The following is a 51,908-nucleotide window of genomic DNA, read 5'->3' on the forward strand; positions in this document are numbered from 1 at the left end:
TCGACCCGTCGTATCGTCCTGGCCGGAGCTTCCCTGGCGCTGGTGGGTGGCGGTATCGCCCTGCCGGCGACCGCGATGGCCGCACCGGCCGCCGTCCCGCAGGCCGTCACCCTCCTCCCTGCCGACAGCGCCGACGGCATCGGTACCGGCGGCGACGCGAACGCCGAGAACACCACGGTGGGTGGTACCGCCACCGGCGGCAACGCCAACTCCGGTGTCGGCAGCTGCAAGGGCAAGTGTGTGATCACCACGGGTAACGCCACCGGCGGTAACGCCAGCGCCGACGCCATCAACCAGGGCGACGCCACAGCGGTGGGCGGGGACGGCACGGGCACGGGCGGCACGGTGAACAAGGTCGACAAGCAGGTGATCAAGAAGCAGCTGAAGGAGGAGCTGAAGGCGAAGCTCGGCAAGTGAGGGCTGATAGCCCCGTAGCCCCCGGGAGTACGTCCCGGGGGAACCGCCCGGCACGGCAGACGCCGCAGAGGCCCACAGCCTCTCCGGCGTCTGCGTGCTTGCTGGGCGGGACTCCTCCACAGATTCGCGGCCGTTCGACCCTATCTGCGCGAGGCTGTCCCCGCCGCGGTGACCTGCGGCCGGTGCGGCGATCACGGCCGGTAGGGCAGCGATCCGGCGAGGAGCTCCTGGGCGGCTCGGGTGATGAAGTGGCGGGTGTGGTCCGGGTTCAGGGCTTGGGCTTGAAGGTGGTCGTACATGGCGGTGTACTGCCGCACGTCGGATTGTTTCTCCAGGTAGAGGTCGCTGGTGAACCTTTCCAGATACACCGTGCCCGTGGCGGTGTCCGGAAAGTCGAGGATGGAGAACTGTCCCGAGACGCCGGGATGGGCTCCCGCGCTGTGCGGGAGGACCTGCACGGTGATGCGCGGCTGCGCGCCCAGATGGTTCAGGTACTCAAGTTGTTCGCGCATGATCTCGGGGCTGCCGATCACGCGGCGCAGTGCGGATTCGTCCAGTACCACCCATAAGCGCAAGGGCCGACCCGGGTGGTGGGCCCGGGACTGACGTCCCAGCCGGACCTCACGGCGCACGGCGATCTGTTCAGCCGTGGCCAGGGGGATCGTTTCCGCGATGACCGCGGCCGCGTAGGCGGGAGTTTGCAGCAGGTCGGGGATCACCAGGGGCTCGTAGGAGCGGATCGAGGCGGCTGCCGTCTCCAGGCCGATGTAGACGGCGTACGGGACCTCGCCGCAGGCGACCCACCAGCCCTGCCGGTCCGCTTCCGCGGCCATCCGCATCAACGAGTCGATGACCTGCGGGTCGGTAACTCCGTAGAGGCCGCACAGGTCCCGCACATCACGCGGCTTGATGGCGCGACGGCCGTTCTCCAAGTGGCTGATCTTGGGCTGCGAGATCAACAGGTGTTCGGCCACCTGCGTACTGGTCAGGCCACGGGCCAGGCGGAGCCGGCGCAGCTCCGCGCCCAGCCGGCGTCGCCTGACGGTCGGATTTCCGTTCACCGCCACGGCGGTCCACCTCCGGCTCGGGACTGTCTGCCGGCCACAGCAATGGCCGCGGCCGGGCCAGGGCGAACGTATTCGCCGCGCAGTGATGATCAACGGGCCCTGCCTGGCGAGTGTCATCTCGCGCGAACGCAGCCGCGCGCACAGCCCGAGCAAGGTTCACCCGGATGCCATGACCTTCCACCTATCTGCCGGAAAAGCCCGCTTACCTGCTTGAGTCCCGTGTGGCTTCCTACGTGGCAACAGAGCGGTTGTCGACTGGTCTGGAGAGAAGAGGTTGCTCTCGTGACGTCGAGATGTCGCTCAGTTCCGATATCACCCGTGAAGTATCGGCCCGTGCTCGACGCTGTGGCGGTCGGTGCGCGGCATTGCGGCACTGGCCTCTTTCATGACCGCCCTGGAAGACCACGGCCCCCAGTGCACGCCGGGGGAGCTGCGTCGGCTCGAGGAGCACCTCCCCGCCGAAGTCCGCGCACGGGCCCTCTCGCAGCGGATCTACGCCTTCATCGAGCACAACCTCAGCGACCCGGAGCTGACCCCTTCCATCATCGCCGCACGCCACAACATCTCGGTGTCGGATGTGGGGGGTCCGCTCAGGTCCTGAACATTGCGGTGGGACGCAGGTCAGCTTCCGCCGACCCTTCCGCCGGACTGGCCGCCGCCCATCTGCCCGCCGATGCGCGAGTACGGAGGCCAGGGGGCCGGGAGGTCTGAACCGCCGTGACCCCTGGCTGATCACGGCCCATCAGACGGGCCGGGCTCGGCGATGCGATAGCCCACCCCAGGCGTCGTCGTGATCACCGGTGGGCTGCCCAGCTTGCGGCGCAACCGGCCGATGGTGACGGTCACCGTGTTGGTGAACGGGTCGGCGTTCTCGTCCCACACCTGTTCCAGCAGGTCCTCGGCGCTCAGGAAGCCCGGACAGGCGCGCAGCAGTGCCTCAAGGACGGCGAACTCCTTGACGGACAGCTCCTGGGGACGGCCGTCGCGGAGGGCGGTGCGGCGTACCGGGTCGAGTTCGAGGCCGGCGGCGCGCAGCGTGCGGGGCTGGGCGGCCGGCCTGCGGCGGGCCAGGGACCGAATGCGCAGGATCAGCTCCGGGAAGTGGAAGGGCTTGGCGAGGTAGTCGTCGGCGCCGAGGGTGAGACCGCTGACCCGGTCGCCGGGCGCCCCGGCCGCGGTCAGCATCAGCACCATCGCGCGATCGTCCCGATCGGTGATCATCTGGCAGAGCGTGTCGCCGTGGATGCCGGGCAGGTCGCGGTCGAGGACCACCACGTCGTAGGCGTTCAGGTCGAGCTTGGCCGCGGCGGCCAGGCCGTCGTGCGCGACGTCGACGGCCATCCCCTGGTCGCGCAGTCCCTCGGCGACGACTTCGGCGAGGGACCGCGCGTCCTCCACGACCAGAACCCTCACCGTGTCACCCTTCCGAACCGGCCGCCGACGGGAGCGCCGCCGCAGCGCACAGGCCACCCTCAGGCCGGGCCAGGAGGGCGAGGCGGCCCCCGTGCGCTTCGGCGATCGCCGTGACGATCGACAACCCGAGGCCGGAACTCCGCTCCGACCCCGTCCGGTCGGCGACGAGCCGCTCGAACGGCTCCGTCAGCCGGTCTACCTGGCTCTGGTCGAGGACGCGCCCGCCGGTCTCGACGACGAGGCGTGCCTCGGTGTCGTCGTGTTCGGTGGAGATCCGGATCCAGCCGCCTTCCTGGTTGTGCACGATCGCGTTGTCGACCATGTTCTCCACCATCCGGGACAGCAGCGCCGGGCTACCCCGCGTCCAGGCGTTCGGGGGCCCCACCTCGTCGTCGACGGTCAGCATCTTCGCGGCAATGTCGGCGGCCCGGGAGGTCAGCGCCTCCCGCGCCAGCACGCCGAGCGACACGCGGGTCCGGTCGGCCAGGGTGCCGTGCTGCGCCCGTGCAAGGACGAGGAAGCCGTCCAGCAGGTGATCCACCCGGTCGAGCTCGGTCCGCAACCGGCCGGCGAGCGCGACGGTCTGCGCCGCAGGCTCGGGTTTGGCGACCGCGACGTCCAGCGACGCCCGCATCGTCGCCAGCGGCGTACGCAGTTCGTGCGAGGCGTTGCCGACGAAGCGGCGCTGCGCGACGAATGAGGCTTCGAGGCGTTCCAGAAGACCGTCGACCGTGTCGGCGAGCTCCTTGACCTCGTCGACGGGTCCGGCCACGGCGAGCCGCTGATGCAGGTTCTCCGCGGAGATCCGCCGTGTCGCCGCGGTGATCAGCCGCAGCGGGCGCAGGACTCGGCCGGCGAGGACCCGGCCGAGCAGGAGCGAGACGCCCACCATCACCACCAGCGCGATCAGCGAGCCGACCAGCAGCTGGTGGTTCTGCTGCGCATGCACGTCGGAGAGTTGCCTCTCCAGATCCCGGATCTGCTGCTCGGCGGCGGCGAGGCCGGACTGGCCGGTCGGGGGCTGTTCAGGAGCGACGCTGGTCACCCGGCCACCGGACATCAGGTAGGTCAGGGCGAGCAGTACGATTCCGGACCCGAGGAACCCCGCAGCGTACAAGATCGTGAATCGCCGTCCGACTGTCCCGCTCCGCAGCTTGCCCATGGTCCTCTTCCCGCTCAGATCCGGCCGGACTCAGGATGCCCCGCCGCACCTAACAGCGACATGACAAGGGCCGTTCGGACCACGTTATGGCCGGATCCGTAGAACTGGGTCCATGCTTACGACCAACGAACTGCTCCGGCGGGAGTGGACCAGATTCCGGCGTCCGGGCCGACTGATCTCGATGGCGGCCGCGGCGCTGACCATCGTCACCCTCGGTCTGCTCTACGCGTTCGGCAACCACGCCTCCTGCGACCGCCCGTGCCCCGCCGAACCGACCGGGCCGGACGGCTCCCTCGTCAGCGACCAGTTCTACTTCCTGCATCGCGATCTGGGCGAGAACGGCAGCATCACGGTCCGGATGACGTCCATGACGGGCACGATCACCTACCCGCCGCCGAACCACGACCAGATCGTCCCGGGCCTGGTGCCGTGGGCGAAGGCCGGGATCATCATCAAGGACGGTGTCCGCCAGGGCTCCTCGTACGCGGCGTTGATGCTCACCGGCAGCCACGGCGTGCGGATGCAGTACGACTACCGCCATGACATCGCAGGCAGCGAAGGCGGGGTCTCGGCCAAGTCGCCGCGCTGGCTGCGGCTGACGCGGTCGGGCGACACCATCACCGGCTACGAGTCCGCCGACGGCGAGCGGTGGGCGAAGGTCGGCACGGCGCAGTTGCCCGGGCTGCCCAAGACCGTGCAGGTCGGCCTGTTCGCCACCTCTCCCGGCGACCTGACGCTGCGGCCTGTCGGCCTCGGCGGCGCCACGGAACAGGTGCGCTTCACGCAGGCCAGCGGCGCCTTCGACAACGTCGTCCTCAAGGGCGCACCCTCCGCTGACGGCTGGAGCAAAGACGCCGTCGGCGAGATGAACCGGAGTGACTGGGAGAAGTACCACAAGGCATCCGGGGCGGTGGAGGAGAACGGCACGATCACCGTCACCGGCATCGGCGACATCGGGCCGGGAGGTACCGAGGGTGGCGGCCGCCCGGTGGAGCGCACCCTCGGCGGCCTGCCCCTCGGACTGCTCATCGTGCTCGTGGTCGCAGTGCGGTTCGTCACCGACGAGTACCGCGGCGCGCCGGTCACCCGCCGGGTGCTCGCGGCGAAGGCGGTCGTCGTCGGAACCGTCACGTTCGTGACCGGTCTCCTCGCCGTGGGCATCGTGATCCCGGTCGGCGTGGCGATCCTGAAGGGGAACGGGATCTCGGTCATCGCGGTGCCCGCGCTCACCGGGGTGCGGGTCGTCGTCGGTACGGCCGCCGTGCTCGCCCTCGCCGCCGTGCTCGCGCTCGCGCTCGGCGCCCTGCTCCGGCGCGCCTGGCTCGCGATCCTCGTCGCTGTAGTGGCGATCGCGGTCCCGTACGTCGTGACCTCCTTCCCGCTGCTTGCCGACGGCCCATCACAGTGGCTGCTGCGGCTCAGTCCCGCCGCCGGCTTCGCCACCCAGCAGACCCTCATCGAATATCCGCAGGTCGTCGCCCACTACGCGCCCTCCGCCGGATACTTCCCGCTCCCGTGGTGGGCCGGGATCGCTGTGCTGTGTGCGTACGCGGTGATGCTTTTTGGGCTTGCTCTGAATCGCCTGCCGCAAAGCGACGAACGGGCCGAGCAACCGGTAGACCAGAGGTGACTGCTCCGATCGTGGAAACGTGCCCAGATACGGTCATCCAGAGCCCTGTCGCTGGGGTGTCTTTCGGCCCCTCTAGGCTCCGATCGTGGATTTGTGCGAGCGGTGGGCGGAGTGGAACAGGCTGCGGGGCCGGGTGCCTGCGTGGCATCCGGTCGGGTTGGTGGTCGAGGCCGACGGGCCGGTCGTGCGCCGGCACTACGGGACGCACGGCACGGCCGAGCACGCCCCCCTCGTGCCCGGGACGGACGTCGCCGGGCTGGTGCGCCGCCAGCAGGACGCCTTCGCGGAGCGCGGTGAGCCTGTGGAGTGGAAGGTGTACGGGCACGACTCGCCGGACCTGGGCCCGGCGCTGACGGCGGCGGGGTTCGCTGCGGGCTGGGAGCGTTCCGTGCTGATCGCCGGCCCCCTGCGCGCCGAGGAACGCGGCACCCTGCCCTCCGAGGTGCCCGAGCGCGCGGCGGAGCCTCCCCGGCAGGGGGTGCACAACCTGTACGCCGTCCGGGAGCAGGCCGAGCGGGCGTGGAAGGTCGCCGTCGGGTCCCCGGGCCCCCACGCGATGCCCTACGCGGAGATGATCGCGGACGGCGCCTCGGATGACGGTGACGTGTTCATCGAGGTCCTGTTGGAGGACGGCCTCGTCGTCGCCGTCGCCTGGATGCACCCCGAAGAAGGTTGCCCCTTCGCCGTCGTGGGCGGTCTGACCCGCGGCGACGCGGATTTCGTCAGGGCCCGCACCGACGAGTGGCGCAGGCGTTGGCGGGGCACAGCCCTCCTCGCCGAGGCCGACGGGCCTCTGTGCGCGCGGCTTCTGGAGGCAGGCTTCACCGAGGCCACCACCGTCCGCTCCTACCACTGGCGCCCGCCGGGCACCCCCGAGGCAACCCGCCCCGCGCAATTCCTCGACTGGCTCCACGACGACGGTCCGCTGTGGGACCGCTTCCACGCGGACTTCGACTTCAAGCCGAGCACCACCTACCGGCCCGCGATCACAGACCCCTCCCCCTCAGCCGTCTGGAACCTGCACTCCCACCACCGGCTGGTCCCGGACCTCCCCGCGGAGCTCGACGCGATCGTCCGCCGCGGACTCCTCGCCGCCACCGAGCCCGGGGAGTTCGTGTACTGGCTGGACTGGCAGCACGACGGCTACCGCTACGACCCCCGCCGCACCGACATCCCCGGACGGCCGCCCCGGCCCGGCGAAGGTACCTATCCCAACGGCGACTACTACCTCCACCTCACCCATGACCTGCGCCTGGGTACCTTCGGACACCCCTGGGAGCAGACCCTGACTGTCTGGGGAACCTCGCTGCTCGCAGCCGTCGGGGCCGAGCTGACCGACTTGCTCGGAGAACCGGTCAGGCACCGCCACTGAGCGCGACCCAGGTCCGCGGTCGGACACGAGCACCACAGCAGGCCGGGAACGATCTCGCAGCCAGTCCTGTCCGCATGCGAGGGAGGTGTCCGCCGCAGGCAGTCCACCGGCATCGCCCGAGGTCAGTCGGGCGGTGGGGCGAGGTCTCCGCGTAGTCGCCGGGTGCGCAGCACCAGTTCCAGTTCGAAGCGGCGGTCCGGGTCGTCCAGGTCGTCGCCCAACAGCTCACGGAGCTGTCTCAGCCGGTAGCGCACGGTCTGCGGGTGGACCCCGAGCCGGGCGGCCACCTCCGGGGCGCCACCCCGCGTTTCCAGCCAGGCCAGCAGTGTTTCGGCGAGGCGGTGGGCGTGTGCCGGGCCGCCGACCTCGTCCAGCCGCGCCAGCCGCCGCCGTGCCAGATCGTCGATCAGCTCGCCTGCGGGCAGCAGTACCAGGGCTTCGCCGTGCTCGGCGCAGTGCAGGAGCCGCCCTCGTGGCAGGACACCCTGCTCGATCATGCGGACGGCGGTCTCTGCCCAGCGCAGCGACGTGGCGGCCTCCGCCACGGGAACCGAGGGGCCGATCGCGCCGGACCAGCCGGTGACGGCCCGGTGCAGCAGCTCTGCGCGTCCGGGGGCATCCGGGTCCGGTACGACCAGGCGCGGCCTCTCGCCCTCCATGTCGAACAGCACCTCGTCGCCCACGGCAGGGGCGACCGCCTCCGCGGCAGGGCGGAGCAGCACGGCCACCGCAACCTTCTCGGGCAGCTGCCAGCCCACGTCTGCCGCGCGGTCGGAAAGGACGGCGGACGGATCCGAGCGGTGCTCGGAGAGCAGGAGATCGACGAGGAGGCGCTGCAGGCGCAGCCGCTCCCCGGCCTGGCGGGCGACGGCCTCGGCGTAGCCGCGTACGGACTGGGCCACTATCACGTCGAGATACTCGAACGCGGACTCGGCGAGCTCGTACATGGCCGAGGACGGGATCTCGGCCTCCTGCCCGATCTCCGCCATGCGCCGCCAGGAAAGCCGCACGCCCAGCCGGTAGATCCCCTGCAGGGAGTCCAGGCTGCGCCCGTGCGCGACCTCGCCGCGCCCGAAGTCCCGGAACATCTCGGGAAGGGCGCTCGGACGGTCCGAGCCGGTGGTCATCTGCTCCACGAAGAGCTGGAGCGCGTGCCGGATCGCCACCAGGGCCTTCGGCTCTCCGGACTCGTCGACGATGAACACCAGGCCCGGGTATTCCCGCCGGATCTCGACGAGGATGTCCTGTGCCAGCTTGGGGATTTCCTCCAGGGCGCGGTCGGCGAACCGCCGGATCCGTTCCCGTGGCACGTTGCGCCACGCTGACGAGGCTTCCAATCCACTGCTCCAGGATGTGCGGTCTCCCGGGGCTCGGCCAGCCGGCCTGCCCGGGCACAATTTAGTCCGCCCCGGGGCCCTGCGTGCCGGACGGCCCGTCGGTGGGCGGGTCGGGGAATGTGACGAGCGGCACGTTCTGCTGCTCGGGCGTGGCGTCGAGAGCGGCGACGATTCCGAACGCGGCGCCTGTCGCCAGAGCGGCAGCGGCGACGCAGGTCAGGAAGGCGGCGAGCAGTCTGGACATGGGGATGATCGGCCTCTCAGTCGGTGAGGTCTGTCACCCAGCGCGCCGGCCCGGTCCGGCGCGGTCAGTATGCGAGGCGCATTGACAGGTGGTCAAGCTCCACCTAGCTTCGCCGTTCACGGCAGTGTTACCACCGGGTAAGTCGCTTATCGCCCCGGACGGGTTGTGATCCGTACGCGCGGCCGTTCCCGCACCGCCCCGAACTCCCGCATCTCGCGTCCGTATCGGAGTACCCGCATGCGTCGTTCCATATCGCCTCTGTCCCTGATCCTGCTGGGTGCCGGTGTCTTTCTGCTGGTGCTCACCCAACTGCTCGTCTGGTACGTCGAACCGCGCGCCAAGCGCACGCCGACCGATACCGTCTCCACCACGGTCTTCGAAGGCCGCGGCAGCTATTTCGACACCGGGTCCGTGTCCACCGTCGAGGACCGGAAGCTCACGATCACCCGCCGGGTGGTGGGGGACGTCGCCGGCAGCGAGCGCAGCGGAAACGCGGTCTGGGACGTGTCGACCCAGATCGATACGCCGAAGACCCTGCCCCTGGCCGACCCGCGGAAGTCCCTGCAGTGGACCACCGAACGCTGGGTGACCGACCGCCGGACGAACCTCCCGGTGCACTGCTGCGAGGAGAAGCCCCGGTTCGAGGGCGAGGCCTACCTGAAGTTCCCGTTCGACGTGGAGAAGCGCACCTACGCCTGGTGGGACAGCAGCCTGGGCGCCACCGTGCCGCTGGAGTTCGACGCGGTCACCAGGATCGACGGGCATGAGGGCTACCGCTTCGTCGGCGCCGTCAAGGCCACCGTGACGGGCACCCGTCTGGTGCCCGGCGTGCTCGTGGGCAGCTCGAAGCCGGGTCAGGTGGCGGCCGAGGAGTGGTACTCGAACACTCGGATCGAGCTGACCGTGGACCCGCGGACGGGCCGGATCATGAACGCCGCGCTCGCGCCGACGAAGACCCTGAGGGCCCCGGGTTCGCAGGAGGACGCGGTCACGCTGCTGTCGAGCGAGCGGCTGGAGTTCACCGAGGCGACCCGGCGCGAGCAGGTCAAGCTGGCCTCCGAAGGCAGCGGCCAGCTGAAGCTGCTCGGTGAGACCGCGCCCGTGGCGGGCGGGATCGCGGGCGGTCTGCTGATCGCTGCCGGCGCGGTGCTGCTGGTGCGGGGCCGACGGCCGCAGTACTCATCAGAGTGATGAAACTGCGCATCTCGAACGCGTCGGAATTGTCACCAGCGTGAGTAGCCGGAACGAATCGCGAACCGAACACTGACGTTACCCCTCGGTAAGGCCAGTGTTACCTGGCGAAACCGCCCACCTAAGCACCGCTGCCCGCGCAGGACCACAGCACCCGCACACCGAGCCAGCCCAGCGCTTCATCCCCGGAAGCCCGGCCATCCCTCACCCGCCTGCCTCCCGCAGCCGCCGAGTTGGAGCACCCCTATGCCCCAGCGCGCGTCCGCTCTGGCCCCCGGCCAGAAGGACTCCCTTCCCGTCCCCCCTCAATCCCGCACCGGCGCCCCCGTCGCCGGCCCCCTCGCCGCCGACCCGCACACCGCACCGCCCGCAGCGGCCCTGCCGCATCGGATCACCTTCCTTGCCCGCCGCGACCTGGCCAACCGGGCCGCCGGCGGCTCGGAACTGCTCATCGACCGGATCGCCGACGGTCTGACCGCCGACGGCCACGAGGTCACGCTGGTGTGCGGCGGCCCGGCCGCCGCACGCGACTACCGGGTGGTCTCGGCGGGAGGTGACGCAGGTCACTTCCTGCGCGCCAAGGCGACCCTCGCCCGCGAGGTCGGCGACTGCGATCTGCTGGTGGAAGTGTGCAACGGCATGCCGTACCTGGCGCCGCTCTGGCACCGCGGACCGACGTTGTGCCTGGTCAACCACGTACACACCGATCTTTGGCAGATGCGTTACCCGGGCCCGGCGGCACGGCTCGGACGCAGGCTGGAGCACTGGGCACTGGCAGGCACCCACCGGGACAACCTGATGGTGGCCGTCTCCGAGTCGACCGCCGCCGAGCTGCGCGGTATCGGCGTGTCCGCGGACCGCATCCGGATCGTCAACAACGGTGTCGAAGACCCCGGCCCCCTGCTGCCCGAGGCGAAGGAACCGCTGTTCCTGGCCGTCGGACGGCTGGTGGATTACAAGCGCATCGACCTGCTCCTCAGGCTGTGGGAGCGGGTCCGCCCCGTCACCGGAGGTCGGCTCGTCATCGTGGGCGACGGCCCCGAGCGGGAGCGGCTGGAGGCCATGGCCGGTCCCGCCGTGACCTTCGCCGGCCGGGTGTCGGACGCCGAGAAGCACCGCCTGATGTGCGAGGCGTGGCTCCTGCTGCACCCCTCCCTTGTCGAGGGCTGGGGGCTGGTCGTCATTGAGGCGGCCGCCCGGGCCACCCCCGCGATCGGCTTCGACATACCCGGTCTGTGCGACTCCGTCGTGGACGGGGAGACCGGTGTGCTCGCCCGGGGCGAGAGTTCGTTCGCCGCCGCGTGGTGCGCCCTGTCCCTCAGCGGCGACCGGCGCGCGTCCATGGGACGTGCCGCCGCCCAGCGTGCCAAGCGTTTCCGCTGGAGCGCGACGGTCCGTCAGTTCCAGGCGGTCGCTGCCGAGGCCGCGGCCCGCGCCGCCAGGCCGGGACGCGGCAAGGCCGGCCATGGCTGAGATCACCGAACGCGGGTTCAAGGACCCGTCGCTGAGGCGGTCGGCCGCCCTCTTCCGGGCGTTCATGCGCGAACCCACCGATCCCGAGCGGTGCTACACGCTGCTGGCCCGCGACTCGGTCGCGCAGGTGGCGCGCCACATCGACCTGCCCGGCAAGATCGTCGTCGATGTCGGCGGCGGCAGCGGCCACTTCACCGAGGAGTTCCGCCGCCGTGGCGCGCAGAGCTACCTCTTCGAGCCCGACCTGCGGGAGTTGAGCGCCCGCGGCCGTGCCCCCGAGGATGCGGTGCTCGCGGACGGATACCTGCTGCCGCTCGCTGACGGGGCGGCGGACGTGTGCTTCTCGTCCAACGTGCTGGAGCACGTTTCGGACCCGCAGACGTTCATCAGCGAGATGGCGCGGGTCACCCGCCCCGGCGGACTGATCTACCTGTCGTTCACCAACTGGCTCTCCCCCTGGGGAGGTCACGAGACCGCACCCTGGCACTATCTCGGCGCCGACCGGGCCCGCGCGCGCTACGAACGGCGCACCGGCCGCGAGGCGAAGCACACCCTCGGCGAGAACCTCTTCGCCGTCCACATCGGTCCCACCCTGCGGCACGTCCGCGGCCGCGACGACGTGCAGGTCGTCTCGGCACGATCGCGTTACTGGCCGTTCTTCGCGAGCACGATCACCCGGGTGCCGGGACTCCGCGAGATCGCCACCTGGAATCTGTTGCTGATTCTCAGGCGAAGCCCATGAGCATGCGAAGCGAGGAACGGTCATGACCACTGCGGTCCAGGCGCCCACCCGGGCGCCGCAGCCCGGCCCGACGCCGTCGGAGGCGTCCGGCGAGCCGCGCGGACGACGCCTGCTGTTCGGCTTCTGGGCCGTCGTACTGGTGGCGTTTCTGTCGGTGTCACCGGGAAAGATGACGTTCGAGACCAAACTCGGCGTCGCCCTCGACCCCTGGCGCTTCATCGGCGACCTCGGTTCGCTGTGGAACGGCAACGTGGGCCTCGGCGGCATAGCCAACCAGTACGTCGGCTACGCCTTCCCGGCCCTTCCCTACTACGCGTTCATGGACCTGCTCCAGGTGCCGGTCTGGCTGGCCGAGCGGCTCTGGCTGTCCGTCATCGTGACCGCCGCCTTCTGGGGAGCGCTCAGGCTCGCCGAACGGCTGCGCGTGGGTACGCCCGCGTCCCGGGTCGTCGCGGCGGTGGTCTACGCGCTGTGGCCCACCTTCACCATCGTCGTCGGATCGACGTCCGCCGCCGCGCTGCCCGGCGCCCTGCTGCCCTGGGTGCTGCTGCCGTTGACGTCCGCGGCCCTGAGCCCCCGGACGGCCGCCGCGCGTTCGGCGCTGCTCATCCCCTTCATGGGCGGCGTGAACGCCGCCTCGACCCTGGCCGCGCTGCTGCCCGTGGGCCTGTACCTGCTCAGCCGGCCGCCCGGCCGGCGCCGGCGTGCGCTGCTGGGCTGGTGGATACCCGGGGTCGTGCTGGCCACCGCGTGGTGGGTGGTGCCGCTGCTCCTGCTCGGCATCCACGGCGAGAACTTCATGCCGTACGTCGAGCAGGCCGACACCACCACCGCCACCATGTCCGCGACCGAGCTGCTGCGCGGCGCCGGCAACTGGGTGGCGTACCTGAACTTCGGTGACGCATGGCTGCCGGCCGGCTGGACGGTTGCGACCTCCGTCGTCGCCGTGCTCGGTTCGGCGTTCGCCGCGGCGCTGGGACTGGCGGGCCTGGCCCGGCGGGACCTGCCGGAGCGCCGCTGGCTGCTGCTGACCGTCCTGGCCGTCGTCCTGATCACGCTCGCCGGGTACGGCGGAGCCTTCGGCGGTCCGTTCCACGGTGTCGTCCAAGGCTGGCTGGACGGGCCGTTGAAGCCGTTCCGCAACATCTACAAGTTCCAGCCGGGACTGGCCCTCGCGCTCGCCCTCGGACTGGCCCATCTGACAGCCGTGCTGTCCGTCAGCAAGGGTTCCCGTGCACTCCGCGGTCGCCGCTGGGTGCCCGCGGCCGCGGCGGCGCTGGTCCTGCCCGGTCTGGCGCTCCCGTACGTCAACGGCTCGGTCCTGCAGCCCGGGGCGTTCACCGGACTGCCCGCCCACTGGGCGAAGGCCGCCGACTGGCTCAAGGACAACGCCCCGCACAGCCGGGCACTGGTGGTACCGGCGACGGCGCACGGCATCTACACCTGGGGTTCCCCCATCGACCAGCCGTTCGACGTGCTGGCCGACACCCCCTGGGCGCAGCGGGACTTCGTCCCCTTCGGCACTCCCGGGGCACGCCGTATGACGGACGCCGTCGAACAGGCGCTGCTGTCCGGCACCGAGGTCCCCGGCCTCCAGGCATACCTGGCACGGGCCGGCATGCACGAGGTGGTCGTCCGCAACGACCTCGACCCCGATCAGATCGGCTGGGTCCCGCCGCAGACGGTCAAGCGGACCCTGGAGTCGTCCGGCTACCGCAGGGTCACCGGGTTCGGCCCGCTGGTGACCGGCGGACGCATCGCCGCCGACACCCCGCTCCAGGTGCAGGCGCTCTACCCGCGGCTCCAGGCCGTGGAGATCTACCAGCCGCAGGACCGCGCCGCGCGCGCCGACCGGGTCGGTGTCTCGGCCGTGGCCGACACGGCCGTGGTCAGCGGCGGACCCGAGGCGCTGCTCCAGCTGTCCGCCGACCCCTCGATGGTCGACCGGCCCGCCGTACTGGCCGGGGACGGGCTTCCCAAGGGCCTCGTCGCACCGGTGAAGGCGGTCGCGGACGGGCTGCGCCGAGCCGACACCCGGTTCGGCCTGGTCAACAACAACACCTCGTACACCTACACCGCGAACGAGCGCAACCACTCCGGCAGCCTGCAGAACCCGGGCGAGGAGCCCAAGCAGATCCTGCCGTCGGAGGGCACCGACCACCAGACGACGGCGGTGCTGCGCGGCGCCCGCGCTGTCACGGCCTCCAGCAGCGGCAACTGGCTGTTCCACCTGCCGCAGTTCGACCCGGTGAACGCCTTCGACGGCAACCCCGATACGGCTTGGGCCGAGGGCAGCGCGGGCGAGCCGGTCGGACAGTGGCTCAGAGTGGAATTCGACCGGCCGACCGACGTCCCCGCCTCGCTCCAGCTGACGCCCCTGCCGGGTGACGCCATGCGGGCGGCGCCCACGCAGGTGCGGATCAAGACCGACCGCGGTTCGGCCGACAGCCCCCTGAGGACGAACGGCCTGCCGCAGACCGTCAAGGCCCCCGCCGGCGAGGCCTCCTGGATGGAGATCACCATCCTTGCGGCGCAGCAGGCCCGCCCGGGCCTCTCCGGGGCCGGATTCTCCGAGGTGTCGATCCCGGACGTGCAGGTGACGCGCATGCTGGTGCTGCCTGCCGACGGGGAGCGCACCGACGCGGCGGCGAGCCTGTACTCCATACACCGCGGCACCGACGCGGGCGGCCTGTCGCCCGCATCGGCCGAGGTGGGACTGCACCGGCAATTCAGCACCGGGGAAGCGGGCCAGTACGCGGTGTCGGCGAGAGCCGTCGCCGTGCCCGGCGGCGCACTGGACGCACTGCTCGACCGTGCGGCCCCCGGACCGAAGGACCGGGTGACGGCCACTGTGGACTCCACCAGCCGCAGCGGCACGTCACTGGGAGCACGCCACCTGGTCGACGGCGATCTGACGACTGCCTGGATCGCGGGCGACCGGCCGGTCGTCCACCTCACCTGGCCCGGGATGAAGAAGATCGACGAGATCATCCTCGTGGCGGCGGGCGGGGTGTCCACCCGGCCCGAGCAGGTGATGGTCACCTCCCCGCACGGCGCCGCGGTGGCCGACGTGGACGAGAACGGACGGGTCCGCTTCCCGGCGATCGAGACGGACCGCCTCGACATCACCATCAGCCGCGTCGCCCCGCTCACCGTCCACAATCCGGTGGCGAACGCGCAGGTGCAGCTGCCGGTCGGGCTGAGCGAGGTGCACGTTCCCGCACTGGCCGACCTGCAGGTCCCGCGGCCGGCGCCGTCCGCCGGCTTCTCGCTGCCGTGCGGTCAGGGCCCGGACCTCGCCGTGGGCGGTGTCCTGCACAAGACGAAGGCCTCCGGACTCGTCCGCGACCTCACTGAGCGGCGCCCCGTCGCCGTCTCCCTCTGCGCGGGGGAGGAGGCGGACGGCACCCTGGAGCTCCCGGCCGGCGACCACGAGGTGGAGGCCGATGACGCCGGCCCGCTGGCGATCACCGATGTCACGCTGACCCGCGGCACTCCGCAGGCACTGCAGGGAGCCGCCGGTCGCGAGGCGACCGTCACCAGCTGGACCGACGACAGGCGGACCGTCTCGGTGTCGGCGGGCTCCGGCGCGGCCGCGTACCTGCGGACCTACGAGAACGCCAACGACGGCTGGAAGGCCACCCTGGACGGCGCGGAGCTGAAGCCGGTGCGCCTCGACGGCTGGCAGCAGGCATGGGTGATCCCGGCAGGGGCGTCCGGCACGGTGACCATGGAGTTCCAGCCCTCCGGTTGGTACCGGGCAGGCCTGATCGGCGGTGCGCTCGCGCTCGTCGCCCTGGCCGCCCTGGCCTTCGTGGGCCGCCGGCGCGAAGACGGCGGGACCGGCGAGCCGCAGCCCGAACCGGCGGCCCCGGGGATGCTCCTCGGAACGCTGGCCCTGACCGCGGTCGTCGCGGTGGCGGCGGGGCCGCTGGCCCTGGTCGTGCCCGTACTCGCCGTGGCGGCGCGGTTCCGGCCGGCCGTGCTGGTGCCGACCGCGGCGGCGGCGATGGCCGGAGCCGGCCTGGTCGCGGCCCTCGGCGCCGGGGAACCGGTCGCCGCCGGGGAAGGCGCGTACAGCGGCCTCGCGCAGGTGCTCGCGCTGGTGGCGCTGTCCGCCGCGCTGGTGACGGCGGTGCGGCCGGCGGCCGGGCCCGACGGGCCGTCCGAGGCCCCCGGACAGGCGGACGACGACGGCACCCGGGCACCGGAAGCCGGACCGGTGCTCACGGCCGGGCCGGGAAGCACCGGCGACGGGGGCTGGCCCGAGCCGCCCCTCCGGCAGCCGGACGGCGGTGCCTCTTCGTGACCGCACCGTGGACCAACGCCGGGAGGGGGACAACCCCTCCCGGCGGGGTCCGGATCCCCTTTCCGACCGTCGACGAGGTGTCGCGGCACTGCCTCAGCGGCGACGAGCCGGAGAGCGTGCACATCGAGGTCCACCTGCCCGGACGGCTGGACCCGGCACGGCTGCGCGCCGCGTTCCGGCAGGCACTGCTGACGCACCCCAGGGCGCTGGTGCGGGAGGTACCCGGCCGCGGGCACCGACGGTCCTTCGCGTGGGAGCTGACCGGCGAACCGGACGGCGAACCGGTGCACTTCGCGGGACGGGGACCCGACGCCCTGGCGCAGGCCAGGGCGCGGGCCCTGACGGACTGCCCCTCGCTCACCCTGTCGCCGCCGATGCGCCTGGACGTCGTAGAGGAGGCCGGGGGAAGCACCGCCCGCGAGCCGTCGCCGCAGAGCGGGCCCACCCGAACCGCAACCGCAGCCGGGACCGTACTGCTGCTGACGCTGCACCACACCGCTCTCGACGCCCCGTCGGGGCTGCGGGTGCTCGCCACGACCGCCGAACGGTACGGCGCCACGGCGGCCCTCCCGGTCCCCGGGCGGGCCCGCCCGGACCGCACGGGCCCGGCTCCGAGCGGAACCCGCGGCACCGGCCGCACCGTACGCACGCGCCCGGCACGGGTCGCACCCGACTCCCGCCCCGAGCCGGTACGCGCCCGCGCCGTGGGAAACGGCATGCTGCAGGCGGACCTGCCCGTTCCGCCGCGCGCGGCGCGGACCGGGAACCTCCCGCCCTGGACCGTCAACGACCAACTGCTGGTCGCCGTCGCCCTGATGGTGGGCCGTTGGAACACCGCGCACGGCCGCCCCGCCGGTCCGGTACGGCTCACGATGCCCGTCGACGACCGCCCGCGCGGTACGGAGATGCCGATGGGCAACGGAACGCGGCTCGTCGAGGTGGCCATGGCCGCCGAAGACCCGCGCGACTCGGACCTGCTGCTCGGTGAGCACCCCGACCCGGCAGCCGTGGACCGGCTGCTGCGCACCACCGCCCGGCGCACCCGCGCGCTGACATCGACCCACGGCTCCCCCCTGGGTGCCGGGGCGGGACTGCTGACCGCACCGCTGCTGCCGGTCGGCATCCGGGGCGTACTCACCCGCGGCGCACGGTGGGCGGCCGCACCCTGGACCTCGACGGCACTGGTCACCAACATCGGACGCGTGCCGTACGCACTGGACTTCGGCCACGCGGGCCGGGCGACGGCCGTGTGGTTCTCCGCACCGGCGCGGATGCCGCGCGGGCTGAGCGTCGCGGCGGCTTCCACCGGCGGGCGGCTGCACGTGACACTGCGCTGGTCGCGGGCGCTCCTCGGGGACGCGGCCGGCGCGGAACTGGCGGGTCTGTTCGAGGAATCGCTGGCCGCGGCGTCCCTCACCAGGGGCGGGCCGTACCACGACGGCACACGGCATCCGGAGCCGACAGCGGGTGGCGCCCACCCCACCCAGAACCACCACGAAAGGCCGTCATGACCCCCTCAGCCACCGGCTCCCCGGCAACCGGGAAATCTTCCGGGGCGGCGGTGACCTCGCCGTGCCCCCGCGTCCCCGGCCTGCGCGACTTCTACGAGAACCCCGCAGTTCCCGTCGCATCCGGGGAAGCCCGTACCGTGCGCCAGGCCCGGATGCTTGCCACCGCGCTCGGCCCCGTGGGGCCCGGCCGCCCGGCCGCCACCGTGCTCGACGTGGGCTGCGGCGACGGCTCCGCCGGCGCGACCGCGGCCCGCGTACTCGGCGGGCACCGCATCGTGGGGATCGACTGGTCGCAGGACGCCCTGCGCCGGGCGGCGCCGCGCCTGAGCCAGGTCGTCCGCGGCGAACTGACCGGCAGCGGATTGCCGTTCGCCTCCGGCAGCGCCGACGCCGTGCTGTTCAGCGAGGTCGTCGAGCACCTCGTCGACCCCGACAGCGCCCTCGACGAACTGCACAGGGTGCTGCGGCCCGGCGGGCACCTGATGCTCTCGACGCCCAACCTCGGCGCCTGGTACAACCGCGCGCTGCTGCTCGCCGGAGTCCAGCCGGTGTTCTCCGAGGTCAGTCTGCGGCGCATCCACGGCAGACCGGGCAGCGAGGTCGTGGGCCATCTGCGGCTGTACACGGCACGCGCGCTGCGTGAGTTCGTGGCGGCGTCCGGGTTCGAGGTGGTCGCGTTCGCCGGTGCGCCGTTCCACGGGGTGCCGCGTCCGCTCCGCCCGCTGGACCGACTGGCCTGCGGGCTGCCGTCCCTCGCCTCGATCCTCCTCGTCCATGCGAGAAAGGTGTAGCCCGTGGTGTGGGGTGTGGCCGCCGCGCTGGTAGCGAACGTCCTGTACAGCACCGGCTTCGTCCTGGAGAAGCGGGCGCTGGCGGGCATGCCGCCGCTGAGCATCGCACAGCCGGGCCGGGCCCTGCTCCTCCTGGCCGGCAGGCCCTTGTGGATCTGTGGTGCGACGGCCCTGGCCCTGGGGTTCGTCGCCCAGCTGGCCGTCTACCGCACCCTGCCGATCGCCGCAGCCCAGGGCCTGTTCCTGTCCGGGCTGGTCCTTTTGCTGGTGCTCTCCTCGGCAGTGCTCGGCGAGCGCCCCTCCGGCCGCGAACGGCGTGCGGTGGCCGTCATCCTCCTGGCCCTGGTGATGGTGGTGTCTTCCCTGTACGGGACCAGCGAGGACATCAGCCGCACCGCACCCACGGGCCTCCTGCTGGCCCTGTGCGTACCGACCCTCGCGGCCGGGCTCGCGCTCTACACGGCCGCCGAACAGCGCGCCCGCCGCCGCCACCGGCAGCCGACCAGCGGAGTGGCCTACGCGGCCGCGGTCGGTCTCATCTACGGCGTCAGCTCGCTCGCCATCAAAGGCGTCTCAGGGCACCTGGACACCTCTGACCCCCTGGGCTCCGCCCCGGCCCTGTTCGCCACCCCCTACCCCTACCTCCTCCTGCTCACAGGGGTCAGCGGGCTCGTGCTGTCACAAACCGCCCTGCAACGCTGCAGAGCGTCACTCATCGTCCCGGTCTGCTCGACAGTCGCCTGCGTCTACGCCGTAGTGACCGGCACCATCGCCTTCGACGAGCCCCTTCCCGACGACCCGCTGCGACTGCTCCTACGCCTCGGCGGCACCGTACTCGCACTGACGGTCCTCCTCACCCTCCCGCGACACGACGCAGACCACACCTCTCCCGAAGGAACCCGGCCATGAACCCCGACAACCCGCTGCTGAAGATCCTCGCCTGCCCCCTCGACAAGGGCCCGCTGACCCTCGACGAGACAGGAAGCGCCCTCTACAACCCGCGCCTGCGCCGCCGCTACCCGATCGTCGACGGCATCCCGCAACTGCTCCCCTCCTCCGGCATACCCGCCCTCGCGGAGGAACCTGCCGTCGAGAGCGAACACGACGCATGACCTCCGTGATCACCTGTGGTACGCGGCGGTTGAGCATGTCGGGCGACCGGAGCCGAAAGGGCTGAGCCTGGGCCGCGCGCACCGGGCAGGAGGGCCCGTCAGCAAGCCCCGGCAGTTCCTCAGGCCGTTCCCGACGCAGCCTCACGAGGGGCGGCCTCGTGCGCGAGGCGGCGGACGGGCGAGGCGCCCGACCTCCGGCGGTGCGGGGCGCTCCGCGGAGTGTGCCCCGCACGACGGTGCGCGCACCATCCGGCTTGCCCGCGTCGACGGTGCGCCACCGACCTCGACTGACTGCGCCTCCGGCCCGGCGTTCCCCTGCAGGGGAACGCCGGGTGCGATGTCTCGGGTTCGGGACAGTGGTGTGAGAGATCGGCATGGGATCGCTGCCCCGGGCGTTTATCGCAGCCGGGTGATGCTGTCTCAGTTTCGTGAGTTCTGATCCATTGGCCGACGGGTGGTTGGTGTGATGGATGGGTGGATGAGGAAGTACGGCCACCGGCCTCGGTGGGCTCGGGCGGGGTGTTGCCGGCGGTGTCGGTTCGGGCGTTGCGGGGGCCGGGGGTGCGCCGGTTACTGGCTCTGCGTGGGGAGGGGAAGCCCACCACCCGGCACGTGAGGGCGATGGCTGAGACGTTGGGTGTGCGGGAGCGTGCGGTGTGGCGGTGGCTGGCCGCCGCCGAGCAGGCCGAGGCCGTGGTCGCGGCCGTGGTCGCGGTGCCGTGGGAGCGGACCCGGTACTACGGGAGGTTCACGGTCACCTCGGAGGTCCGGGCTCTGCTGGGGCTGTGGAGGGGCAACGTGGCTGCCGTCCATCGTGAGCTGACGGCTCGCGCGGCCCGGGGCGAGGGTGAACCGCCTCGGCTGGGGCGCAGGAGGCGGCCGCTGATGCGTTGGCCGTGCTGGGGGAGGGGACGGTCGGGATGAGCGTGAAGCCTACTTGGCAGCAGCGGGGACAGGATGGGAACCTGCGACCATTCTCTGGCGCTGGTGGGTGGCGGTATCGCGCTGCCGGCGACCGCGATGGCCGTGCCGGCCGCCGTCCCGCAGTAGACCGCCGCTCTCCTTCCTACCGACAGCGCCGACGGCATCGGTACCCGCGGCGACGCCAACGCCGAGAACAGCGCGGTCGGCGGCATCGCCACCGGCGGCAGCGCCAGTACGTCCCGGCGAGCCGCCACACACAGCGGACGCCGGAGAGGCCCCCGGCCCTCCGGCGTCCGCATGCCGGGCGGCGGCTCGTTGCAGGGGCGGAACGGGACCGCAACCACACCCGAGCCCGATCCGAAGCGCGTTCTCCCCACCCACGCCGGCCCGCGCCAGTGGCTGGGGCTCGCCGTACTCCTTCTGCCCGTGACGCTGATGACCGCCGACCTCGGTGTGCTGTGGCTGGCCACGCCCTACCTGACCGCCGACCTGCACCCCTCCAGCAGCCAACTGCTCTGGACCACGGACATGTACGGGTTCATGACCGCCGGATTCCTGGTGATCATGGGCACCCTGGGTGACCGCATCGGGCGCCGCAAGCTGCTGCTCGCCGGATCGGCCGGGGTGATTTTTGCCTCGCTGCTCGCCGCGTACGCGGCGAACCCGCAGACGCTGATCGTGGCACGGGCCCTGCTGGGTGTGGCGGGGGCCGCAGTGCTCCCGTCGACCCTCGCGCTGATCACCCACATGTTCACCGACGCCCGCCAGCGGGCCACCGCCATCGCCATGTGGGTCACCGCCCTCTCCGTCGGGATCGCTGTGGGACCCGTCGTCGGCGGGGTGCTGCTCAATAGCTTCTGGTGGGGCTCGGTGTTCCTCCTCGGCGTCCCCGTCATGGTCCCGGTCATCCTCCTGGCGCCGCTGCTGCTCCCCGAGTACCGCGACCCGTCCGCCGGCCGGATCGACCTCCCCAGCGCCGGGCTGTTCCTCCTCGCGATCCTCCCGGTCGTCTACGGCGTCAAGAAGCTCGCCGAGTCCGGACCGCAAACCCCGTACCTGGCGGCCATCGCGGCCGGCGCCGTGTTCACCGCCCTCTTCGTCCGCCGTCAGAAGCGCCTGGACACCCCGCTGCTCGACCTGCGGCTCTTCTCGAACCCGGTGTTCACCGGCGCCCTGCTGACCCTGCTGCTCGGCATGATGGCCCTGAACGGCATCGAGTACCTCGTCCCGCAGTACCTCCTCGCCATCGGCGGCCTCTCCCCGCTCGCGGCCGGGCTGTGGCTGCTGCCCGGGGCGGCCGGCCTGGTCCTCGGCTCTCAGCTGACCCCTGTGTTCGCCCGCCGGGTGCGCCCCGCCTACGTGATCCTCGCGGGTCTGGCCGTCACCCTGCTCGGCTTCTGGCTCTCGACGGTGGCCGGCGTCGTGGCCGTCTCCCTGGGCCTGGCGCTCGTCATGTTCGGCATCGCCCCGATCAGCGTGCTCGGTACCGCGCTCGCGGTGGGCTCGGCTCCGGCCGAGAAGGCCGGTTCGGCGGCGGCCACCGGCCAGACCGCGTACGACCTCGGACTGGCCCTGGGTATCGCCGGCACCGGCAGCGTCGCGGTGGCGGTCTACCGGGACGAGGTGAGTGCCGGCGTCCTGGCGGGCATTCCTGCCGAGGCGCTGGCCGCGGCCCGTGACACGATCGGCGGCGCGACGGACGCGGCGGCCGGGCTCCCCTCCGCCCTCGGCGCCGACCTCGTCACGGCCGCGCGGGACGCCTTCACCTCCGGCTTCCATACAGCGTCCCTGGTCAGCGCGGGCCTTGTCCTTCTGACGGCGGTGGCGGTGGCAGCCCTCCTGCGCCGCATCCCTCCGATCGGCACCCCCGAATAACCTGCCGCCCACCCCACCCCCACCCCATCGGTATCGCCGCCGCCATCGGACTGGTGACGAAATGGTCCCCAGGACCTCCTCGACCTGACCCTGCGGACCGCCGCACGGCCCAAGAGCGCCAAAGGCTTCGACCTGCGGCCCGCAGAGCGCCAAAGGCCCTATCGGGCGGCAACCTTCAATTCGCCAGCTTTTCCTTCAGCTTCTCCAGGATGTGCTCCTTGATCTCCTGCTTTATCTCTGCACTGCCCGTGCCTGTACTGTCACCGCAGATGGCGGTGGCGCCGCCCTGATCGGCAAGGGCCTCGGCTGCGCCGCCAGGGACGTGAGTGTCGACCTGCTGCGGGACATCGGCAGACGCCCCCATCGCGGTCGCCGGCAGCGCGATGCCGCCGGCCACCAGCGCCAGGGACGATATGGCCAGGACGGTACGACGAATCCGGAAGGGCTTGGACATCGAATTCTCCATTCGGGAAAAGAGCGCCTTAAAGTCGCCGGGAAATACGGCAGGACATGTTTTCGGTTTTCATGCACTCCGGTACTGCGGTCGGGTGTATGTGCTTCAAATAGATCACTTGTGAGAATGTGCGTCACCCCACGTGAAGTCGTGACTTGACTCCGAAGATCGATCTTGATAAGGAGGATATCTTTTCTGCCGCAGCCGCTGGTCCAGTCGTCGGTCCAGCGGCAATGGCGAATCGGGACGCCCGTAACCCGGCTGCTGCCCCTGGGTCGGACAGACGGACCTCGTCCAACCCGGCCGCCGGCCCCCTGGGCGGCCGCATGCTGGCCACGACCCCCGAGCCCGCGCGGCTTACGCCGACATTGATCGTCGATGACGCAGCCGGGCGGAAGCGGCCAGGATCGGGGTGGTCACGGCGGTAGCGGCGGCGCCGAGTGTGGTGTCGGTGGCAAGGATCAAGCGGACCGTTCTCATGGCAAGGGTGAGGATCTCGCTGCCGCGCTGGCGCATGCCCGCCTCGAATTGGTTCACGGCCTCGGCCGTCGTGGTATCGCCGGCAGTGACGTGGCCCAGGTGCTGAAGCAGGGCGGCAGCATCGCGGATTGCCGCGCCGGCCCCCATTCCGGCGGTGGGTGGTGTCGCGTGGACGGCGTCGCCAAGCGCGGCGATACGGCCCGCTGGCCATGGCGCGAGTTCGGTGGCGCGGGTCGAGGCGGCGTTGAAGCGGTACGCGGCCAGGCTGTGCGGGTCGGCGCGGGCGATGACTTCGAGTGTGTGCTCGGCCCAGCACTGCTCGCGGAACCGTCTCAGCAGCGCGGCCTGCAACTCGCCGCCGCGCAGGTCGCGTAGGGAGTCGGTCGCTGGGGATTCGGGGAACATGGCGCCCCAGATGTAGGTGGGACCGGTGGTGAGGGACATCCGCAACTCGGCGGCGTCGAGCGCGGCGTTGCCGACTGGGTCAAGGAAGCCGACGTAGAGCGCTGCACCCCGTGGGCCGATCGCCAGCCCTGATCGTGGTCCGAGCCGTTGCTGTTCACCGAAACTCAGGTCCCTGCGGAGGGTACGGCCGGAAAACCCTATGATGCCCGCCGGGCTGTTGGTCGGGCCTCCCGCCAGGTGCTGGGCAACCAGGGAGTGGGTGCCGTCCGCGCCCACCACCAGATCCGCCGAGACAGGTGCGGCGTCGGTGAACAGCACTCGGGGTACGCCGTCGTCGCCCTGGCCGACGTCGGACACCGTCCGCCCCAGATGCAGGTCATCGCCGACCTCCTCGGCCAGCAGCATGCGCAGAGTGATGCGATCGACATCGATGCTGGAATCGCCGCTGAGATCCGGCCCGCGGCCGAGTAGCCGGCCGCGACGGTCCCAGAACGCGTCGCGGTCGCGCAGCCGCAGCGCCGAGGCCGACGCCAGCAGTCGCTGCATGATCTCCGGCGCCGCCAGCTCCCGCAGCGCCGACTGGGCACGCTCGTCCAGGGTGATGTGGTAACCGCCTGTCGCCGCCACGTCGGTGTCGCGGTCGAACACCGCCACCTCGAACCCCCTGCGGCGCAACCCCGCCCCCAGCGCGAGTCCACCGATCCCGCCACCGACCACGACAACACGCATACCTATCCGTCCTTTTCCGCCACTGCTTGCCTGCACGGGCACTCAACAGCGTGGCACCGGTAGTGGACACCGAGTGGCCACTACCGGGCATGATGGGACGATGGCGAGCACCTCACGACGGGCATTGCGGCTACTGTCCCTGTTCGGATCGCGTCGCCTGTGGCCACTGCGCGAGCTCGCCACCGGGCTCGGTGTCAGTGAGCGCACCGTCCGCCGTGACATCGAGACCCTGCGCCAGCTCGGATATCCGATCACCACCGTCCACGGGCCCGATGGCGGTTACCCGCTCGGCGCAGGGCACACCCTCCTCCGCTGGTGTTCGACCACGATCAGGCCCTTGCGGTCGCGGTGGCCCTACAGACCGCGCCCAGCACGGTGTTCGGCCTGAGAGACGACGCGGCGCGGGCGCTGCTCACCCTGGAACAGGCCATGCCCGCTGCGCTGCGGGAATCCATGAAATCCCTACGCCTGACCAGGTTGCAGAACTACTGGGAGTTCCCGGCACCCCCCATCGACTCCACCGCGCTCACCGCGGTGGGGGCCGCGGTGAGCCACCGCCACGTACTCGTCACCGAAACGCTTCGCGCCGACGGCTCACGCCCCGAAACCGGCGACGACGACTTCCTGCCCGCCCGCCGCATCGAGCCCCACCATCTGGTCGTCTGGGGCGGCCGGTGGTACCTGGTCGCCTACGACCTTGGAGACCACCAGTGGCGAGTGCACCGTGTCAACCGGCTCCGCCCCCGCCCCACGACACACCGCTTCAGTCCGCGCCAGCCCCCCTACGACGACCTCGCTCACTTCGTCATGAGCAGTCACGATCGCGGCGACACCCCGCCGCCTGGCAGTGCACCGGCAACGCCCGGCTCAACTTGCCGGCCAGCATCGTCGCCCGCTGGGCACCAAGCGGCTCGGTCGTTGAACACCTCGACACCGAGCACTGCCGGCTCACCCTCGGCGCCTGGTCCTGGGCCGGCATCGCCGGGATCCTCGCCACCTTCGATACCGAACTCACCGACCTCCACCCGCCCGAACTCGCACAGGCATGCCACCGACTTGCCTACCGATTGGCCATCGTCGCGGACACCGAAAGAAAACCGTAGTCACCTCTCCGCAAGCTCGCCATGGAGTTTGGCGGGCCGTCGTCGACGCGGCCCACGGCGGGAGCGGATGGGCGGTATGCCGAGGACGAGGGGTTCGAGGCCCTGGCTGTCGTGTGTGTTCGCGGCGGAGATCCCGATCGAGAGGGGCAGACCTGACCGTTCGGTGATCAAGTGGATCTTTGAGCCCTTCTTGCCGCGATCTACGGGATTCGGACCCGTCAGGTCCCCCCTTTGAGGGCCCGCATGTTCACCGAGTCGACCGCGCACCGAGACCAGTCCAAATCCCCGCGTGCGCCGAGTTCGTCCAGGACCAGGCGGTGGAGCTTGCCCCAAACCCTGGCTCGGCTCCACTCGGTGAACCGGCGGTGCGCGGTCGGTCCAGACAGACCGATGACCGGCGGCAGCTGCCGCCAGGTACAGCCCGTCGTGGCCACGAACACGATCGCCGCCAGCACTTGGTGATCATCGTGCCGCCGTCCGTCACCGCCCTGCGGACGCACCGGAACGGCCGGGACCACCCGCTGAAACAACACTGGCCGCTGTCACCGCGGCCTGCTTCCTCGCAGCCGTCGTTGGCTGTCCTCCTTCGGCCAGTGCCTCTGCTGTGTACGACGCTGTTGACACTGTCGGCAGCGTGGGTGCCCTCGCCGAGTTCTCCCCCGCCGAACTGGATGCCGCCATGGCCACACTGGACGCCAGTGAAGCCATCCCCGGGACCGCCTGGGGAGTGGACCCCACACCGAACCGGGTCGTCGTCACCGCCGACCGCACCGTCACCGGCATGAAGCTCACCCAGCTCAACTCGATCCTCACGCCTCTCGGCCAGGTGGTGGAGCTGCAGAGGAGCGCCACGGAGATCAGGATGTTCATCCAGGGTGGTGACGCGGTCTACGGCCTGGACTACTCGGCCCGATGCTCCGCGGGCTTCAACGTCACGCGGGCGGCTTGCCGGACGCCTTCCTCGTGGCCGGGCACTGCGGAAACCCGGTCAAGAGCTGGGCCGAGAACGGCGGCGGGCAGGAGATCGCGAGGACCTCCGCATCCAGCTTCCCCTCCAACGACTACGCCATCGCCGAGTACACGGCCGCTGTGTCGCATCCGGGCTCCGTGAACCTCTACAACGGGAGTGCACTGCCCATTACCGGGGCCCGTGACGCGGTCGTGGGCGACAGGATCGGGCGCAGCGGCGCCGCCACCGGCGTGCACTTCGGCACCGTGACCGCCCTCAACCAGACGGTCACGTACAAGGAAGGGCGGGTCACCCGTCTCGTCAAGGCCAACGCCTGCGCCGAACCCGGTGACAGCGGCGGGCCCCTCTTCACCTACGACCCCCAGAACCCGCCCGCCGACTCCATCGCCGTTGGAATCCTCTCGGGTGGCGATGGTGACTGCACCGTGGGCGGGACCACCTAATACCAGTCGGTGACCGAGGCCCTCACCGCGTACGGCGCGACCATCGGGTAGACCCCGCGGAGGGCTACCCCTTCGGCTGCGGCCACGGGCATCCCCACCACCTTGAGCGGCGGACGCGGCTGTGCGACGCGTAACTGAGGGATGCCCTCACCGCCCATCTCGTACGGGCGGCGGTGAGTGAGCCGGATGCCCGGACACCGCGGTGGTCTTACGAGCCGGCCGTGTAACCGCTGGCGGTCGGGGAGGCATGGGGCACTGCTGGTGCTCCTGACGTACGACGGGCGCACCCGCCGGCCCGGACACACCCGGCAAGATCAACGACGCCCAGGAGCCGCAGGTCACCACGCCTTCCCAGCCACCGTCGTCCGAAGGCTGAGCCGGAGGTCGCCCTCCCTCCGGCGCGCCTGCTCTGGGCGCTGGGATACGGCGGAAGGGCCCGGATCCTGGGGAATCCGGGCCCTTCTTGGTAGTAGCGGGGACAGGATTTGAACCTGCGACCTCTGGGTTATGAGCCCAGCGAGCTACCGAGCTGCTCCACCCCGCGTCGGTGAACCCCACCTTACGGCACCGCGGGACTGCTACCTGCCAGCTCTATGGCCGCTCAGACGTCCTGCTGTCCGGTGAGGTTGATGAGTTGGATGTCCATCTGGTCGGCTTGGGCCTGGAGGATGCGTGCGACGGTGTTCGTCGTGTCCGCGTCGAGCAAGAGAGCGTCCTCGCCTTCTGCGGTCCAGGTGAGGTCGCCGTTATGGGTGTGGAGGGTGATGGAGGCGGCGATGTCGCGGAGCATGTTGGCCACGTCGGTGGCGGCGAAGTGGAGCCGGCCGTCGACCGCGCGCCGAACGGGCATCGATTCGTCTGGTTCCCAGGGGTTCATGCCGTCCACCTCGTTCCGATCACCTCCAGCTGCGCGATCCGCTCGTCGCTGAGGGACATTCTCCGTGTGCGGGAGCCGGCGAGGAACGCGCCGGGCTTGACCTCGCGTACTTCCAGACGTTGCCCGTCCTGTGCTGCGGGCGGTCCTGCCGAGTGTCAACAACGCTCGTGATCAACACACCTAGCCCGCGGCCCAGAACTGAGCCAGGGCCGCCTCCTTGTACGGCGCCGGGCTCACGCTCAGGTCCCCTGCGAAGGGCCGGTCCAGCGCCACCACCAGGAGCAGGCTGAAGCCGATGAGCCCGGCCACCGCCGACACGAACAACAGCTGTGTCTTCAGGCTGCGAAGCCCGAACAGGAAGGTGAGCGGGACCATCACGAACGCCCCTCCGTACACCAGCACCTGCAGGAGGACCGGTAGCGAGGTCTCGGCCATCGTGACGCGCGCCCGGCGCTGCGCGGCGACGTCGTTGAGGCGGGTGACCGCTTCGGCGTAGAAGGTCTCGGCCCGGGCGCCCTTCGGCTCGTACGCCTGGAGGGCCTCGTACAGGGCGTGCGTCTGCGGGCCGGTGGCCTCGTAGCTCGGACGCCCCTCGCGCATCAGGGGCCACTGCACCTCGACGACGGCGTGCGCGTACGCGCTCACCGCCTCGTGCACCCTCGCGCGGTCGGCCGGCGGGAAGGCGTCGGCGCTGCGCACGACGAGGGCCAGGTCGGTGGCCTCGCTGGCGACGATGTTCTGAGTGTTCTCCAGCTGCGTCCAGAGGGTGACGACGACAAAGGCGAGGATGATGCCGTAGATCGCACCGAACATGCCGAGCGCGACGCCGACCATCTCGTTGTGCTCCCCCTGCGCCAGGTGTGGGAAGCGGCGGCGCGCTGCCAGGCTGCCGACCACGGCGAGGGCGGTGAGGCCGCCCACGATGAGGACGGCGATGAGGAACGTGCTGAGGTGATTGAGCAACCAGAGGATCATGCGCTGCTCAACGAGCGCCGTCGCTCCTCAGCCTCGCCTCCGTGCGCGTCGATGAGCTCGTCCCAGTGTTCGGGCGTCCACTCGCACGCCGCGTCCAGCGGGTCTAGCTGACCGCGGCTGAGCGGGGTGAGGGCGAGTACAGCCTCCGGCGGCTGACGTGCCGCAGCCGCTCTCCCTTGCGGTGGCGCGACTGGCGGCCCCGGGACGCCCCCCGTCCCGGGGCCTTGCTCGTCAGGCGGTGGACTGGTCCCAGGTGATCAGAGCCGTTGCCGCCGCTCTGGCCCTACCCGGAAGTGTCAGGGGGCGGGGGTTTGGTGGTATCGGACCGTGGGGCCGGGGCGGTAGCGGCCCAGGAAGGATGGGCGGTGGGGGCCTTCAACGAGGCTGAGCAGGAACTCCGTGATGGGGCCGGGAGCCTCGTGCCACTCGCCTTCATCCGTCTCGACCACCACTCGCCAGTCAGCCGGGTCTGCTTCCTCGGGTAGGAAGTAGTAGACGGTGCCCTCTTCTTCTCCGCCCCATTCGATCAGGCCGCCGGGCTGGGGGTGGAAGGGGAACGGGTAGCGGTCTGGATCGTCGAGGTGGGACTTCCGGCCGGACAGGGGCCAGAGTCGTTCCAGCTCGTCCGCCGTGCCGTCCAGGGGCCGCTTCATCCAGAGAAAGCCGTCGAAGGCGCCAGGGCCGTACAGGTCGAGGAACGCCTTGTAGTCGGCGGGGAGCGGGACACCGAGGTGCCTCTCGGCGGCCTGCCAGAGGCGCGGCCGTGCCCAGCCCCAGCAGGGCGGCTCGCCGAGCAGGTCCTTCAATCTTTCCAAGGCGGCTGCCATCTGCTCTCCTGGTTGACTACGTGGGCACGACCGTGGGCAACCCTCGCATGCGGGTATGACAGTGGATCGGAACGTGGGCCGGGATTCTGCGCTCAAGGGCTCGCCCAGTGGATACCGAGGTCGGCGAGCGCGCGGAGCTGCTCGGCGTCGAGCCGGTCGCAGCGGGCTTTCTGGTTGGCGACCTCGCGGGAGTGTCAAAGAAGTACGACGGCGCGCCAGCGAATCCGTCACGCGGTGTCAGCGATCGGTGTCCCCAGGTGTCACTGCCTCTGCCCTGTAAAACAGGAACTCGCAATGGTTATGAGGGGCAGTCATCTATGTACCTTCCGCATCAGAACTTGCTTGTTCCTCAGGACATCTGGGTGCACATTGTCGTCGGTGATACGCCGCGCGTGGTTGTCCAGGTGGCCGCAGAGGTTGTCCCGTGAGTGGTGGTGAGTTGTGGTGGGTTTGTGCTGGTCAGGTCAGTGTTGGGTAAGCGTGGGGACAGCTTCGCGCGGTGATTGTGGTGTCACCGGGTTGAATTGGGCTGGACACCGGGAGGCGGTGCAGCAGGGCCTGATTGCGTAGGTCGATTGAGTGCTACGCGGTTTCACCGGTCGTCGACACCTGTGTCCCCCGACAATGAACCTGGACCGTTTGCCATCGAAGTTGGACTGGCTTCGCCTGTCCGCCTCTGCGCCCGGATGAAGCGGGCACAGCGCACTCACCCGGGCCCGCGTAACCGATGGCGGCAGGGTTGGGGTCACTCGTTCTCGCGGTAGTTCATGAACCAGTGGGTGTCGAAGTAGTGGGCCATCGTGAACGGGTGGTGCGGGTCGAGGAGGATGCGGCAGATGAACTCCGCAGCCGAGCAGTCGAAGGGGGCGAAGTCGTCGTCGAAGGTCCGGATGGCGACGGACCAGCGGTCTGGGTCGGTGCTGTCGTCGGTCTGCCAGCAGTACAGGTTCTCGTGCTCGGTGCTTGCCCAGATGAGCAGGCCGTCCTCGCGGAGGTGGGTCCACGGCTCCTGGTTCAGGGTGAGGTATCCATCGAAGGCGCCTTCCCCGAATGTCTCCACCATGCGTTTGTAGTCGCCGGGAAGGGGTGTGCCCACCTCTGCCTCGATCTGCGCCCAGTCGACGTCCGGCCGCTGCGGGGGCGAGGTCCAGGCGGTGATGGCGATAAGCCGCTCAACCCAGTCCTCGTCCCGGCTGGTCCCCCCTGTAGCCGGCACCTGTATCCGCCGCGGCGCGACGGCCAGCACCGGCCGGACGGCCCCTTGCGCGTCCCGAGCGGTGCCGGCGCCGATCCACTGACCTCCGTAGGCCCATGCCCGGATCGTCTCGCCCCGGCCCTCGAGGACAGTGAGAAGAGCCGCGCCACGGGACTCGTCCACGGTCGGGTCCGTGAAGCCGTCCAAGACCAGCGTCCGTGGTGCCCCGTAATGGTCGGCCAGCCTGTCTACGAGCATTTGCGGGTCGGTGTCCAGTGACAGGTTCAGAGATCCACTCGGGGCGGGGATCCGGTCCAGCAGGTCGTTCAGCATCGATTGCGTGAGCTCCATGACGGACAGGAAAGCGCACTCCACTGACAATGGGCATTCGGTCCATCTTCGATGGCATTCGGTCCAGGTTCAGTGGCACAGGAGTGCGCCACGAGGCGCTATGCAATCGAGTGGAGGTGAAAGACCACCACCACCGGGTCGTCGCAGCGGCCTGGTGAAGCTGGGGGCAGCCTGACCCGGGGAACGCCGGGGAGGGTGGCAAGCGGCCCCGACAACGGCGGGACGTGCCGGGACTACCGGACGGTGCGGGCCCGTCTAGCGAGGTCAGAAGGTGCAGCGAAAGCGAACCAGTGGCTGAAGCTCCGTAAGCATTGAGCCGGCTCAAACCTGGTGGATACGGGCCGGTATGCAGCGCGTGACCCGCTTGTCCTCGGACGGGTGGGTCAACTCCGAAGCCGGATTTCCTGTTCCGGTGGGGAGGCCACGTTGAAAGCCTGCGGCGTAGGCGTGGCGATGCTGCCGGAGTAGAGCTGGGCGTCTCCCTGACCGATCGATTGTGTGGTGAACGTGGGAACCGTCCGCGGTCGCCCGAGCCGCCGGACAGCCGGTTCGGCGGTGGGCAGGTCCGTTGCCGACTGATGGCCGTGGGTGGGGCGGAGGCCCCGTAGTAGTCGCGGGAGTAACGACCCGTCGTGGAGACCGGGAAAGCCGGTCGCAGGGCAAAGGGGGCCAGCAAGTCAGTGGCCGAAGTACTGGAATGTCGGGAGGGTCGCCGGTGAATACCGACGAGCTGGAGCGCGCCTTGTATGAGGCGGAGCGTCAGGTACTGAAGATCCAGACCAAGCTGCACCGTTGGGCTCGTGATGATCCTCATCGCAGGTTCGACGACCTGTTCAATCTCGTTGCCGATCCCGGCTTCCTGTTGGTGGCCTGGGATCGGGTGCGGGGTAACAAGGGTGCACGCACGGCCGGGGTGGACGGACGCACGGCGTCGTCCATCGCGCTGTGGGTCGGTGTCGAGGAGTTCCTCGATGTGCTGCGGTCGCAGATCAAGGACCGCAGTTTCCAGCCCATGCCGGTGCGGGAGCGGATGATCCCCAAGGCGGGCGGCAAGCTGCGCCGTCTGGGGATCGCGACGATCACCGACCGGGTGGTGCAGGCATCCTTGAAGCTGGTGCTGGAGCCGATTTTCGAGGCGGATTTCCTCCCGTGTTCCTACGGGTTCCGCCCGAACCGCCGGGGGCTCATGACGCGGTGGCAGAGGTGCGTCTACTCACGTCCAAGAAGTACGAGTGGATCGTGGAAGGCGACATCAAGGCCTGCTTCGACGAGATCTCACACACCGCTCTCATGGAGCGGGTGCGGGCACGCGTCGGGGACAAACGCGTCCTGGCCCTGGTGAAGGCGTTCCTCAAGGCGGGCATCCTCAGCGAGGACGGCATGCTGCGGGACAACGACACCGGCACCCCGCAGGGCTCGATCCTTTCGCCGTTGCTCAGCAACGTCGCTCTCTCGGTCCTGGACGAGCACATCGCCCAGGCGTCGGGAGGCGCCGGAACTGATCTCAACGAGCGCCGCAGGCGTCGACGCCGAGGTCTGCCCAACTACCGGCTGGTCCGGTACGCGGACGACTGGTGCCTGATGGTTCACGGCACCAAGGCAGACGCCGAAACGCTACGCGAAGAGATCGCGGAAGTCCTCTCCACGATGGGCCTGCGCCTCTCGCCGGAGAAGACGCTGATCACCCACATCGAGCAGGGCCTGGACTTCCTCGGCTGGCACATCCAGCGCCACCGGAAACCAGGCACCGACCGGTCCTACGTCTACACCTACCCGGCCAAGAAGGCCCTGCGGGCCGTCATGGCCAAGGTCAAGACACTGTGCCGGGAGGTCGGCACGAACCAGCCGCTCGACGCCCTGCTACTCCGGCTCAACCCGGCAGTACGGGGCTGGTGCGCCTACTTCCGTCCCGGGGTTTCCTACGCGACCTTCTCCTACCTGCGCCACTACATGTGGCACACGGTATGGGGATGGGTGCAGCGCAAGCACCCCAAGACGGGCCGGGGGAAGATCTATCGGCAGTACTGCGGCCGTAGATCTTGGTGGACCAGTGAGAACAGGGAGCTGTTCGACCCGATCACGGTAGGCACCACGCGCTACCGCTACCGGGGCGCAGCAATCCCCACTCCCTGGCCGACCGAAGGATGAGAACAACCACCACGAAGCCCTCGGGGCTTGTGGAGAGCCGGGTGCGGTGCCAAGTCGCATGCCCGGTTCGGGAAGCGGCTCCGGGGAAACGGGCCGGTCGAAAGACCGGAACCGCGCCCCGGGCCGACTTCACCAGAGGTGCAACGCCGCCGTGCAACGCACTCGTGCGACAACACGGTGCAACAGGTCCGCCGTTGCGGGTCTGACCTGCGAGAACACCTCGTCTCCGACGTGAGCAGGCGTGTTGCACCCTTGTGTTGCGCCCCACGCGTTGCACCCTCGGCGAACCCCAGAGCCGGGGGCGTGGCAACCCGGTGGCCGCCACAGTGCGGCCCACCCTGATCGGCGCCGCCGTCACTCTCGTCCGACCCCACTCCGATCGATCCGCCACAGGGCCGGAACCCGCATCACGTTGACGGAGCGTCACTGTCAGGCCACCCCGATCGCGTGCTGGGACTAAGTGTCACGCTTCCCCTAATCTGGGCATGTTTGTCCGTTTTTTAAGGCTCGAAAGGTGGCTCAGACCCTGACACGGGGCGCGCGTGACACTTGTGGTCTTACCGTGCGCGCGCCCTCACACCCGGCACAGAGCGTGAAGCGGGCGGCCCGGCGGCCAGCACGTTCCGCGCTGCGACGCCGTACTGCCCGCCGATCCGGGTGCGGACGAACCGTGCACCAGCATCCTGTGCGTGGGCCGTGTGGCGGGCGGTGCGGACTGTCACGGCGGGCCGCCGCTCCCCGCGCGTCGCCCTCGACCCCGTGGTTCCGGGCCAGGACTGGGTGCTGCTGGCGGAGGTGGGGCGGATTGCTCGGGTGGGTCGCGCCGCGGTTGTGAATTGGCGCCGTAGGCATGCGGATTTCCCGGACCCGATGGGCGGCACGGACACATGCATCCGAGGTTCGACCGGCGCGCGGTGGTCGCCTGGCTCCTCGCCCACGACAAGATCAAGGCCCCCATGGGGGTGCCGGTGGCCTTGGCCGGTCCCAGGGGCGGTACGCGCCGGTTTCGGCTCGAGGATCCGTGGCTGGTCCTGGCCGACGGCGCGGAGGGGGAGGACCGGGTCTCCGGCTGGTCCACTGAGGCGGACGCCGATGCGCTGGCCGGGCTGGCGGGCGGGGAGTTCGGGGCGTCGGTGCGCCGGCTGACCGCGCCGGGCGCGGGACCGTTGGCGGTGCTGGGCGACGTGAGGCTGGTGGAGCGGTTCCGGTCGGGGTCGGGCGACCTGCGGGTGACGCTGTCCTGGCCGGCCGGCCGGCCTGCGGGGCGCCGCCTCGGTGGACTCGGCGGGCGGGGGGTGCCACGGGGTGTCGTACGCCGGCCCGGGGGAGGCCTGCGTGTGCAAGCGCCATGACTGCGGGGGAGTCGTCCCCGTCTCCTGGTGCGCCGAGCACGGGGACGTGGTCGGCCCGGTGATGGAGTGGCACCCCGGCGGCGGTATCCGGTGCGCGGAGCTGGCCTTGAGGCGTCGGGACGTCGCAACGGGTGCTGGGTGACGTCGCGGGCGGCGGCGTGGCGGGCCGCCGCTCCCGCCCCGGGTCAAGGGCGGCCGCTGGGGGTGAGCTCCAAGGCCTCGTGCAGCCCCGTGTGGTGATCTGCCCCGTGTACCGAGCCCGTTCCTCCAGCGCCTCGGGCGGCGCTGCGCGCTGTCCGGCGCGTAAGGCTTGTCCCGTAACGCGAGAGTGATGTCCCCCGCAGTAGCGCAACAGCACTGGCGGCTAGTGTGTCAAGGTGCCGAGGGGCGTCGATCTTGGGGGATCAGTGAGTCGCAGCAGCATGCCGGTAGAGAACCGGGGCGACACCGAGCTCTGCCTCTTCATCGAGCCGTACTGCGAGGACTACTGGATGAAGCCAGGAGAGGCACTCACAGTCCGTTCTGAGGCGGAGGGCATCGATGTCTGGTTCGATACCTATGTCTCGAAGGGCTGCGTCGCCGTGTGGCTATATGAGGACGGCGATCCGCACAAGATCGTTGTCGACTACGCAGTCGTCGATGCGAGCGGCACTCGGCTGGATTCCGGACATCAGAGGCCCCGTGGCCAGCATTGGTCGGCTGCCGGCCCAATAATCGACTGACGCTGGCTGGCCTGCCCCTGCGTCATCCTCGCAAGGCCAGGTTGTGCAGGCGGGCGATGCCGAGCATCGCGTGGTGGACGCTTTCGCCTTTGAGTCGGCAGTCACGCAGGATCTTCCAAGCCTTCATTCGGCGAAGACGTGCTCGACACGGGCGCGGACCTTCTTGTGTTCGCGATTGTGCTCCACCGGCCACTCGGTAAGCACTCCGCCCTTGGGCCGACGGTGCGGGATGACGAGGCCGGTGCCCGGGGATCCGCCGTCGGCGATGACGGTCGCCATGCCAATGGCCGCCTTGGCGCCAGACTCTGCCCAGGCCTTATAGTCGTTGCGATTTCCGGGAAGGGGCCTGGCGACCACGACGACCAAGCGGGTGTCGGCGTCGATGACAGAGAGTGCCGTCAACGATCAGGACGGCGTCCTTGCGGAAGCGGTGCCGCTGTTGGAGCGCGAGCAGCGGGCCGACATGATCGATGATGCGGTCGGCCGCGGACTTGGATACAACGAACAGCGGAGCGAGCTGGCGCAGCGTCAGGCGCCATGAGCTTGCGGAAGTCGCGCGGGCTCAGCCCACTGAACGGAGCTATCCAAGACGGTTCCGACGCCGTGATCACACCAGCCACCGCAAGATCATCTCAGCCGCAACCCGTAGTTACGGGACAGCCCTTTAGCTGCGGTGTCGCCCGGGCTGGGCAAGGGGAACGCGCTGAGCTGCTGGTGCAGCTCGGGGTGGTGGCGGTGGCGGGGCTGCCGAATCTGCGGCGGCCCCGGGTGGTCGGCTGAGACGCGGGTGGTCGGCCGAGAGCGGAGCGGGACCGGCCGCGCCCGGTACGGCAGCAGAGCCCCGGTGCGGCAGCAGGGCCCGGACCGCGCGTCGCGGTCCGGGCTCTGGCCCGTGCGGTGCCGCCCTGCGGCGGCGGTGCGTCAGCTCTGTGCGGTGTCGTCGCCCGCCTGCCCGGCGCCCTCAGCTGCGCCTGCCTTCTCGCGCATCTTGCGCACCAGCTCCGCCTTCTGGTCGGCTGCACCCTGGCGGTCGAGGTTGCGGTGCGGACCGTTGTTCTGCCGTTCGGCGCGGGACAGCTTCTTGCGCTGGCCGCCGCCCATGCCCACGGGATTGTTGATGTTCTTGCTCACGGTCATGGGTTCTCCCGGTAATGATGTGAAGTGATCTACGGATTCATCGGTGGGGGACGGGCGGCGACGTCGAAGGACGTCAGCAGGGGCCCGTCACGCTCTCACTCGTAAATCGGCGTCTGGAAGAACATGACAAAGACGTTACCCGGTTCCGTCGGTCCCGCGCACCAACCTTTTCGCCGCCCCGGCGTCGGCCGGGCCTTCGGCGAGCGCCCGGCGTCAGCGGTCGGCGAGCCCGTGCCCGAGCCCGCGGCGCCGTGTCCGCACGCGGAGGGTTGCACCGGAGGGTGGCTGAACCGTTGGCTGGACGGTTGTCCCGGGCGGGGGTCGGAGGCACTGCTGGAGGTGGGAGCCCCTCAAATCGGACACTGTCCGTTGTTGCAGGTCAGCTCCCGTGGGCAAGCCTCCCGGCGAGGCGTTCCGGGCCTTCCGCATCATCCGGAGTGGAGGGTGCGGGCGGCCGTCCTGCGGCTGCTGTGGTGCCAGCAATTCGTGACGGATCTGGCTGTGCCCGTGTCGGAGCGCCACGAGCTGAGGCAAGGGCCGGCTGCTGTGACCGGCTCGGGGAGACGCGATCCTCCCCCGGCGGCAGAGGACCGTGGGCAGGACATCAACGCTACGGAAGGCGAAACGAAGGTTCATGGGCGGGAGCCTCGCTCGGGAGGGCACGTGAACGACTCAGCGGTACGCGTCGGCGTGGGCACGAGGCTGAAGTACGACGGCGAAGTCGTCACGGCGGAGGAGATGTTCGGCTCCGCTGCCGGCAACGAGGTCCTGGTGCGCGATCGGACCGAGCGCCGTTTCCGGTGGTCGCTGCGGGAGGTACTCGTCTCCGGCCGGGCCACCGTCATCGCGGAAGGGCCCGGCCCCGCGTCCGACGACCCGCGCGAAACGGCCTCCATCGTCCTGGCCCAGCTCACCGACGAGGAGCTGGATGCGATTCGCGAGCGTGCCGCCCACATCAACGAAGTCCTCTACGGCTTCCGGTCGGGCAGCGCCGAGTTTCCGGCGAAGGGGGCCGCGGACTGTCCCACTCTCGCGGCGTACTGCCGCGCCGTGGGCACGTCCCCGTCCACGGTGGACGGTACAACCGCAGCACCTGGAACGAGACCTGCGGGGGCGGCTCTTGACCCGCGGTCAGTGCGGGCACCGGATGCACCTCACCGAATTCGGTCAGCAGATCCTGCTCGCCCGCTCGCCCGCTCGCCCGCTCGCCCGCTCGCTCATCTGCTCGACGATCTGGCCGCCTGATCGCTGAACGTTTGTGGACAACTGTCACACGTCCGCGCGGTCCCGCTGGCTCGCTAGGTGGTCCTGGAGTTCGTGGTGCCGGAACTGGTAGGCGGCACCGGCCGTGCGCAGTATCCCGGCCTGGTGACACGCGTGCAGGAAACGGCCGAGCCGCCATGGCAGCATCCCGCGGGCCAGCACGAGAAAGACCATGTACCGGAACGACAACGTGTGGAAGCTGACCGGACCGAAGAGCGCGAGGGGCAGAAGCGCCGAAACGAGGCCCCGCCAACCGGCTATCCCGTAGCCCAGCAGAGCGGAGATCGCCACGAGGTCTCCCAGGAACAGGGCCCAGGAGACCGCGTCGCTGCGCACCAGGGCGCGGGGCCCGTCTCGTCGTTCGTCGGGCGCGACAGCAACGCCCATGGCGCCACCGGCCATCAGCCCGAAGGCTGCCGCAGCCGTCGCCCAGTCGGCCGTCGAACCCGTCGAGGGAACGAACAACCCGATGAGCACGAGAGGGACGCAACCCAAGGCGCATCCCAGCGCGAAGCGGTTCGGTCGCAGAAACATGCGGTCATCGCCGTCCCACAGGTCCGGCCCGAACGCGAACAGCAGGGCGAACAGCGGTAGGAAGGAGAAGCCGAGTTGATCCCAGGAGGTCGCGGCCGCTCGGACCACCACCGCGAGCTCGATCGCTGCGGCCCAGGCGAGGCAGGCCCACCGGATGGCGCGTTTGGTGCGCTGCGCCCCGACCAAGGGCCACAGCTCGGGCAGCACGAGGTCCGTGGCGGAGAGCGTGCGGCCCTCCGCCTGTCGGCCGTTGCGGTTGTCGTCGAGGTAGGAGGCCAGTACGGCCAGCCAGCGTCGGGCCGGGCCGTTGGGGTCTACGGTCTCACTTCCCCGTGCGGCCAGCACCGCTGGGATGTAGAGGTCGAGGAGGTGCTGGTGAAGCGTGCCGGATTCGGCGAGAGGGAGGAGTTCTGCGGGATTGCGGCGATAGTGGCCGTCAGCGGTACGTTCCTGGTAGACCGCCACGGCGAGCGACAGGCGCCAGGGTGTCGCCAATGCCTGGCGCAGCCGGACAACGGCTGGCGTTTCCGCAGCTACGGCCCCCTGCGGGGCGGTGGCCAGCGCATCGAGCACCGGCTGCCAGCGGCTCAGTCCCGCCTCGGTGTCGGCCACGCTCCTCTGGAGGAATGTGCGGCTCTGGTCTGCGTCAACCGGCGCCAGCCGCACCACGGCGGCGGCCCGCAGGTGCGCCTCTGCGCTGACGAGGCCGTCGTAGACGCCGCGTCGACACGTGACGACCACGGCGGCCGGTTGCGTGCCGTGCTGCCAGTTGTTGAACAGGCGCACCAGTTCGGCGGCCCGGCTGGAGTAGGGGGCGGTGCCCGGCGGGTCCAGTTCGTCGAGGCCGTCGACGACGGGAAGCACGAGGCGTGCCTCCACCAACCGTCGTGCCGGCCCGCTGCCCACGCCGAACGCTGTCACCAGGTGCCGGACAAGCCAATTCTCCAGGTCTTGGCCGGTCCACGATGTGGCTGCCATGCGCAGGGCGACGGCCTGTCCGGGCTGCCTGTCCCGTGCGAGGTCGAGCACCATTGACAGGGCCGCCAGGGACTTTCCTGTCCCGGCATCGTCCGTGATGTCGGCGCCGGTGATGACCATGCGCGGAGGTGAGAGGCGATCGTGCAGTGCGGTCAGGTCACCCAGTCGGCCCTCGGCCGGCGCCCCTTCGACCTGGCCGTGGACCAGCACGGTGTAGGCGAGGTCGATACGTCCACCGGTACTCCCGTCCAGCCACCGCACGTATTCGCCCTGCTCCCGCCGCACGACTTCGCCCGCCAGCCGGTCGGCCAACTGCTCCGTGTCCAGCGGAGCAACGAGGGCGTAGGAGAGGCCCGCTGCGCCTGCGAGGGCTCCCACGACACTGGCGACGGGATCTGCGACGTCCCAGCCGCCCCAAAACCCTAACGCCAGGAGCCACACCGCGACCGCGCCTGCCCCGGACCACAGCAGGCGGCGCTGGATCGCTCGGCGTATCCCCATGCCGGAAATCTTGCCGAACCGAGGTCGGGAGGCGCCAGCCCTTGAACTCGATGTCGGCGAGCGAGCGGGGGGTGAGGTCCTGCTTTGGCACTCCGCCGCGATCCACGAGGCGGCACACGGTGTCCTTGCCCTCGCCGTCGGCCTGACACGGCAGCGCCTCACCCTCGCCGCCGAAGACGAACAGCCGGACGTCGGCGGGGGATACGTCGCCACGGGGGACCCCGAGCGCCAGTACCCGCACCAGCACATCGCCGTCATGACCCTCGGCGCGGGCCCTGCCCAAGCCCGACACCTCCACGCCGCCGGCCATACCCACCCCGAGCTCCGCTCCTGCGTCACCGAGTTCGCGGCGGCCGGCGACATTCACCAGATCGAGCAGCGGGCCGCAGAGGACTGGCTCATCGACCGGGGGCAGGCACGGGCCGACGCGAAGAAGATCCTCACCCACCCCGTGGCCGCGACAGCACGGCAGGCGCTGGCAGAGGAAGTGATCTGCTGGTGCTCCGCCTGGTGGGTGCAGAGGTCCTCGGCGTGTCCAGCGAGTACGGCCCACACGGCGCCGAAAGCTCCCAACGTGACGACCTCCTCGATGCCCGTCACCGCGCACCCCGGGCACGAGGCCGCCCTGTCCGACCCGGCACATACGCTGTCGCGACGGAACTGAGACCTTGAAGCTGGAGGCGGCATGTCGTTGACATGGCTGGAGACGGAGGGCGGCCCCTTCATCGTGGTTCCGCACGCCGCGCTGTCGCACTGGACGGGAACGGAGGGCGACTACGACCGGGCCTGCGAGGTGATGGACCTCGTGGGAGTGCTCGAACTGCCTGACGGAGCCGAGGCGCTCGTCCTGGGGGACGAACCTCTCTCCACCGCCTACCTTCCCGAGGACCGAGTCCTCGTCCGCTGGTGCCACGCGGAGGGCGAGGAAGGTGTCGCTGACATCATCCTGGCCGGCCTTCCCACCGCCGAGTGGGAAGAAGGACCCGTGCTGAGCACCACGGGCGAGCTCGTCATGTTCGACGCCGCCTACTTCGGCACCGAGGTCGGGACACTCACGGACAGCACCGTTCTCGAACTCCGCGCCGGCCGCTACCGCGTGGACTCGGCAAGCATCGAACCCGACCCCCTGACGTCCTTTCGCGTCCACCGATTCGTTGAGCTGCCCTGAACCGACGTTGGCGCAGAAAAGTCATCGAACATGTTGTCGGCATGGGGTCGGCGGGAACCCGCTCTGCCAGGAGTGCCGCGCCCGGCTCCTGGAGTCGCAGCAGAAGCCGGCCCGCCCCGGAGCCTGACGCGGCAGGGTCTTCTGGCCGCATCCGCCGAGAGGAGCGGTGCCGGCCGGGAGCGACGACCCGGCGCAGCCGCCAGGTTTGGCGACGGCCGTACGGCCCGTCGGCCACTCGCTGGGAGCTGATGGCATTGTTACCCACACTCCGGGTCTCCAGGTGCTGGACGTCGTACGAGCCTTCATCCAGGGTCGCGCTGGCCCCTGGCAGTCGCGGTCGAGGTAGATCTGAACAGCGCTGGGTCCCGTGCTGGCGGCGGGCCTTGCCCACCAGCACGCTCCGTTCCCATCAGCTCCGCTCGGCACCCGGGTTCCGCCAAGCGGCGGGGTTGCCTGCGTGTTCCGGCCAGTCGCAGATCTGCAGGATCGGGTTGAAGTGCAGGATGCCCGAACACTTCTTCAGGTACGCCACGCCGTGCGAGCAGTGGTAGTAGTACTCGGGTTCGTCCGGGTGCGCGAAGAGGTCGTCTTCGTTCTCGCAGTCCCCTGAGGCCATGGACTGCGCTGAGGCGCTGTACGCGGGCAGGGCACAGAGCGCCCACCACAAGAAGGGCGGACGCCGCCATCCGGGAAGCCTTGATCATCATCAGTCCGTCGTCGGAAGCAGATAGGAAACGCACCAGGGCCCCGGCCACCTCAAGACCGACACCGGACGCCCCCTCCTCAACGGCTCACGCATTCGATACGACACGACTCAGCTGGCAAACCTGGAGCGTGGTGCGGGGCTGGCGGAGGGCACAACCGCGAGGGTGGCGTTTGCTCCGGAGATAGACCTGCCACTACTCATCGGCACGATCACCAAGCAGCAGTGGGTGGAGTCCATCGTCATCGGCCTCGCAGGCCGGGTACCGGAGGTACAGGCGCGCGCTCTGGGTACGGCGCTCGCGGAGGCGCCTTTCTGGGCCGACGACGTTGTGGTGGCCATGCTTCTTCACGTGCGGGCGCACATGCCCTTGGTGCTGGTTACCAACGCGCCGTTTAACTGGAAGACGATCTGGCGTCGTTGCGTCTGACGGATTTCGCAGACCACGTCGTCAGCAGCGCCCGGGTGGGAGTGGCCAAGCCGGAACGGAAGATCTATGAGATCGCGTCCAAGCAGGCGGGTGTCCCCATGAACCGGTGCCTTTTCGTGGATGACCGGCTTGAGAACATCGAAGCGGCAGTCGGGCTCGGGATGACCGGCGTGCACTACCGCGAACCTGGTGACTTCCGTGGACCGTTGGGCTTCATGCTGGACAGCTGAGACCCCGCCTCCCGCGAGCACTTGGACCGCGTCCTATGTGGTGAGGCGTCGTTGACGTCGGTATGGGGCGGGGTACGTGGAGTTGGATCGTTCCGGATGGGTTGTGGGGGATAGCGGAGCCGTTGATCCCGCCGTCCAGGGTGCGGCGTGCTGGTCAGCGGTTGCGCCTGGCGGGCACTGCCGCCTTGCTTCGGGATATCGGAGTCGACAGCCCACCGCCGGTTCCTGATCTGGTCGAGGGCCGGCGTGTGGGGCCGGCTGCACGAGGAGATCCTGCACCGCCTCGATGACGCCGGTCTCCTCGACTTGTCCCGAGCGGTCCTTGACTCCGCCCACGTGAGGGCTAAAAAGCGGGCGAACTCACCGGTCCGAGCCCCGTGGACCGGGGCAAGCCGGGTTCCAAGAAGCACGTCCTGTCGGAGGCGAACCTCGGTCTCGCCGCAGCCCTGTGCTGCTACAAACGCCTCGTCCGCCTCACCACGTAGGACACGGTCTTACTGCTGCGGGGCACTCACCAGCGCTTCGGGCAGATAAGCGGACCGGATGCCCAACTGCCAGCCGTGCGCGGGACAGGCAAGGGCGGCCAGCGTGACGGGCCCCCACCGGAAGCAGGCTCCCAGCAGCCGGGTCGGCGCCGACGCTCTCGCGATGCGCCACGAGTCGTTCCTCAAGGGCCTGCTCGAACGCGGCCTGGTCGTCGTCGAGCAGGACGCGCAACAGCCGCTGGTCCGGCGTCAACGTCCCGGCCGCATCGAGCTGTTCGGCCGTACGCGCCCGCTCGGCGGCGTCCGGCTTGCCCAGCGGCACGGGCCGGGGAGTGCGCCGGGATGGCGCCCCTGGACGACGGTCAGGTAGCCGCACAACGCGTTCATCGCGGCGAGGTCGGCCGGGTCGGAAACCGACTCCCGCTTCGAGTACGGAACGCCGTCACGGATGGCGGGCGCATAGTCCTCGCGCAGCAGAGGGCCAATCACCCGATTCCGCCGATGCCCACCACAGCCGTAGTAGTCACCCTTGTCGCCGCCTTGATGACCGGCTTCTCGGCCACCTCGGTCTTCCTCCGCGCCCTCTCCGACTACGGCGTCCGAGTCGACCTTCGCCACTGTCCGCCTGCGGACCAAGGTCACCAGGGGGTGCCAGGCAGCGCGGCCGCCGCCTTGGCCATGGTGTTCAAGCTCGTCGAGTCCGCCCCGGCCCGCTGGCGGGCCGTGAACGCACCCCCACCTCGTCGCCCTCTGATCGACTGCTCTTGGCTTACGCCTCGTCAGGCCGATGAGTTTGCCTGCTGCCTGAAGTCTTCCCCTGTGAACTTCCCGCCTCTACAGGGTGGGACGCGGAGCATCCCCACGTCATGGAGGAGAGATGGAGGCCAGAATGGGCAATCCGATTCGGCTGTACATGTCGATGTCGCTCGACGGCTACGTCGCCGGTCCGGACGATCGACCGGGCCAGGAGCTCGGACGCGGCGGTGGACGTCTTTTCAACTGGCTCGACGACCGGGAATCCGACGGTCCCAGCGGACAGGTTTATCGCGAGGCGTTGGCGACCGGCGCGGTAATCTCCGGCCGTCGGACTTTCGAACTCGCCGGGCGTTGGCAGGGCGACCATCACGACGGTGTGCCGATCTTCGTCCTCACCCACCATGTGGACGACGGGGACGTGCCACCCGGCCACGCGCGATTCGTCACCGACGTCGAGGACTGCGCCCGTCAGGCTCGCGCGGCCGCCGGGGACCGGCCGGTCATGGTCCATGGGGCGGGCGCGGCCCAAGCGCTCCTGCGAGCCGGGCAAGTGGACGAGATGGAGATCCACCTGGTTCAGGTCCTCCTCGGGGACGGCCGGCGGCTGTTCGACCACCTCGGTGGTGATCACATCGAACTCGACCTTGTGCGACGGCTCGAGGACCGAGACGTCACGCACCTTCGCTACCGTGTCCGTCGGCCCGAGGAGACCGCATGAAGACGCTCTTCGTCGCCTACCGCGTCACCGACCTGGACCGCTCGCTCGATTTCTACACCGGCTTGGGCTACGTCGAGCTGGGCAGGGTCGAGGGCGGTGACGGGAGTCGTCTCGTGATCCTCAAGTTCCCCGGCGAAACGGCGGCCTCGCTCGAACTGGTCCACCGTCCCGTCGGCGGACGCGTCGACGTGGGCAGTGGTTTCGACCACCTCGCGATCCAGGTGGACACACTGGCCGCCACCCTGGAGCGGCTGACCGGCGCCGGCCTGGAGCCGGGACCTGTCCAGTACCCGGGCGGCCCTCGCGGCCCGAAGACGTCGTGGCTCACCGACCCGGATGGCTACCGGATCGAGTTGGTGGAGTGGCCGCCCGGACACCCCGACGGCATCACCGCCGCGGACTTCTCCTGAGCAGCGGGCCGCGCGGAAGACTCCGTGTGGCACGTCGACGCTTCACCGGCTGAGGCGGGTGGGCGGCCCCCAGACGAACTCGAGGTCGTCCAGCTGAGACGGCCGAGGCGGCACGGCGTCGTGTCGCCGTCGGGTGCCGACCGGCGCAACCGGCGGCGACACACGCGGCGGAGGACCGGCCCACGAAGTCAGCGCGGGGATTCGACCAGGCCAGTCGCGATGAGTTCCTTGGTCCGGTCGACCGCTTCCGTGATCTCGGGGTGCTGTTGGACGACTCTCAGCATGAGCAGGAACCAGTGGCTTGACGACGCTCACGATGGAGATGTGCCGGGCAGGGCCTGGGTGCGTGAGAAGTGCTTGGTGTGCGACGACAGCGTGAACACGAAGGGTAACTCGCGATCTATGCGTCCGGCGGTGTCCATCGCTTGATGATGTCGGGCTGAGAGTACGGTGCCGGCCATGCCTGGATCCGGATCTCCTCCATGTCTTCGGGCTCGTCCTCGCAGTCGGGATCGGGGAAGGCCGCGGCTTCGAGGTTCCGCCGAGACGCCCGGATGCGGGTCCACCCGGCCGGCATGTCGAAGCGTGCTGCGTCGGGGACGTAGTCGGTGCAGCCCAGCACGACGAGTCGCCCCGAGGCCAAGTTGAGGCTGGCCTCGACGACGTGGTCGAAATCGTCGCTGTCATCATCCGGCTGGCCCGTGAGGAGGTCGATGGTGACGTCGACGGTTACGTTGACAGCCGTGCCGATGGCCAGGGCGTGTTCGGCGACGCCGAGCCCGTCCAGGACGGCCTGCTCGGTCCACACATCGCCGATGCCGCTCTCGGTTGCCTCTGAGTCGTCGTCCTCGACGTAGATCTGGAAGTAGTCCGCGAAGAGCTCAAGGTTTGTCGCCACGCAGGCATCATCGCTGCTGCCTGGTGAGGGCAGGGTGGTGGGGTGGGGGCGTCCTCGGGTGATGCCGCTGACCGGGTGATCCGAACATGAATGCTGGCACGTCTGGAGAGGTTCCGGCTGATTGCTGCAGGTCAGGCGGAGGTGTCGGTGCTGATCGTGCACTCGGACGTGCTGCTGGTGGAACGGCAGCTGCGGGACGGCCGGCTGACGTGTCCGTCACGCGAGGCGGTGCTGGCACCGTGGGGGCATGGTCGGCACCGGGTGATCCGGGGAGATCTCGGGGCCCGGTTGTTTCTGCGGCCGCGCCGTACGCGTTGTTCGGGCTGCGGGATCACGCACGTGCTGCTGGCGGAGGTGTCCTGGCCGCGGCGGGTGGACGCGGCCGAGGTGATTGGGGCCGGACTGGAGATAGCCGCGCTGGGCATGGGGCACCGCCGGGTCGCGGCTGTCCTTGGTCTGGCGGAGGGCACGGTTCGTGGCTGGTTGCGGGCGTTCGCCGGGCGGGCGGAGGAGGTCCGCCGTCACTTCACCGTCGTCCTGGTCGCGCTGGCCGATGACCCGGTGATGCCGGATGCGACGTCTTCGATGTTCGGCGACGCGGTCTCGGCGGTCGCGGCCGCCCATCGGGCGGCCTCGGCCAGGTGGCCGCAGATGCTCACGGTGTCGCGGTGGGAGTTCGCCGGACGAGCGATAGGCGGCAGGGTTCTGACCTCGCCTTCTACAGCTATTTGATCAACACGGGCCGCCCCTGGGCGGGATCGGGAGGTGCCGGAAGTCTTGATCGTGTCCGCCGACTGAGCGGCGGGCTCTGTTCGAGACACGAGGTGGGTTGCCTATGTCACCGAGTGAGGACGAGGACCGTCGCCGGGCGGAGCGGGCCCGGCAGGTGGGCCTGTTCCGTTACGGCCTGATCCAGGACCTGCGCCTACGGGAACCATCCGTTGACGGGTTCGTCGATCCTGGCCCTGCGGGCTCGACCTGGCAGCTGTACGCAAGGTGCTGGAGGGCCGGGAGGCGTCCGTTCCGGAAGTCGCGGAGGCACACGCCGACACCGTGATGTACAGATCCCAAAACCTCACTGCGGCGGGAGCGTTATCCCTTCCCAGCCGGCCGGCTCCTCTTGCCAGCGCGCCTTGTACGTGTAGGCCGGGGCTTCCGGTAAAAGTGCTCCTTCGTGCTCGGCCGAAAGACGGTGAGCCAGGACGAGACGTGCTGTGGCCGGGGGCGCTGGTCCAGGGCGGACCCGCGGCCTCGGGAGCGTTGCTGGAGGTCGGAGTCGAGGACCGGACGCCGATCAAAATCAGCTGTACCGACACCCACCTCCCCGACCCCTCGGCCACCATCGACGACCCGTCCGCCTCCGCGGTGCGGAAAGCCATCGCGAAGATGGTGTCCGGCCAGAAGGGCGCCGCGGCCGCCACGTACTTCCAGATGACCGACGCGTCTACGATCCAGTCGGCGCTCCTGGAGGTCGACGTCTCGGCGAGCTACATGGGCTTCGACGGACACGGCAGCCCGCCGCTGTACGTGGCCTCCGTCACCTACGGCCGGTCGCTCATCTTCGCGATGACCACGAAGGCGGACTCGCTGACGGCCAAGGCCGCGATTCGCGCCTCCTACCAGGGGATGGGGAGCGTGAGCGGCAGCGTCAAGGCCGAGTACAAGAAGGTTCTCAACGAGTCCAGGCTGATGATCCTCGCGCGCGGTGGCTCCGGCCCCGGCATCGAGAAGATGATCCAGGAGGGGACCCTCAACAAGTACTTCGACGACAGCCCCGCCCTCGACGACCTCGTGCCCATGACGTACGTCCTGCGCACTCTGGACACCGGTGAGATCGCGAGGATGGGCGAGACGGCGAAGTACAGCACCGTCACCCGGGTGAAGTCCGGGCCTCCCGGTACCGTGCACCTCACCCCCACCCGCCTGCGGGTGACGATGAACGCGCCCATCGGGCCGATGGCGCTGCGCCTCAAGGACGACTACGAGATCGAGGGAACCGCGGGTGGCGACCGCGCCACGCACTATCCCCTGGACGGTGGCTGGGCCTGGCCGGCCGAGGTCAAGGACGGCACGGCGCACGCCGCGCTGGAGGGCCGTCTGGGCAGCACCGCGCTGTTCAACTTCGGCCTCGACGTGGATGAGCAGCTCGTCCGGGAGGACGGCCACACGACCTTCGTCACTCAGGTGCCCACCTGGTACTGGGGCGGTGGCGGTGACACGGGTCGGTGGATCAACGACATGCCGATGCGCGTCGTCCTGGACTACCGGGTGACGCCGTGACCACCCCCAGCACCCGCCCGGTCAGCCGAGGCCGGGGAGGGTGGGGACGACAGGATCGATGAGTCTGATGCCGACGAACGCAGGACCGGGCCGTCCGCCAGGACACCGGGACCGGGCACGGATAAGCCCCGCCGACGGTGTCAGGCAGGGTGCGCCGGGCAGGAGCCGAGCCGTCGCGTTCGGCGCTCCGCTCGGACCTGGGAGGCCAGGGCGTCGGCGGCGAGCCGTGCCCGCTCGTAGAGGGACGCCGAGCGGGCGCGGGTCAGCGGGCGCGGCACGGTCCGGTCTTCGGAGTCGCGCGGGTACAGAACTGGGAGGTCGGCGGTGAAACCGGGCCGATGGGGCGGGCGTGGGTGAGGGGGCGCCGGGCTTCGGCCAGCAGGTGCTGGTGAGGGAAGGCGCCGCGCATCATGTACACCACGGCGACGGTGTCGGCGGCTGCCGGGTCGAGGGCGGCGCCCAGCCGCGTTCGGCGCACGCAGCTCCGTGACCCCTGCCTTCGCCCGCGCCAGGAGCCGGTGAACGATGTCTGGGCCGGCCGCGCGGATCTCTGACCTTCTGCCACTGCTCGCACTGCTCGGACAGCGGACTCGATAGCGGCTTGGGGTGGTCGGGCCTGCCGCTCGGTCATCATGTCCCCGACCATCAGGCCGAGCGTGGCAGGTCCTCGGCCCGTCCAACAAAGCGGCTGGTCAGCTGAGCCTCTTTCGGGTGACGAGGCCAGCGGGGGGCTTCGGTGCGGTGACGGCGCGGGCAGTCATGTCTCCGTCAGGCATATGCCAATATCCGCACCGCACAAGGAGCGCCAGTGATCTTTGACCTGCCCAAGCTGGTCTTCGACGCCGCGTTGAAGCTCATGAGGCTGCAGGGGCTCACCCCCAAGCAGGCCGTCGCCAAAGCCAAGCAGCAGTTCCCGGGGGCGTCCGGCCTCGACACGAAGGAACTGGAACGCAAGCTCGAGGCGGAGGCCGCCAAGGACGCGGCCAAGACCAAGACCGGTGCCGCCGCAGGAACGGCGGCACCGGTGACCGCGGGCCACTACGCCATCAGGCGCTCCGACAAGCAGTACCTGACCCTCCAGAACGGCGACGGGACGGCCGGTACCCCGGCGGTGGTGTTCGCCCCCGCGGACAACCCGGACCAGCACTGGGAACTGAAGGTGCTCGAAACCGTCGCCGGAACCGCCACCTGCACCCTGCGGAACCTCGCCGGCGGCAGCTTCCTCGGCTACGACGAGGACCCGGACGTGGACGTCCTGACGGGCGGCTTCCCCGAGCCGGTGCGCTGGGCGCTGAGCCCGGGACCCGACGCCCGCCGGTTCACCATCGCCGTCCCCGACGCCGACCTCCACCTGGGCATCAGCCTGATGCGCGCGTACCCGCCCCGCACGGGGCTGAAGGAATCCGACGGCCAGGACACCGCCCAGTGGGAGCTCGAGGCGCTGTGAGACAGGAGCGGGCATTGAACCAGGCGAAGCAGCACGCGGGCGACCACCGGTACACGGGCAGACGGTTGGTGGTCTCCCTGGCCGTGGTGTGCGCGACGGGAACCGCCTTGACCGGCCAGGGCGCTCCGCGCGCCCAGGCGGTACCGGCCGCCGCCGCGGCCAACGTCGTGGAATGGACGAAGCCGGGCTACCACGACTCGACGTGGAAGATCCCCCAGGGCGTCACCCGGATCACGGTACGGATGTGGTCTCCCGGCGGTCGTGGCGGTGGAGGCGGCGGCGGCGCGGGCGGTGGAGGCGGCGGCGGAGGGCCGGCCACCAGCTCCGCCTCGGTGGGAGGTGGCGGCGGCGGAGGCGGTGCGGGAGGCGGCGGCGGAGGCGGCGGGGGCGGCGTGTTCGTCAAGTGCCAGCTGACCGTGAAGCCCGGGGCGACCGTGGACGTGGCCCTCGGCCCCGACTCCACGTACGGCGGCGGCAAAGGAACCCTCGGCAAGGGAGGCGAGGGAGGCCCGAAGAGCAACAACCTCACATCCTCCGGTGACGGAAAGTGGGGCGGGAACGGCACTGACGGCGGCACCGGCAAGAGAAGCGTCAGCTGGTTGCGCGTCCACATGGACGGCTACATCTCCTGGGCGGGCGCCGAGGGCCCCGGCGCCGGCACCGGCGGGTCGCAGGGCCTTGGCGGCGGAGGCGGGATCGGCGGCTACCGCAGCGGCGCCAACGGCGAAGGCGGCGCCGCCGGCAAGGGCGGCGCGGGCGGAAAGGGCGGCTCCGCCGACAGCGGTGACACGAAGAACATGTTCGGGTACTGCACCGTGAACAAGGACAAAGAGATCTACACCGGCACGCTCGGTTCTCCCGGCAAGGGCGGCGAGAAGGGCAACGACGGTGTGAAGGGCAACGACGGGATGGGATTCGGCGGTGCCGGCGGGGCGGGCGCCACCGGCACGGCCAAGGGCGGCGCGGGCGGAGCCCCCGCCCCCGGGGACATCCCACGGCCGGCGGGTGTCGGCCAGGGCGGCGCGGGCGGCGACGGTGCCCCCGGCGGCGGGGGCGGCATGGGCAACTCCGTCCAGTACGAGGGCGGCTCCCCGGGCATGGACGGCGTGACGGCCCAACCAGGCAGTGCCGCCGGCAACGGCTACGTCCACGTCACGTGGTGACCTGACCCGGCTCGCCGTGGTGGCGGTCTCGCCGCACTGGCGAGACCGCGCCTGCCGCAGGGCTCTGGCTACGCTCAAGGGGGCGGCCGTTTCGGTCTCCGTACCTCACCGTCGAGCGCGGCGGGTGAAGCGCAGGCCGTTGCCGGCCCGTCGGTGCCGCCGGTGGGGCGCCAGGGTGTGGGGTTGATGGGGTGAGCTGATCGGGCGTCATGGAGTTGGCGAGGACGTTGGTGCGGGTCCCTCCGGGAGCGATGGCGTTCTCCTGAGCGTCCCTCACGTCGGATGGATCTTCCTCCTCGCCTACGGCGGCGGTGCTTCAACACCGCCGACGAGGTCGCCGCCGCAGCCCTCTTCCTCATGGACAACCCCGCCATGTCCGGGCGCCATCCTGCCCGTCGACGGCGGCCAGACCCTCGGCTGAGAACCCGGTCAGCTGCCATCGGAGGAGAGCGAAGGCAGGAACCCGACGACTTGAGAGGGGAGCGAGGGACGGAGGAAGCAGCGCGGGGCGCTCGGCACGAGCGCCCCGCGCTGCCTACTGACCATGATGGTCAGCGGTTGAGGTCGAGGACGAGCGCGCCCCCGCCCTCGTACGCCTTCGGGTTCACCGTCGTGATCAGCGCGTTCGCTCCCCACTCGGGCAGATGGCGAACGGCGTGAATCCCCGCCGCGATCCCGGGCCGGGCTGGACACCATCCCGGCGCACATGCCAGCACGGGTTCCGAGAGAGTCCTGCCAAGCGGTCGACGAGATTCGCCGTCAGACAGGGCACGCTGGTCGTCGCCTGCGACAGGAGCGCTCACACGCTGAATCCACAGCGTTTTGGAGAGCGCCTGGGCCGACCAGGCAGACTGACGGGTCCTGAGCCGGACTCAGGCCCAGCCTGCATCCCCCTTCCGGCAGGCTCGGACCGGCAGATGCCGACCCGCCGTGCGCGTTCGCGTGAACCGTGATCACCCGAGGGTGTCGTGGTCAGCTCCCGTCCTCGGCCGGTTCATAGTGAGCCCGCCCGAGGATGGGCATGGGGCCAAGAGATGGCGGTAGAAGGGAACGACTGTGCAGATCAGCCGACGAGTCGTACTGCGTGGCGGTGCGGCCGCCGCGGTCGGGGCAAACGGGCCGCCCCCGACGCGATCCAGGTCGCCGACCGGTGGCATTTGCTTCACAGCCTGGCCCGGGCCGTCGAACGCACGGCCCACGCCCATC

Annotated in this window: 48 protein-coding genes, 1 tRNA gene and 8 pseudogenes; 36 read left to right on the top strand and 21 right to left on the bottom strand. The window is 70.2% G+C overall.

Annotated elements, in window-relative coordinates; translation table 11 throughout:
- Positions 1–417: pseudogene (locus ACWDYJ_RS24490) on the top strand (hypothetical protein); the annotation flags it as partial.
- A gap of 191 nt (positions 418–608) precedes the next feature.
- Here the strand turns inward: ACWDYJ_RS24490 and ACWDYJ_RS24495 are convergent.
- Entirely contained in the window at positions 609–1,484 is an 876-nt protein-coding gene (locus ACWDYJ_RS24495; RefSeq protein ID WP_451567735.1) for a helix-turn-helix domain-containing protein, read from the bottom strand.
- Positions 1,485–1,869: 385 nt separating this feature from the next.
- Here ACWDYJ_RS24495 and ACWDYJ_RS24500 point away from each other — a divergent pair, with 385 nt between their 5' ends.
- Complete coding sequence (locus tag ACWDYJ_RS24500) at positions 1,870–2,085, top strand: hypothetical protein (protein WP_451567736.1); 216 nt, start codon at positions 1,870–1,872, stop codon at positions 2,083–2,085.
- Between the two features lie 131 nt (positions 2,086–2,216).
- Here the strand turns inward: ACWDYJ_RS24500 and ACWDYJ_RS24505 are convergent, their stop codons facing one another.
- Together ACWDYJ_RS24505 and ACWDYJ_RS24510 are read right to left on the bottom strand one after the other, a co-directional pair.
- On the bottom strand, positions 2,217–2,897 hold the full coding sequence (locus ACWDYJ_RS24505; protein ID WP_451567737.1) for a response regulator transcription factor: 681 nt from the start codon (positions 2,895–2,897) through the stop codon (positions 2,217–2,219).
- Positions 2,898–2,901: 4 nt separating this feature from the next.
- Positions 2,902–4,014, bottom strand: a complete 1,113-nt coding sequence (locus ACWDYJ_RS24510) for a sensor histidine kinase (protein ID WP_451567738.1) — start codon at positions 4,012–4,014, stop codon at positions 2,902–2,904.
- A gap of 157 nt (positions 4,015–4,171) precedes the next feature.
- On the opposite strand from ACWDYJ_RS24510, the gene ACWDYJ_RS24515 reads away from it, so the two are divergent.
- Positions 4,172–5,689, top strand: coding sequence for a hypothetical protein (locus ACWDYJ_RS24515; RefSeq protein ID WP_451567739.1), 1,518 nt, complete (start codon positions 4,172–4,174; stop codon positions 5,687–5,689).
- 85 nt (positions 5,690–5,774) lie between these two features.
- On the top strand, positions 5,775–7,061 hold the full coding sequence (locus ACWDYJ_RS24520; protein WP_451567740.1) for a DUF2716 domain-containing protein: 1,287 nt from the start codon (positions 5,775–5,777) through the stop codon (positions 7,059–7,061).
- Positions 7,062–7,183: 122 nt separating this feature from the next.
- On the opposite strand, the gene ACWDYJ_RS24525 is transcribed toward ACWDYJ_RS24520, so the two are convergent.
- Entirely contained in the window at positions 7,184–8,371 is a 1,188-nt protein-coding gene (locus tag ACWDYJ_RS24525; RefSeq protein ID WP_451567741.1) for a helix-turn-helix domain-containing protein, read from the bottom strand.
- A gap of 88 nt (positions 8,372–8,459) precedes the next feature.
- Positions 8,460–8,642: a hypothetical protein gene (locus ACWDYJ_RS24530; RefSeq protein ID WP_451567742.1), complete on the bottom strand. Its 183-nt coding sequence runs from the start codon at positions 8,640–8,642 to the stop codon at positions 8,460–8,462.
- A 237-nt stretch (positions 8,643–8,879) separates the two neighbouring features.
- Here ACWDYJ_RS24530 and ACWDYJ_RS24535 point away from each other — a divergent pair, with 237 nt between their 5' ends.
- The 10 genes from ACWDYJ_RS24535 to ACWDYJ_RS24580 all read left to right on the top strand — a co-directional run bounded on the left by ACWDYJ_RS24535 (position 8,880) and on the right by ACWDYJ_RS24580 (position 22,570).
- Positions 8,880–9,833 (top strand): DUF3068 domain-containing protein, encoded by a 954-nt coding sequence (locus ACWDYJ_RS24535; RefSeq protein WP_451567743.1) that lies wholly within the window; start codon positions 8,880–8,882, stop codon positions 9,831–9,833.
- A gap of 246 nt (positions 9,834–10,079) precedes the next feature.
- Positions 10,080–11,306, top strand: a complete 1,227-nt coding sequence (locus ACWDYJ_RS24540; protein WP_451567744.1) for a glycosyltransferase family 4 protein — start codon at positions 10,080–10,082, stop codon at positions 11,304–11,306.
- A complete protein-coding gene (locus ACWDYJ_RS24545; RefSeq protein WP_451567745.1) occupies positions 11,299–12,048 on the top strand; it encodes a class I SAM-dependent methyltransferase in 750 nt (249 codons plus the stop codon). The genes ACWDYJ_RS24540 and ACWDYJ_RS24545 overlap by 8 nt, the downstream gene beginning before the upstream one ends.
- Positions 12,049–12,070: 22 nt before the next feature.
- Positions 12,071–16,357, top strand: a complete 4,287-nt coding sequence (locus ACWDYJ_RS24550) for an alpha-(1->3)-arabinofuranosyltransferase domain-containing protein (RefSeq protein ID WP_451567746.1) — start codon at positions 12,071–12,073, stop codon at positions 16,355–16,357.
- A complete protein-coding gene (locus ACWDYJ_RS24555) occupies positions 16,354–17,868 on the top strand; it encodes a condensation protein (RefSeq protein WP_451567747.1) in 1,515 nt (504 codons plus the stop codon). Before ACWDYJ_RS24550 ends, ACWDYJ_RS24555 begins: the two co-directional genes overlap by 4 nt.
- Positions 17,865–18,659 (top strand): class I SAM-dependent methyltransferase, encoded by a 795-nt coding sequence (locus ACWDYJ_RS24560; protein WP_451567748.1) that lies wholly within the window; start codon positions 17,865–17,867, stop codon positions 18,657–18,659. The genes ACWDYJ_RS24555 and ACWDYJ_RS24560 overlap by 4 nt, the downstream gene beginning before the upstream one ends.
- A 3-nt stretch (positions 18,660–18,662) precedes the next feature.
- Positions 18,663–19,568, top strand: a complete 906-nt coding sequence (locus ACWDYJ_RS24565) for a DMT family transporter (RefSeq protein ID WP_451567749.1) — start codon at positions 18,663–18,665, stop codon at positions 19,566–19,568.
- The gene (locus ACWDYJ_RS24570) at positions 19,565–19,771 is read left to right on the top strand and encodes a Trm112 family protein (RefSeq protein ID WP_451567750.1); all 207 of its coding nucleotides are present in this window, start codon (positions 19,565–19,567) and stop codon (positions 19,769–19,771) included. The genes ACWDYJ_RS24565 and ACWDYJ_RS24570 overlap by 4 nt, the downstream gene beginning before the upstream one ends.
- Before the next feature lie 621 nt (positions 19,772–20,392).
- Complete coding sequence (locus ACWDYJ_RS24575) at positions 20,393–20,695, top strand: hypothetical protein (protein ID WP_451567751.1); 303 nt, start codon at positions 20,393–20,395, stop codon at positions 20,693–20,695.
- A 435-nt stretch (positions 20,696–21,130) separates the two neighbouring features.
- Positions 21,131–22,570: an MFS transporter gene (locus tag ACWDYJ_RS24580; protein ID WP_451567779.1), complete on the top strand. Its 1,440-nt coding sequence runs from the start codon at positions 21,131–21,133 to the stop codon at positions 22,568–22,570.
- Positions 22,571–22,745: 175 nt separating this feature from the next.
- Here the strand turns inward: ACWDYJ_RS24580 and ACWDYJ_RS24585 are convergent, their stop codons facing one another.
- Positions 22,746–23,024 (bottom strand): hypothetical protein, encoded by a 279-nt coding sequence (locus ACWDYJ_RS24585; RefSeq protein ID WP_451567752.1) that lies wholly within the window; start codon positions 23,022–23,024, stop codon positions 22,746–22,748.
- A gap of 357 nt (positions 23,025–23,381) precedes the next feature.
- On the bottom strand, positions 23,382–24,638 hold the full coding sequence (locus ACWDYJ_RS24590) for an FAD-dependent oxidoreductase (RefSeq protein WP_451567753.1): 1,257 nt from the start codon (positions 24,636–24,638) through the stop codon (positions 23,382–23,384).
- A gap of 100 nt (positions 24,639–24,738) precedes the next feature.
- Between ACWDYJ_RS24590 and ACWDYJ_RS24595 the strand changes: the two genes are divergently transcribed.
- The 3 genes and pseudogenes from ACWDYJ_RS24595 to ACWDYJ_RS24605 all read left to right on the top strand — a co-directional run bounded on the left by ACWDYJ_RS24595 (position 24,739) and on the right by ACWDYJ_RS24605 (position 25,741).
- Positions 24,739–25,026: a helix-turn-helix transcriptional regulator gene (locus ACWDYJ_RS24595; RefSeq protein ID WP_451567754.1), complete on the top strand. Its 288-nt coding sequence runs from the start codon at positions 24,739–24,741 to the stop codon at positions 25,024–25,026.
- 65 nt (positions 25,027–25,091) lie between these two features.
- Positions 25,092–25,319: pseudogene (locus tag ACWDYJ_RS24600) on the top strand (WYL domain-containing protein); the annotation flags it as partial.
- A 191-nt stretch (positions 25,320–25,510) separates the two neighbouring features.
- Entirely contained in the window at positions 25,511–25,741 is a 231-nt protein-coding gene (locus tag ACWDYJ_RS24605) for a hypothetical protein (RefSeq protein ID WP_451567755.1), read from the top strand.
- A 15-nt stretch (positions 25,742–25,756) separates the two neighbouring features.
- On the opposite strand, the pseudogene ACWDYJ_RS24610 reads toward ACWDYJ_RS24605, so the two are convergent.
- A pseudogene (locus ACWDYJ_RS24610) lies at positions 25,757–26,274 on the bottom strand (IS5 family transposase); the annotation flags it as partial.
- A gap of 101 nt (positions 26,275–26,375) precedes the next feature.
- Between ACWDYJ_RS24610 and ACWDYJ_RS24615 the strand changes: the two are divergent.
- Positions 26,376–26,519, top strand: a pseudogene (locus ACWDYJ_RS24615) (S1 family peptidase); the annotation flags it as partial.
- Positions 26,520–26,686: 167 nt separating this feature from the next.
- The gene (locus ACWDYJ_RS24620; protein WP_451567780.1) at positions 26,687–27,154 is read left to right on the top strand and encodes a S1 family peptidase; all 468 of its coding nucleotides are present in this window, start codon (positions 26,687–26,689) and stop codon (positions 27,152–27,154) included.
- Positions 27,155–27,624: 470 nt separating this feature from the next.
- Here the strand turns inward: ACWDYJ_RS24620 and ACWDYJ_RS24625 are convergent.
- From ACWDYJ_RS24625 to ACWDYJ_RS24640, 4 genes are all read right to left on the bottom strand, one after another.
- A tRNA-Met gene (locus ACWDYJ_RS24625) sits at positions 27,625–27,698 on the bottom strand.
- 57 nt (positions 27,699–27,755) lie between these two features.
- Complete coding sequence (locus ACWDYJ_RS24630; RefSeq protein ID WP_451567756.1) at positions 27,756–28,031, bottom strand: hypothetical protein; 276 nt, start codon at positions 28,029–28,031, stop codon at positions 27,756–27,758.
- A gap of 180 nt (positions 28,032–28,211) precedes the next feature.
- Positions 28,212–29,006: a bestrophin-like domain gene (locus ACWDYJ_RS24635; protein WP_451567757.1), complete on the bottom strand. Its 795-nt coding sequence runs from the start codon at positions 29,004–29,006 to the stop codon at positions 28,212–28,214.
- Between the two features lie 296 nt (positions 29,007–29,302).
- Complete coding sequence (locus tag ACWDYJ_RS24640) at positions 29,303–29,833, bottom strand: SMI1/KNR4 family protein (RefSeq protein WP_451567758.1); 531 nt, start codon at positions 29,831–29,833, stop codon at positions 29,303–29,305.
- Between the two features lie 107 nt (positions 29,834–29,940).
- Between ACWDYJ_RS24640 and ACWDYJ_RS24645 the strand changes: the two genes are divergently transcribed.
- Positions 29,941–30,261 (top strand): hypothetical protein, encoded by a 321-nt coding sequence (locus ACWDYJ_RS24645; RefSeq protein WP_451567759.1) that lies wholly within the window; start codon positions 29,941–29,943, stop codon positions 30,259–30,261.
- Between the two features lie 317 nt (positions 30,262–30,578).
- Here ACWDYJ_RS24645 and ACWDYJ_RS24650 read toward each other — a convergent pair whose 3' ends face one another.
- A complete protein-coding gene (locus ACWDYJ_RS24650) occupies positions 30,579–31,379 on the bottom strand; it encodes a hypothetical protein (protein ID WP_451567760.1) in 801 nt (266 codons plus the stop codon).
- Positions 31,380–32,094: 715 nt separating this feature from the next.
- Here ACWDYJ_RS24650 and ACWDYJ_RS24655 point away from each other — a divergent pair.
- The 4 genes from ACWDYJ_RS24655 (at position 32,095) to ACWDYJ_RS24670 (ending at position 35,601) form a co-directional block, all read left to right on the top strand.
- Positions 32,095–32,721 (top strand): hypothetical protein, encoded by a 627-nt coding sequence (locus ACWDYJ_RS24655; RefSeq protein ID WP_451567761.1) that lies wholly within the window; start codon positions 32,095–32,097, stop codon positions 32,719–32,721.
- A complete protein-coding gene (locus ACWDYJ_RS24660; protein WP_451567781.1) occupies positions 32,619–33,527 on the top strand; it encodes a reverse transcriptase domain-containing protein in 909 nt (302 codons plus the stop codon). Before ACWDYJ_RS24655 ends, ACWDYJ_RS24660 begins: the two co-directional genes overlap by 103 nt.
- 887 nt (positions 33,528–34,414) lie before the next feature.
- Complete coding sequence (locus ACWDYJ_RS24665; protein WP_451567762.1) at positions 34,415–34,879, top strand: hypothetical protein; 465 nt, start codon at positions 34,415–34,417, stop codon at positions 34,877–34,879.
- 422 nt (positions 34,880–35,301) lie between these two features.
- On the top strand, positions 35,302–35,601 hold the full coding sequence (locus ACWDYJ_RS24670) for a hypothetical protein (protein WP_451567763.1): 300 nt from the start codon (positions 35,302–35,304) through the stop codon (positions 35,599–35,601).
- 22 nt (positions 35,602–35,623) lie between these two features.
- On the opposite strand, the pseudogene ACWDYJ_RS24675 reads toward ACWDYJ_RS24670, so the two are convergent.
- Together ACWDYJ_RS24675 and ACWDYJ_RS24680 are read right to left on the bottom strand one after the other, a co-directional pair.
- Positions 35,624–36,221 (bottom strand): annotated as a pseudogene (locus ACWDYJ_RS24675) (transposase family protein).
- Positions 36,222–36,522: 301 nt separating this feature from the next.
- Positions 36,523–36,738: a DUF6243 family protein gene (locus ACWDYJ_RS24680; protein ID WP_243627090.1), complete on the bottom strand. Its 216-nt coding sequence runs from the start codon at positions 36,736–36,738 to the stop codon at positions 36,523–36,525.
- A gap of 663 nt (positions 36,739–37,401) precedes the next feature.
- Here ACWDYJ_RS24680 and ACWDYJ_RS24685 point away from each other — a divergent pair.
- Positions 37,402–37,983: a hypothetical protein gene (locus tag ACWDYJ_RS24685; RefSeq protein WP_451567764.1), complete on the top strand. Its 582-nt coding sequence runs from the start codon at positions 37,402–37,404 to the stop codon at positions 37,981–37,983.
- Positions 37,984–38,007: 24 nt separating this feature from the next.
- On the opposite strand, the gene ACWDYJ_RS24690 is transcribed toward ACWDYJ_RS24685, so the two are convergent.
- Entirely contained in the window at positions 38,008–40,014 is a 2,007-nt protein-coding gene (locus ACWDYJ_RS24690; protein ID WP_451567765.1) for a hypothetical protein, read from the bottom strand.
- A 10-nt stretch (positions 40,015–40,024) separates the two neighbouring features.
- Here ACWDYJ_RS24690 and ACWDYJ_RS24695 point away from each other — a divergent pair, with 10 nt between their 5' ends.
- Positions 40,025–40,678 (top strand): hypothetical protein, encoded by a 654-nt coding sequence (locus tag ACWDYJ_RS24695; RefSeq protein WP_451567766.1) that lies wholly within the window; start codon positions 40,025–40,027, stop codon positions 40,676–40,678.
- 21 nt (positions 40,679–40,699) lie between these two features.
- A complete protein-coding gene (locus ACWDYJ_RS24700; protein WP_451567767.1) occupies positions 40,700–41,182 on the top strand; it encodes an Imm21 family immunity protein in 483 nt (160 codons plus the stop codon).
- Positions 41,183–41,591: 409 nt separating this feature from the next.
- Here the strand turns inward: ACWDYJ_RS24700 and ACWDYJ_RS24705 are convergent, their stop codons facing one another.
- Positions 41,592–41,798, bottom strand: coding sequence for a carbohydrate-binding module family 14 protein (locus tag ACWDYJ_RS24705; protein WP_451567768.1), 207 nt, complete (start codon positions 41,796–41,798; stop codon positions 41,592–41,594).
- A gap of 181 nt (positions 41,799–41,979) precedes the next feature.
- Between ACWDYJ_RS24705 and ACWDYJ_RS24710 the strand changes: the two are divergent.
- Together ACWDYJ_RS24710 and ACWDYJ_RS24715 are read left to right on the top strand one after the other, a co-directional pair.
- A pseudogene (locus ACWDYJ_RS24710) lies at positions 41,980–42,545 on the top strand (HAD family hydrolase).
- Between the two features lie 62 nt (positions 42,546–42,607).
- Positions 42,608–42,973 (top strand): annotated as a pseudogene (locus ACWDYJ_RS24715) (transposase); the annotation flags it as partial.
- Positions 42,974–43,019: 46 nt separating this feature from the next.
- On the opposite strand, the gene ACWDYJ_RS24720 reads toward ACWDYJ_RS24715, so the two are convergent.
- Positions 43,020–43,406: an Imm49 family immunity protein gene (locus tag ACWDYJ_RS24720; RefSeq protein ID WP_451567769.1), complete on the bottom strand. Its 387-nt coding sequence runs from the start codon at positions 43,404–43,406 to the stop codon at positions 43,020–43,022.
- Positions 43,407–43,619: 213 nt separating this feature from the next.
- Between ACWDYJ_RS24720 and ACWDYJ_RS24725 the strand changes: the two are divergent.
- The 3 genes and pseudogenes from ACWDYJ_RS24725 to ACWDYJ_RS24735 all read left to right on the top strand — a co-directional run.
- Positions 43,620–43,784 (top strand): annotated as a pseudogene (locus tag ACWDYJ_RS24725) (IS256 family transposase); the annotation flags it as partial.
- Between the two features lie 135 nt (positions 43,785–43,919).
- Positions 43,920–44,504: a dihydrofolate reductase family protein gene (locus ACWDYJ_RS24730; protein ID WP_451567770.1), complete on the top strand. Its 585-nt coding sequence runs from the start codon at positions 43,920–43,922 to the stop codon at positions 44,502–44,504.
- Entirely contained in the window at positions 44,501–44,914 is a 414-nt protein-coding gene (locus tag ACWDYJ_RS24735) for a VOC family protein (RefSeq protein WP_451567771.1), read from the top strand. Before ACWDYJ_RS24730 ends, ACWDYJ_RS24735 begins: the two co-directional genes overlap by 4 nt.
- Before the next feature lie 400 nt (positions 44,915–45,314).
- Here ACWDYJ_RS24735 and ACWDYJ_RS24740 read toward each other — a convergent pair whose 3' ends face one another.
- Positions 45,315–45,812, bottom strand: coding sequence for a hypothetical protein (locus ACWDYJ_RS24740; protein ID WP_451567772.1), 498 nt, complete (start codon positions 45,810–45,812; stop codon positions 45,315–45,317).
- A 147-nt stretch (positions 45,813–45,959) separates the two neighbouring features.
- Between ACWDYJ_RS24740 and ACWDYJ_RS24745 the strand changes: the two genes are divergently transcribed.
- The gene (locus ACWDYJ_RS24745) at positions 45,960–46,544 is read left to right on the top strand and encodes a hypothetical protein (RefSeq protein ID WP_451567773.1); all 585 of its coding nucleotides are present in this window, start codon (positions 45,960–45,962) and stop codon (positions 46,542–46,544) included.
- A 477-nt stretch (positions 46,545–47,021) separates the two neighbouring features.
- Positions 47,022–48,092, top strand: coding sequence for a thiol-activated cytolysin family protein (locus ACWDYJ_RS24750; RefSeq protein WP_451567774.1), 1,071 nt, complete (start codon positions 47,022–47,024; stop codon positions 48,090–48,092).
- A gap of 140 nt (positions 48,093–48,232) precedes the next feature.
- Here ACWDYJ_RS24750 and ACWDYJ_RS24755 read toward each other — a convergent pair whose 3' ends face one another.
- Entirely contained in the window at positions 48,233–48,370 is a 138-nt protein-coding gene (locus ACWDYJ_RS24755; RefSeq protein ID WP_451567775.1) for a hypothetical protein, read from the bottom strand.
- Positions 48,355–48,570, bottom strand: coding sequence for a hypothetical protein (locus tag ACWDYJ_RS24760; protein WP_451567776.1), 216 nt, complete (start codon positions 48,568–48,570; stop codon positions 48,355–48,357). Before ACWDYJ_RS24760 ends, ACWDYJ_RS24755 begins: the two co-directional genes overlap by 16 nt.
- A gap of 330 nt (positions 48,571–48,900) precedes the next feature.
- On the opposite strand from ACWDYJ_RS24760, the gene ACWDYJ_RS24765 reads away from it, so the two are divergent.
- Positions 48,901–49,539, top strand: a complete 639-nt coding sequence (locus ACWDYJ_RS24765) for a hypothetical protein (protein WP_451567777.1) — start codon at positions 48,901–48,903, stop codon at positions 49,537–49,539.
- A 14-nt stretch (positions 49,540–49,553) separates the two neighbouring features.
- Positions 49,554–50,702 carry a hypothetical protein gene (locus ACWDYJ_RS24770; protein WP_451567778.1) on the top strand — a complete coding sequence of 383 codons (1,149 nt, stop codon included), beginning with the start codon at positions 49,554–49,556 and terminating at the stop codon, positions 50,700–50,702.
- Positions 50,703–51,908 lie beyond the last annotated feature (1,206 nt).

The sequence above is a fragment of the Streptomyces sp. NPDC003042 genome (genome assembly GCF_053591315.1).

What these genes read in the sequence shown, in the direction of transcription:
- ACWDYJ_RS24500 (WP_451567736.1), top strand. Translation starts at nt 1,870, where the DNA reads ATGACCGCCCTGGAAGACCACGGCCCCCAGTGCACGCCGGGGGAGCTG.
- ACWDYJ_RS24515 (WP_451567739.1), top strand. Translation starts at nt 4,172, where the DNA reads ATGCTTACGACCAACGAACTGCTCCGGCGGGAGTGGACCAGATTCCGG.
- ACWDYJ_RS24530 (WP_451567742.1), bottom strand. Translation starts at nt 8,642, where the DNA reads ATGTCCAGACTGCTCGCCGCCTTCCTGACCTGCGTCGCCGCTGCCGCT.
- ACWDYJ_RS24535 (WP_451567743.1), top strand. Translation starts at nt 8,880, where the DNA reads ATGCGTCGTTCCATATCGCCTCTGTCCCTGATCCTGCTGGGTGCCGGT.
- ACWDYJ_RS24540 (WP_451567744.1), top strand. Translation starts at nt 10,080, where the DNA reads ATGCCCCAGCGCGCGTCCGCTCTGGCCCCCGGCCAGAAGGACTCCCTT.
- ACWDYJ_RS24545 (WP_451567745.1), top strand. Translation starts at nt 11,299, where the DNA reads ATGGCTGAGATCACCGAACGCGGGTTCAAGGACCCGTCGCTGAGGCGG.
- ACWDYJ_RS24550 (WP_451567746.1), top strand. Translation starts at nt 12,071, where the DNA reads ATGACCACTGCGGTCCAGGCGCCCACCCGGGCGCCGCAGCCCGGCCCG.
- ACWDYJ_RS24560 (WP_451567748.1), top strand. Translation starts at nt 17,865, where the DNA reads ATGACCCCCTCAGCCACCGGCTCCCCGGCAACCGGGAAATCTTCCGGG.
- ACWDYJ_RS24570 (WP_451567750.1), top strand. Translation starts at nt 19,565, where the DNA reads ATGAACCCCGACAACCCGCTGCTGAAGATCCTCGCCTGCCCCCTCGAC.
- ACWDYJ_RS24575 (WP_451567751.1), top strand. Translation starts at nt 20,393, where the DNA reads ATGGCTGAGACGTTGGGTGTGCGGGAGCGTGCGGTGTGGCGGTGGCTG.
- ACWDYJ_RS24580 (WP_451567779.1), top strand. Translation starts at nt 21,131, where the DNA reads ATGACCGCCGACCTCGGTGTGCTGTGGCTGGCCACGCCCTACCTGACC.
- ACWDYJ_RS24585 (WP_451567752.1), bottom strand. Translation starts at nt 23,024, where the DNA reads ATGTCCAAGCCCTTCCGGATTCGTCGTACCGTCCTGGCCATATCGTCC.
- ACWDYJ_RS24590 (WP_451567753.1), bottom strand. Translation starts at nt 24,638, where the DNA reads ATGCGTGTTGTCGTGGTCGGTGGCGGGATCGGTGGACTCGCGCTGGGG.
- ACWDYJ_RS24595 (WP_451567754.1), top strand. Translation starts at nt 24,739, where the DNA reads ATGGCGAGCACCTCACGACGGGCATTGCGGCTACTGTCCCTGTTCGGA.
- ACWDYJ_RS24630 (WP_451567756.1), bottom strand. Translation starts at nt 28,031, where the DNA reads ATGAACCCCTGGGAACCAGACGAATCGATGCCCGTTCGGCGCGCGGTC.
- ACWDYJ_RS24635 (WP_451567757.1), bottom strand. Translation starts at nt 29,006, where the DNA reads ATGATCCTCTGGTTGCTCAATCACCTCAGCACGTTCCTCATCGCCGTC.
- ACWDYJ_RS24640 (WP_451567758.1), bottom strand. Translation starts at nt 29,833, where the DNA reads ATGGCAGCCGCCTTGGAAAGATTGAAGGACCTGCTCGGCGAGCCGCCC.
- ACWDYJ_RS24650 (WP_451567760.1), bottom strand. Translation starts at nt 31,379, where the DNA reads ATGGAGCTCACGCAATCGATGCTGAACGACCTGCTGGACCGGATCCCC.
- ACWDYJ_RS24665 (WP_451567762.1), top strand. Translation starts at nt 34,415, where the DNA reads ATGCATCCGAGGTTCGACCGGCGCGCGGTGGTCGCCTGGCTCCTCGCC.
- ACWDYJ_RS24670 (WP_451567763.1), top strand. Translation starts at nt 35,302, where the DNA reads ATGCCGGTAGAGAACCGGGGCGACACCGAGCTCTGCCTCTTCATCGAG.
- ACWDYJ_RS24680 (WP_243627090.1), bottom strand. Translation starts at nt 36,738, where the DNA reads ATGACCGTGAGCAAGAACATCAACAATCCCGTGGGCATGGGCGGCGGC.
- ACWDYJ_RS24690 (WP_451567765.1), bottom strand. Translation starts at nt 40,014, where the DNA reads ATGGGGATACGCCGAGCGATCCAGCGCCGCCTGCTGTGGTCCGGGGCA.
- ACWDYJ_RS24700 (WP_451567767.1), top strand. Translation starts at nt 40,700, where the DNA reads ATGTCGTTGACATGGCTGGAGACGGAGGGCGGCCCCTTCATCGTGGTT.
- ACWDYJ_RS24705 (WP_451567768.1), bottom strand. Translation starts at nt 41,798, where the DNA reads ATGGCCTCAGGGGACTGCGAGAACGAAGACGACCTCTTCGCGCACCCG.
- ACWDYJ_RS24730 (WP_451567770.1), top strand. Translation starts at nt 43,920, where the DNA reads ATGGGCAATCCGATTCGGCTGTACATGTCGATGTCGCTCGACGGCTAC.
- ACWDYJ_RS24735 (WP_451567771.1), top strand. Translation starts at nt 44,501, where the DNA reads ATGAAGACGCTCTTCGTCGCCTACCGCGTCACCGACCTGGACCGCTCG.